Raw genomic sequence first — 57,671 nt, 5'->3', positions numbered from 1 at the left:
CGGGCGAATTACTCGGATGCGAAGTCGAGTCTATACGTGAAGTAGCGCTCGTCGTACAGGAGGAACCGACGCAACCCCGCCTCGACGCCCGCGTCGTTCTCGATGTCGCCGTCGAGGTACGCCCAGTGGTCGAGTTTCGTCAGGAGCGACGTGAACGCCTCGGAGTACGGATGCGACTCGCGGTAGGTGTCGGCCGCCGCTTGCCGGAGAATCTCCCGCTCCGCCTGCGAGAGTGCCTCCCGGGTCGCCCGCGCGTCGAGGAGCGACGCCCGAAGTATCGTCTCCATCTCGGCCGTCGAGTCGGCGACCGGGTCGGCGTCGGCCCGGTAGACGGATTCGTGAAACGTCTCGCGGGCGATTTCGACTTCGTAGATGGTATCCCGGAATTCGACGTGGGACGCCCCCGATTCTTCGAGGAGGTCGCTCGCCTCCGCCGCGTCGTCGGTCCGATACACGTAGCCGCCGCGTTGGACGAGGCCGCGCGGAGCGCCGCCGGTGTTCCCTCGCGCCCGAGCGGCGAAGTACGCGACTTGCACCGCCTGTTGGTCGCCCTCGGGAAGCGACGAGTGCGTGACGTGGTCCGGGGCGGTGTCGAGTTCGTCGGCGCGGCCGACCTCGAACAGTCGGAGCACCGGATGGCTGACGGTCTCCTCGCCGACAACGAGCGAGTCGAGGTGGTAGTACGTCCCGTTTCGACGCGCGTAGGTGGGTGTCTCGCTCCCGCGAGCGAGGAACGGCGTGTGGTGTCGCGTCGTGTATGCCGTGCCGTTGAGCGTGGCGTTGAACGCAGCTTCGTCCCACGGCGGCTGCGTCTCGGTCAGGTCGACGACGTACCGTTCGGCAAGCGAGCCATCGAGGGAGAACAACGAGAGCACGAGACTCCGCGTGTCTGTCTCTGACTCAGGGAGAACCTGTGAACAGCCACCGAGCACCGCTGTCAGTAACGCGCCGCCGGTCGCTAGGAGTCGTCGCCGCGTCGTGATTTCGGAGGGCACGAATAGGACTCCGCCCGAACTGTCAAAATACTTTTCCCACACCGTCGGCGTCGTCCCGGTTACGACCCCAACGCCGCGATTGCGACGTTCGACTCCGCCCCGGCGGTGCTGAACCGCAGCGTGTCACTCGTCTCTAAGCGGCCTCCCCTCGGAGATAACAGGCGAACCATCGTCTCGCCGGGGGTCACCAATTCAGGCGTCACAGTATCCACTCCGTCGGGGTGGGTTTTGCATACTCGAACGTCGCGGAGTCGCGTGATAAGGACTCCTCTCTGGACGAAGTTTGCACCCCGGCAGTCGCGGACCCCGAAGGTTAAGCCGTGGGTCATCCTGCTACGGGTATGGTCGCTTCCACCGCCCAGCGAATCGCAGAGTCGGGTATCGTCGCAATCATCCGAGGGACCGACCCCGAGACGGCAATCGAGACGGTTGACGCGCTCCGCCGCGGCGGGGTTTCGACGGTCGAGATAACCGCGAACACCGAAAGCGTCCTCAACATGATTCGAGACGTGTCTGAGTCGTTCGCGGCCGACGAGGTGACCATCGGCGCGGGGACCGTCCTCGACGCGGAGACGGCGCGGGCGACGACTCTCGCCGGTGCGGAGTTCATCGTCACGCCGTCGTTCGATGAGGGCGTCGTCGAAACCGCGAATCGTTACGGTGTACCCTCGCTCGTCGGTATCGCCACGCCGACCGAAGCCGTGAATGCCTTCGAAGCCGGCGCGGACATGGTGAAAGTGTTCCCCGCCGACACGCTCGGACCGAGATTTATCTCGGCGCTCGGTGGCCCACTCGGACACATTCCGACCGTCCCGACCGGCGGGGTCGGACTGGACAACGTGGACGAGTTCTTCGATGCGGGCGCGACGGCCGTCGGCGTTGGGAGCTCCATCGTCGACACCGAAGCTATCGCTTGCGGCGAGTTCGACGTTATCGAAGCGAACGCTCGCGTGTTCAGAGAGGCTGTCGAGGCCGCACGGTCGGAGTAGGAGTTCGACTGGCTCCGACGGCCGCGACAACCGAGGAGTCACCCGTTCTGAACTACACAAAACGAAAGCGGAACCCGACAGTCTGTGTCGCTTCGGGACCGTGGGAAGGTAGCGTCGTCACTCCCGACGCGGTGTTGCGCCGTCGGCTTCCGCTCTCACCTACGATCGGGACGTGCTCTCGGAGTCGTTGACTCGGCGCGTTACCGCTCGGCGACGACCTCGATCTCCACGTCGATGTCGACGGGGAGTTTCACGACCTCGACGGCGCTCCGTGCCGGATACGGTGCCGACATATACTCGCCGTAAACCTCGTTCACCTCGTCGTAGTAGCGCATGTCCTTGAGGAAGACGGTGGCTTTCACCACGTCTGCGAGCGACGATCCGCCGGCCTCCAGAATCGCCTCGACGTTCTCGAGGGTTCGCATCGTCTGTTCCGCCGGCGTCCCGTCGACGACTTCACCCGTTTCGGGGTCGACAGGTCCCTGTCCAGAGACGTAGAGTTTGTCGCCCGAGACGACACCCTGCGAGTACGGTCCGATGCTGTCCGGTGCGTCCGCTGTGGTTAGTTCTTTCATCGTTGATGTGGTTACCGTCGTGATGGTACTTCGTCCGCGTCGTACACTTCATTGATGAACGACGTCGAGAGACTCGTTGTGAGGCCGCCGTCGAGGACGACGTTCTCGCCGGTGATGAAACTGGACAGCTCCGATGCGAGGAACAGCGAGGTGTCCGCGACCTCACGCGGTGTCCCGAAGCGACCGAGCGGGTACTGGTCGAGCCAGCCTTCGCGCGCGTTCGAATCGCCCGTTCGGCCCTCTGTGTTCTCCATCTCCTCGCGCCTGCTCGCGGTTTCTATCGTCCCTGCGGAGATGACGTTCGAGCGAACACCGTGTTGGCCGTAGTGGGCCGCGATGTTTCGCGACATCGCGAGGAGACCGCTTTTCGCCTCCGAGTAGCCGGATAAACCGATGCCGAAGAGCCCGTTGACCGAGCCCATGTGGATCATCGAACCTCCGCCGGCGGCGACCATGGCCGGGAGGACCTCCTTGCTCAGGAGGAACTGGCTCTTGAGGTTCAGGTCGACCATCCGCTCGAACGTCTCCTCGTCGCAGCGGTGCGCCACGTTCGCGGACTCGTCTGACCCGCCCGCGTTGTTCACCAGAACCTTGACCTCGCCGAACTCGTCGAGTACGGTATCGACGAGGCTTCGAACCTCGTCGCGGTCGGTTACGTCGCATTCGACCGGAACGACCCGGCCGTCGTGTGCGGCGGTGAGCTCCTCTGCGACCGGTCTCACGTCGTCCAACGAGCGCGAGCAGATGGCGACATCTCCGCCAGCCTCCGCGAATCGCGCCGCGATTTCGCGACCGATACCTCGAGAGGCACCGGTTACGATTGCCGGACGGTCTCGTAGTGATAACTCAACCATAGCGTGCGCACCGATGTGGTCGGAGCTATTCAACCTTGCTATGGTGTTGCACTATATTCGATACGCTTCGACGGCGTCTCGGTCGACCGAGATGCCGAGTCCGGGCCCGAGCGGCGCGGGGAGACAGCCGTCTTCAACTTCGAACGGTTCCGAGATGACATCGCCCTCCCACGCGTAGTACGTCGAGTCCGGGGGGAGTGAAAAGCCCGGAATCCCGCTCACGGCGTGGAGAATTGCCGCGGTTCGAATCCCGAGGTCGAATGCACAGTGGTGGGTAAACGGCACGCCGGCGTCTTCGAGTATCGCGGCCTGTTGCCGGATCCCGCTGATGCCGCCAGCCGGGGTGAGGTCGATGACGCCCACGTCCATCGCGCCGGCCTCGACGAGCGAAGAGATGTTGTGTGGCACGTAGGTGTCCTCATTCGGGGCGATGGGCTGCCGAAGGCGCTGTCGCAACCGTGCGAGCGACACGTGGGAGTCCACCCGAATCGGCTGTTCGAGGTACTGCAGGTAGATTCCCTCGTCTTCGAGCATCGCGCCGACGCGAACTGCCTGATCAAGTGTCCAGCCCTGGTTCGGGTCGAGTCGGAACTCCAGTTGTCCGTCCGTCTCGTCGTGCATCGCCTTGATCCGCGCAACGTCCTGTCGCCAGTCCCTCCCCGCTTTCGTCTTGAGCACGTCGAACCCCGCGTCTAGTGCCTCTCGGGCTTTCACGCGAGACTCCTCGGGCGGCAGGATTCCGAGGCAGAACGCGACCGGGACTGGACCGGGGTTCCGGGTGCCGTCGGCCACGTGGGACCTGTGCTGGAGCGTGCTCTGGGTCGGCGCGGTCCAGCCGCCGAGCAGTTCGTACACGGGTCGGTCGAGCGCTTTCCCTACGATGTCCCAACAGGCCGTTTCGACGGCGGAAAAGAACATATCCACGTTCGTGTACTCGACGAACACCTGTCGGCGAAGGCGTTCGATTTCGAACGGCGACTGACCGACGACCATCGGTCCGATACCGTCTTCGATGAGCGACTCGGTCGCCGTCGGCGAGAGAAACACGCGCATCTCCCCCCAGCCTTCGATACCCTCGTCGGTATCGACGCGGACGAGCACGCGCTCCATCGATTCGAGTTCGCCGTGATTCGTGGTGTACGGGGCGATTCCGAGATGCTCGTCGGTACTCGTCAGCGGAACGTCGACAGTAACCGCTGTCACGTCGGTTATCTCCATACAAACGCTTGTAGGGGGCGACAGTATGAAAGTATCGTTTGTTACAGACTCTCGTTCGTGGCCTCCCGAATCCACGACAGCGACCGCTCGGGCAGCAGTCCGTAGTTGTAGAACGAGACCCGCGGCACGTCGACGGCCCGGAGTGAGTCGACGATGTCGACGAGCGTGTCGCCGTCGTGTATCGCCGGGTGGCCCGGGAGGAGGCCGACGTGTAACGGTACGTCATCGGTCACCGCATCGACGCTTCGATAGGCGTTCATCACCGCCTCACGTGAGGACTCGTACGCCGGCAGACAGAAGTAGTCGACGTGCTCGGACAGCTGGTCGAGGTCGGCCCCGACCATCCACTCGCGGCCGGGTTCGGGCGCGCCGACGTAGTATCCGAGCGGTGTCGACCTGCTCGCCGCGGACAGGTCCGCGTAGAGCGTCGCCAGCGTTTCTTCGCGTACGTCGACGTAGTCGGCGACCGCGTCGTGCTCGCGGAGCCATAGCTCGGGCGAGAGGCCGTGCGGAACGGTTCCATCGACGATTTCGTCGAGCGTCTGTGCGACGGTCTCTCGAGCTGATTCGACGTTGATGCCCGCATCCGACGCGGTCCCCCGACAGTGGTCGCAGAAGCACAGTCCGAAGAGGAACTCACCGAGCGTTCCCAGCTGAGCGTGAATTTTCTGGTGGTGCCAACCGAACCCCGTCCCGTAGAAGTAGTCGAAGGTCTCGAGTTCGATTCGGTCGAAGTGCGCCGAGTCGGTCAGGTCGCGGACGAGTCCGGTGAGGTACTCCTGTACGTCGGGGTTCGACGGGCAGAGGCCGAATACGAGGTCGTCGCCGTGCGCGGAGGTCAGCGTCACGTCTCGATGGCGCATCCCGAGCCGCGAGTTGTGGCAGCCGACCGTCCACGAGTTCAACCGGACGTTCTCGAGACCGTCGGCGATTCCAGCGACCCAATCACCAGTCATTCCTTCGTACGGAATCGGTTCGAGGCGGCCGTAGCCGCCGTCAGGGCGGAAGTACGAACTCGCGCGTGCGAAGAAGGTCCGCCGCTTCGGGTTGTGCGGCGCGAACGCCTGTACGGCGTGATAGTTCGTCGCGAGGGTCACCTCGTCGACGCCCAGTTCGGCGATGCGAGCGCCCGTCTCTCGTGGTCCCGCGTCGAGCACGTCCCACGGGTACGCCCAGATAGCGAACTCCATAGCAGGTCGTCACGCGGGTCGATAATAAATATACAGGAGGGTCGTTACTCCTTGACTGCGCCGGCGGTCATCCCCGCCACGATGTACTGTTCAAGGAACGCGAACAGAACGAGGAGTGGGATGATACCGATGACCGAGACGGTGAGCATCATCCGCCAGTCAGTCTGAAGCGCGCCGACCATCGAGAAGACCCCGCGCGGGATGTTGTACTTCCCGCTGTCGGTGAGGAACGTCAGCACGAACAGGAGCCGGTTCCACGCGTACAGGAACGTGTAGGTGATGCTGGCGACGAGCGCGGGTTTGGTCAACGGAAGAACAATCTTCGTGAGTACCTGTAACTGGCTGGCACCGTCGATGCGGGCGGACTCTTCCAGTTCGACGGGAACGGTCTTGAAGTAGCCGTAGAGCATCCAGATGTTGAACGGGAGGGTGAACGCCGCTGCGGGGACGATAACGGCTAGGTACGTGTTGAACAGTCCGAGCCGGCTGATGACGTCGAACAGTCCCACGATGAGAACCACGGGGGCGAACATCTGGACGACGAGGACGGCGAGCAGGAACGTCCGCTTGCCCACGAAGTCATTCCGCGCGCAGGAGTACGCCGCGGGGATCGCGAGCAGAAGCGTCAGGACGACGGTTCCGAGCGAGATGACGAAACTGTTGGCGATCCAGAGGAGCACGTCAGTCTGCGTCCAGACGTCCACGTACGCCCCGAGAGACAGCTGGGACGGCACGAGCGTCGCCGGTGCGGAGAATATCTCCGACTCCGGTTTGAACGTACTGGAGAACATCGCGTAGAACGGGAACATCATTATCCCGAGTAGGGCGATGAGCATGCCGTAGACTCTGACTCGGCGCAGTCCGCCCTCGTCGTGGCCTGCCATCGTCACAGCTCCTCACCTCCGCGGGTGTAGACTCTGAGATACACGATAGCGAACAGGAGCAACAGCAGGAACCCGATGACGCTGTAGGCGGCACCGAGCCCGAGATGCCCGTTCTGCAGGCCGACCTGGTAGATGTGAATCACCAGCGTCGCGGTCGTGCTAATCGGACCGCCGCCCGTCATCGTCCAGATAGTGTCGAAACTGACGAAGGTCCAAATCGTCGAGAGGAGCGTCGCCATCAGGATGACGCTCTTGAGTTGTGGGAGCGTAATGTATCGGAACTGGTGCCACCGCTCAGCCCCGTCGATGGCCGCGGCCTCGTAGAGATCCTGCGGAATCGACTGCAGACCCGCAAGGAAGATGATCGCCATAAACGGCGTGCCGATCCAGATATCCGCCACGACGACGCCTAACCACGCGATGTCGGGGTTCCCGAGAATTCCGATACCCTGCTCTATCACGCCGAGTTTGAGCAGAATGGCGTTGAGATAGCCGAACTGTGGATGTTCTATCCACCGGAAGACGACCGCAGAGATGGCGTACGGAATTCCCCACGGGATGAGGAACGCCGTTCGGAAGAACTTCCGACCCCGAATGTCGCCCTTGAGGTGAACTGCGATGAGCAGACCGAGTAACGTCTTACCGGCGACGCCGACCGCGACCCACCGCCCCGTTTGCCAGAGGAGACGGTAGAAGATGTCGCTGTTGAGGATGTCGACGTAGTGTTGCAACCCGACGAACGTCTCGATAGTCGAATCGGCGGGAGAGCGATACAGCGACAGGCGGAACGTCTCCAGTATCGGGTACCCTACGACGGCGACGAGAAATAACGCAGCAGGCGCTATCAAAAGGTATGCGCGGCGGTTCCGCTTGACGTGCGCGGCGGACTGTGATAGCCGCGAATCGTCGCCTGTCTGGGTATGTTCTTCAGCGAGGCTCATATCGTTGCATTAGTTCATCGCGTCTTCGAGGTCACTCTGGGCGTCGTTCAAGGCCTTCTGCGGGCTCTTTTGGTCGGCGAGCGCTTCCTGTATCGCTTGGACCATCCGGTCGTTGAACTGGCTGAAATTGCTGAGTTTCGGCCGAGCACGGGCGTACTGTCCCGCCTCGACGAACGGCCCCCAGTTCTTCGACTCGGAGAAGTACTCCCGTTCGCCGACCGCCTCGACGACCGGGAGGAAGCCCTTTTGTTTCGAGTACTGGAAGCGGCGCTCCTCGTCGAAGTAGAAGCGAATCAGGTCTCGCGCGACGTCCTTATGTTCGCTCTGGCTGAAGATGCCCAGCGTGTCGATAGTGAACAGGCTGTACCGGCCCGCAGGGCCCTTCGGGACCTGGACGATACCGTAATCGAAGTCAACCTCACCGTTCTCCTGTGACTCGGTTATGTTGAGCCCCGTGTAAACGTGCCCGATGACCATCCCGAGGTCGCCGTTCTCGAACAGTTGACGGATGTCCTGTCGGGTCGACGAAAGCGGTGAAGACTGCGTCACGCCGTGTTCGAGATGGAGGTCGGTGTAGAACGAAAGCGCCTCAACGGCGCCGTCGGAGTTGACGACGGGCATCCCCTCGTCGTCGACCAAGTCGGCACCGTGCGACCAGTGGTAGTGGTAGTACTGCGACCCCGTCTCGATGGCGTCAGCGCCGGCGAGGCCGAGTGCCGGGACGCTCACCTCGTCGCTCTCGGTGAGGGCCTTCGCCGCCGAGAGCATGTCTTCCCACGTGTCCAGCGCCGGATTTCCCGGGTCGAGACCGGCGGCCTCGAACGCGTCTTTGTTGTAGTAGAGACACTTGTTCGATGCGGCCCACGGAACGCCGTAGTGCGAGCCGTTGTACATCGTGCCGTTGGCGACTCCCTCGGCAAACTTCTCGCCGAACTTGCCGTCCATTAGATCGTCGACCGGTTCGAGCGCGTCCTTCCCGACGAGTTGCGGAATCCACCGAGCGGGCCAACGGCTCACGTCCGGGGCCTGTCCGCCGTCGACTCGGTTGTTCACAGTTTGCCGTGCGTTGTCCCAAGTTACACTCGTGAACTCGACGTCAACGTCGTACTCTGACTCGAAGGCGGCGTTGTTCTCCTCGAAGAACTGCTTGATGTTGTCACCGACACCCATTGTGAGGAGTTGGACGCTCTGGGTGTCTCCCCCACCCTCACCGCTGCCCTCGCCGTCGGAGCCGCTTTCGCTTCCGTCCCCGCCGCCGGTACAGCCGGCGATGGCGATCATGCCACCAGCGCCGAGCGCTTGAAGGAGCCGCCGACGGTCCAGAGTCTGTCCGCTAGCTTCCTCTGTGGTATTTTCTCGCATCATCGCTACCAATTTGCCCCACATATATAATTGTTTTTATCCATATTTTATTGTCATTATCGTTATCGGTGTCTCACGCGTTCTGTTCGTGAACCGCATCGAGCAGCGAGGCGAGTTCCTCGGCGATAATCGACCGAATCCGCTCTCCCTTCTCGGCGCTCGCTTCCTCGGGGAGCCCGATGGCACCCGTCTCGGAGTACGTGTCGAACGACCGGTAGACACTCACTGAGCCCCCGTCGAGGAGGTCCTGTCCGCTCCAACGGTATGACTCGTTTAGTGGTTCACCGTTCCGGGTGGAGGAATCGCCGACGAGGTCGGGTCGGACCGCGAGCATGAGCGACGTTTCGAACTCGCCACCGTGAGCCATCCCGCCGGTTTCGGTATCCCGAAGCGCCTCGATTCGGTCAGTCGCCAGCTCGAAGTAGGTTGTTCCGAGCACCTCGGCGTCGGTCTCGACGCCGACCGTGCTGACGACGGACCCAATGAGAGGGCCGTTGCCGCCGTGGCCGTTGACGAACAACACGGCGTCGAAGTCGTTTTGAAGCCCCGTGTGCGCGATGTCCTCGAGCGTCGCGCGAATCGTTTCGAAGTCTAGCGACAGCGTCCCGCCGAAGGTGAGATGGTGCGGTGAGAACCCGCTCCACACGGTCGGCGAGACGACGACGGGGAGACCGTCAGTCTGCTCAACCGCCGAATCGACCATCGCCTCAACCAAGAGCGAGTCGGTCACGACCGGTAGATGTTCGCCGTGCTGTTCGATGCTCCCCACCGGAATCACCAGAATCGACCCCGGTTTCGCTCCCACCTCTCGGACCTCAGCCGCGGTCAATCCTGCCCACTCGTGCTCGCGTCGTCCGATTGAATCATACATCATGTCAGGCGGAGTCCGTCAGTCGTGTCTCACTCACCGCGACGCGCGCGCCGTCGCTACCAAAGAGATGCATGTCGTCCACGTCGAACCCGAGCGTTATCTCGTCCCCGACAGCCGGCCGGAGCTCGCTTTCGACCCGCGCGACGACCTCGGACGAGCCGTGGGTCGTCTGCAGGTAGAGGAAGTTGTCCGAACCGACCGGTTCGACGACATCAACGACTGTTTCGACGTAGCCTCCCTCGCAGTCCGGCGTGAAATCTTCCGGTCGGACACCAAGCGTGTACTCACCAGAGGGAACGTCGACATCCAGTGTGAACTCGAAGCTCGGGGATTCGAAGCGAACGCCGCCGTCGTCGTCTGTTGCGGTCACCTCGAAGAAGTTCATTGAGGGCGACCCGATAAATCCGGCGACGAACTCGTTGTTGGGTTCGTCGTAACAGCGCTCCGGGGGGTCAACCTGCTGGAGTTTGCCGTCGTTGAGGATGACGATACGGTCGGCCATCGTCATCGCCTCTGTCTGGTCGTGAGTGACGTACACCGTCGTGACGCCGAGGTCCTCCTGAATCCGCTGTATCTCCGTCCGCATCTGCGTCCGGAGTTTGGCGTCCAAGTTCGAAAGCGGCTCGTCCATCAGGAACACGTCCGGGTCGCGCACGATAGCTCTCCCCAGCGCGACCCGCTGTTGCTGACCGCCCGAGAGCTGTTTCGGGAGGTCGTCTAACAGCTCCGAAATCTCCAGCATCTCGGCGGCGTCCTCAACGCGGTCTCGGACCTCGTCGTCGTCTTCCCCGGCGAGACGCAACCCGAAGGACATGTTCTCGCGGACGGTCATGTGGGGGTACAGCGCGTACGACTGGAACACCATCGCGATGTTCCGGTCCTGCGGCCGCACGTCGTTGACGACGTGCTCGCCGATGGCGATCTCACCGCCGGTGACGGTCTCGAGCCCAGCCACCATCCTGAGCGTCGTCGACTTCCCGCAACCGGACGGCCCGACGACGACAACGAACTCCCCGTCGTCGACGGTGAGATCCAACCCCTCTACGGCGAGGATACCCCCATCGTACTCCTTACTCACGTTCGATAGTCTTACCTGGCTCATGTCGGCTGAAGACTACTCCTCAATCCCGCATAATAAATGTTGGTAATGGAGGTGAACGACGCGCTCCCAACCGTGTTGAATCGCATCCGGGGCCGCTGCGATCTTCTCGACACCCCAGACGTCGGGTAAAGCGCCTGTCCAGTCATCGGTTCTCGACTTCCCTTGCGTCTAACCGAGGGACACGGTGGTAATCCCCCGCAAGGTCACCACTGTCGGTACCTCGTATTCAACACGGTCAAAAATGCAGAATATCGACGTACGCTTATACTACCGTTAACATTCATCGAACAGGGCTTCTCAACCGGTATCTCGGCCTATTCACGGGACGTGGTTTCGCTCCCGGATTCGACGCGCTCGGAAAATACGTGTCAACACGAGGTAAAAATAGCGTGTTACTCGATGTACTTTTTTCTGTGGTAAACACTCGAAGTTTTCTTTTCGAGAGAGTTGAATGGCAGTTGAACAGGGGGAAAATACTTTCACCGAGTGTGGAAAAGACCGTAGCATGTCCGATGGCGACGTCAAAACAATACGCGCGGTCGAAACGACGTTCGAGATTCTCGATGCCCTCAGCGGCGTCGAACCGGCCGGCCTCTCGGAACTCGCGTCGACGGTCGACATTCCGGCAAGCACGATTTACGTCCACCTCAACACGCTCATTGAGCGGGGCTTCGTCGTCAAAGACGCTGGAGAGTACCGTCGCTCGTTTCGCTTTCTCGAGGTTGGCGGAGATATCCGGCAGCGGATCGATATCGCTCGACTGCTCAGAAATAAGGTCGAAGAGCTCAGCCGAGTGACGGGCGAGATAGTCGGCGCTGCGGTCGAAGAAAACGGGAAACGGGTCATTCTATATCGAAGCACCGGGAAGAAAGCCGCGGCGGACGAGATTCCGATCGGGAATCGCACGGAGATGCATTGGACTTCGCTCGGAAAGGCGATTTTAGCGTACCTCCCCGAGGCTCGCCGGGCGGAAATCGTCGAACGACACGGTCTCCCGTCGGGAACGAACAGGACCGTTAGCTCGCTGGCGGAACTCGAAGACTCGCTCGGGCGGGTCCGTGAACGAGGGTACGCCATCGATGACGAGGAACATCTCCGCGGTATTCGAGGCATCGCCGTTCCGCTTCTCGATAAGAACGGGGATGTCAAGGCGTCTATCGGCGTGACCGGCCCCCGAGACCGGTTCACACCCACCTACATGTCGGAGCTACTGAACGTACTGCAGTACAGCAAAAACGAACTCGAGGTTCGTAACCAATACTCCGAGTACACGACCATAGACGGGTGATGACCCGCGCTCGTCGTGAGAATAGATTACGGAACTATGTCTGTAATTTCTCACGGCGTGCTGCTACGGATATCACTCGTCATGGAGTTTTCACCGACTTTCCGAGCGGGCGAACAGATAAAACGACTATACTCAAGATGGACACTTCCACAACAAGTATTGTGAATATTATAGACATATGCAGAGATAACTATCTCAGGGTCGCTGCTAGATCGACTGTCTGGTAGACGGTTCGGTACATAGCCATCCTCACATCCAGTGCTTCCTGTTCTAAGTTGCCCCTCAAAGTCGGATATGAACCTATTTTTCTACACATATCTGCATATAAATACAACCCGCGACTACTTACAGCTCACGGGGCTCCCTCATCAGCATGACTTGCCAAGTTTCGAGTATTCATAGACGGTGGTTAGAAAATTAAAGATTGAACAATACACACAAGATAAGGGATTCCGAGATAAGTGTGATTTCACTCACCAAACCACTGGTAGAGCGCACCGGGTTCCGCTCGCCATCGACGTTCCAACTCCGGGGCAATTCGATCGCTCGGATATCGTTGCTGCTCTCAAGAGTGAAACTATCCATAACGCGACGACGAACTCCTCAATGGGCGGGCATCGAGACTCGGCCGAAACAGCCACCACAAACAGCTGCCTGAGAGCCACGACGAAGCGGAAATTAAAACATATATCCGTCACCCCCTGTATTCTCTCCAATATGCAATTCTGTGACGAATGCGGGTCGATAATGCACACGGAAGGTGAGACATGGGTGTGTCGCTCTTGTGAGCACAAAGAGCCACGGGACTCGCAAGCGGAAGCAGCAATGTCGATTCAAGATGGACAGCAAAACAACGGCACACCCACCGTGGCCGACGCAACCCAAGACACCTCCGAGACTATGCAGGAGTCCTGTCCGGCCGAGGACTGCGACAGTGACCGGGCCCAGTACCAGATGATGCCCAAACCGGGAGGTTCCTACGAGGTTCGGCTGTTCACATGTGTCGAGTGCGGCCACAAGTGGCGCGAGTCTTGAGCAGTGGTTCTGGCTCTGTTGAAATCCTCTGGGCCGGACATATGTAGCGTGCTGAATATAGAGGGGGAGTTCAGCAAGACTCAGATATTCATTTCACGCGACCAGTGACAAAAATACACCCAAACAAGGGCCTTCTGTAATACAGAACTCAGGATATAGGTACAAAATGAACACTGTTCGAGCACCGAGCGTACCGCTCGTCATCCCATGTCGACTGGCAGGTTGTCGTTCCGAAGTGAGTAGTGAGGCGGGTCGAACGAGGTCGTAATCGCGTGTACGCCCACCCCGATCTCCTGTACACGGGCGAGTAAGTCGACGAACTCCGGGTCGACAGCTCGGTAGGGGCGGAAACGTTCGACATCAGGTCGCTGCACGACGAACACGACGTGTGTCTCGTGGCCGTCTTCAGAGAGCGCTTCGAGGCTCCGGAGGTGGCGCCGACCGCGCTCGGTTTGGCGGTCGGGAAACATGGCGACGCCGTCCTCGACGTGCGTGCAAGATTTGATTTCGACGAAGGCGGTCTCGTCGGCCGGCGTCTCGACGAGAAAATCTGTCCGGCCGTGCTCCGGTAGTACAGGCTCGCGTTTCAGGCAACTGTACCCGGCGAACGCGGGGATTGCATCGCGGGCGAGCACGCGCTCGAAGAGGTCGTTCGCAAACGCCGGGCGGACGCTCACGTACACGCCGTCGACGCGGACGGTGATGGCGTCGTAGTCCGTCGCACGCTCCGGGTCGTCAACCGGCGAACAGAGAATCTCGTTTCCCGGCTCGACCGTGCCTTCGAGGGCACCGGGGTCTCCGAGAAAGACGCGCTCAGGGGCGTCCTCGAACCGAACACGGACGACGAACCGATTCGGTCGGTCGACGATAGTTCCGGTGAGTAACTCGCCGTCGATTGTGAGTAGTGGGTCCATGTGTTGTGGATACGATGCGGCCGAGGGGATACCAATCGTTCGCTTCGAGTCTGTGAAAGCTCTCGGGTCGTCGGGGCGTGTCTCTCTTCCGGCCCTTATCAGGCTCCGAGATTTGCGATATCGGACCCGACCGTCGCCAGCGCATCGGCAGGTTCGGGTCGCTGTCAGCCAGATGCTCGTACCAGTGGTTCGGAACACGAGCCAGCGCCGTGGCGGTGGCCTTGCCGTACGTCTCGACGCCGGGCTCTGCCGAGTCGTTACTATCCCAGACATCGCGGATGACGGTCATCGACTCGATTCAAACCGCTACGTTCTGTGGCTCGTAGCGAGCTATAGTTTGAAGAGGCCAAGTTGGAGAGCGACGTACTCCGTGGTGTTGTTCCCCGCCCGAGATCCGACGGGGCGATCGAGACGAGCCACCAACGTACAGGACGAACGAGCGGTCGGTCGGCTCCGGGACGGATAGACGGCTGCGATCTGAGGACAGGAGATCTTCGAGTGCCTGACGGAACTCCGCCGGGGTGGTTGCGGGGTCGAGGAGGCTGTCGTATCCGGGGACCGCGTCGTCGATGAGTTCGGTGGCAACTGCCATCTTGTATCCGACGCCTGCGAGCACCTCGTCGACGAGCGTGGCGAGCGGTGAGAGGTGTTCGGAGGGGAGCGGTTCTCCGCTCACGCCGGCACCACCTCGTTCCGGTCTCCGTTTCCGGGTCCCCCATCCTCGCTCCCGGGTGAGTTCGTCGGTTCGTTGAACACCTGCATACCTCACCTCTGTCGTCGAGTGGGATAATTCCCTCAGTGCTCCGTCGTGGGAGTGAGGTATCGATTGAGCCCCGCCTACCCGTCCCGACGATGCCCGACGCGAGCGAGTCGGAGCGGGAGCCCCGGTATCGGACAAAAGATTACGCGATTAGCTCTGTAATTCGCTCGCTCGCCATCGGTGCCGCTGGGCCGGTGCGTGTTTCTTCATACTGAAGCGCGTCGCTCGCTAACCGCTGGCTCTCCCCCGGTGGTTCCGAATCGCCGTGTCCGGGTTCGTCGCCGATACCCCCTACGTTGGGGTGTTTCGACCGGCTCCCACGGCTGATTCGGAAATAGTGAATGCTGTGTCGACGCCGAGTTCGACCGGGAAAAGACTAAACGCGGCGTCCGTCCGTCCACAATTCTACAGCAATCCAAACCTATATTAGAATGATAATGATAATGGTCTATTATGGCGCAAGTCATTATCGGCGTAGACGCCGGTACGACAGTAATTAAATCGGTCGCCTTCTCGCTCGACGGCGAGGAGCTACACAAGAGCAGCGTCGAAAACGCGGTCGACCGCCCCGAGTCCGGCTGGGCGGAACAGTCCATGGTGACGACGTGGAAGAAGACCGCACAGACGCTCAGCGAGGTCGAAGACCAGTTGGACGACGACGACGAGGTCCTCGCGCTCGGCGTCACCGGGCAGGGCGACGGCTGTTGGCTCGTCGACGAGGACGGTGACCCGGTCCGTCCCGCGATTCTCTGGTCCGACGGTCGTGCGAGTTCCGTCGTGCAGGCGTGGCAGCAGTCGGGCGTCTCCGAGCGGGTCTACGACATCTGCGGCGGCACCCAGTTCCCGGGGAGCAGCCTCGTCATCCTCCGGTGGCTCAAGGAGAACGAGCCCGAGCGCTACGAGGAGGCCGACACGGTCTTCTACTGCAAGGACTGGCTGAAGTACAAGCTCACCGACGAGCTCACTACGGACCCGAGCGACGCGTCGCTCCCGTACGTCGAATCGGAGTCCGCCGAGTACTCCGACGAGGTTCTGGACGTCGTCGGAATGCCGGAGGTCGGCGAGATGCGCCCCGACCTCGTCCCGGGCACCGACGTCGTCGGCGGCCTCACCCGGAACGCGGCGGTCGAGACGGGGCTCCCCGAGGGGACGCCCGTCGTTTCCGGCTTCATCGATATTGCCGCGTCAGCCTTCGGAAGCGGGGCCGCAAACCCGGGCGACGGCTCTTCTATCGTCGGGACGACATCAGTGAATCAGACAGTTCTCGACGAGGCCCCCGACGACGACGAGCAGACGGGTATCCTACTGACGCTCGGCGTCGAAGGCGGACTCTGGACAAAGTTCATGTCCTCGATGACCGGCACGCCGAATCTCGATTGGGCCATCGAGGAGATTATGGACAAGAGCAGTTTCAACCTCGTCGAAGAGGAGGTCGAGTCGATTCCCGTCGGCTCCGACGGCCTCATCTACCACCCGTTCCTCAGTTCTGCAGGCGAGCGTGCCCCCTTCCTCAACCCCAACGCGCGAGCGCAATTCATGGGGCTGAACCAAGAACACACGCAGGCACACCTCGTCCGCGCGGTCTACGAGGGCATCTCGCTTGCCATGCGTGACTGTTTCACGCACCTTCCACAGAACGCCGACGAGGTGTATCTCAGCGGCGGCGGCGCGAACTCGGACTTCTGGTGTCAGATGTTCGCCGACTGCCTGAACGCGACCATCATCATCCCGGAGGGAACCGAGTTCGGCGCGAAGGGAGCCGCGCTCCTCGCCGGCGTCGGCACGGGTGCCTACGACGACCTCCCCAGCGCCGCGTCCACCACGTCGTCCGTCGCGCAGTCGTTCGAACCGCGGCCGAAGAAGGTCCAGCAGTACAGCCGCTGGTACGACGTGTACACCGATGCCTACGAGGCGACGTTCGCGGTCTGGGACGAGCGCGTCGAGGCGTTGGAGGACCTCCGCTACATGTCGCAGTCCGCGGGCGCGAGACCGAACAAGAAGACCGTCGTCGGCAAGGACACGGTGAAAGGGGGATACGATGATTGACCTGTCGTTCCTCTCTTTCGGTATGCTCGTCGCCGCCTTCGCCGGCGGCGCGTTCGGCGCCGCAATCGGCGGTCAACCCGCCTTCATCTTCACCGGCTTCCTCGTCATCGCGGGCGAGGCCGGCAACCTCGCGACCGAGGCCGTCGCCGCGGCCACGAACGCCGACCCGGCGCAACTGAGCGCGCTCGGCCTCACCGGGTCGGTCGCGTTCGGTCCCGTCTTCGGCCCGCACATCAGCTTCGCCGCGGGGGCCGCCGCCTCCGCCTACGCCGCCAAGCGAGGGTACATGGACGCGGAGTTCGATTACCACCCCGCGAAGAACATCAACTACGCGTTCGGCACGAAACCGGACGTGCTCCTCGTCGGCGGGCTGTTCGGTATCGCCGGCTACCTGATGGCGCAGGTCATGGTCGCGTTCGCCGCGCCGTGGGACCCCGTCGCGATGGCCGTCGTCCTCTCGGCGGCGCTCCACCGCGTCGCGTTCGGCTACGACCTCGTCGGTCAGTCGGCGGAGGGACGGCTCAACATGCGCCCGTTCGTCGAAGAGCGCTCCCGCGACGCGCCGCAGGCCACCACCGACGGCGGACAACCGCAGTCCGGGGCGGCGACCCGGTACCTCGTCGAGCCGTGGCTGCCGCAGCAGTACAAGTGGCTGAACGTCTCCCTGCTCGGACTCGCCGTCGGGGTGCTCGGGGCGTACCTCGGGTACGCGACGGGCAGCGTCTACCTCGGGTTCGGCATCAGCGCCGTCTCGCTCATCTTCCTGAGCATCGGCTTGGAGCACTTCCCTGTCACCCACCACATCACCCTCCCCGCGAGCACGGCGGTTTTCGCGATGGCCCCCGAGGGCGCGGCGGTGAGCTCGCTGCCGCTCGCCGAGGTAGTCCTCGTCGGTGCGGGTATGGGCCTCGTCTGCGCGCTGTTCGGCGAACTCTTCCAGCGCGTCTTCTACGCACACGGCGACACGCATTTCGACCCGCCGGCCGCGGCCATCGTCTTCGGGACGTTCCTCGTCGCGGTCCTCGGGGCACTCGGCGTCTTCCCGCACACCTCGTGGGTGCCGCCGCTGTGACTGACACTCACCCGCAGACCACGAGACTCGACTGAGACGACGACTTGACCGACCCCGACCGACAGGCACCGATAGACTACCGTTCCCAGTCCGTACACCGCGAACGGCTTCCCGCATAGACGACCGCTTCGACGTCAGTGAATCGCTTCGAACGCCGCCTGCGCCGTTTCGAGCACCTCTTCGTGGGCCTGACCGTTCGACGCGACCAGTCCGGGACGTCCCGGCAACCACTCGTTTCCGTGAATGTCCGTCACGACACCGCCAGCCCGCCGAACGTGGTGTACGCCGGCGACCGTGTCCCACGCGTTGGGGTGCTCGTCGAGGCCAACGACCGCATCTATCGAACCGTCAGCGACCCGCGAGAGCGTTAGTTGCGTGGTTCCGATGCGGCGGAGTTCTCCGAACCGGCCGAATATCTCGCCGGCGAGCGTCTCGACCGCGGGGCGGTCCTCAGGTCCGAACCGGAGCGTCGAGGCGACGATGAACGCCTCGATGTCGGGTTCGTCGTTCACGGTTATCGGCCGTCCGTTGCGCTCGATTTCCCCGCCGGTCGCGACGTACGTGTCGCCCGTCGCCGGCGCGACGTTGACCGCGGCCAGCGGTTCCATGTCCTCGACGATGGCGACGCTCGTCACCCACGCGTTCGTCCCGCGGGTGAAGTTCTGCGTCCCGTCGATGGGGTCGATGACCCACGCGTAGCCCGATTCCGGCACGGTCTTTCGCTCGTCTTCCTCCTCGCCGACGACGGCGTCGTCCGGGAACCGCTCCCGAATCGTCGAGATGACCCGACGCTGGGTCTCGCGGTCGATTTCGGTCACGAGGTCGGTCTTGTCGCCCTTCTGTTCGATATCGAAGTCCGTTCTGAAGTGTTCGAAGGCGTACTCCGCCCCGGTCTCTGCGGCCTCTACCGCGACTGCTTCGCGCGAGTGCTTCTCCATACTCGGCTATCCGTTCACGGCGAGAAAAAACCTCGGACGGCGGTCGTCCCTTCCCGAATTCGGTTCGTCCCGTTCCGTCTCGTTCCATCCTGTCTCGTCCCGTCCCGCAACGCCCCGAGCACCCTCGGCCGCGCCGCTCACTCGACCGGGTCGACCGCGCGGTTCGCCGTCGGAACCGCCTCGTCACCGCCCGCGGCCGCCCATCTGACCGCGTTGTCGAGCACCTCTTGCACGACGGGAACCTCGTACACCGGATAGGTCTCGTGGCCGGGGCGGAAGTAGAATATCCGACCGCTACCGCGCCGGTAGCAACAGCCGGAGCGGAACACCTCGCCGCCCTCGAACCACGAGGCGAACACTAGACGGTCGGGCTCGGGGACCGCGAACGGTTCGCCGTACATCTCCGTCTCCGGGACGACAAAAGACTCGTCGAGACCGTCGGCGATGGGGTGGCCGGGGTCGACCACCCACACTCGCTCTCGCTCGCCGGACTCGCGGTACCGGAGCGAACAGGGCGTGCCCATCAGTCGCTTGAACACCTTCGAGAAGTGCGCGGAGTGCAACGGGACGAACCCCATGCCGTCGTAGACGTGTTCGCAGACCCGCTCGACGACCGCGTCTTCGACCACCTCGTGGGCCTTGTGACCCCACCAGACCAACGCGTCGGTGTCGTCGAGCACCGCCTCGGTGAGGCCGTGGTCAGGTTCGTCGAACGTCGCGACACGCACGTCGTGACCCCGCGATTCGAGGGCCTCGGCGAGCACCGCGTGGATGCCGTCGGGGTAGACCGCGGCGACTTCCTCGTCCGTTCGCTCCTGTACGTACTCGTTCCATACGGTCACGGATGCCATACGTCCACAACGCGCGCACCCGGTCTAAAACTACCGAAATATCGACATGTGGGCGGTGACCGACGCCGCGGCGGTTGCGAAAAGCGAGGCGGGACAGACGCCCCGTGGGTGCCTGCGTGAGCGTTCTCGAACCGCGGTCACGGCTCGGACCGGTCGCGGTCTCGCCGCCGGCGTCGTCGACCTCCGAGTCCGGTCGCTCCCGCGGTCAGTCGTCAGTCGCTCGCGTTTCCTCGGAACGGCTCAGTCGTCGCTCGGAACCGCGTCCGCTTCGACGAGTTTGGTCCAGCGCTCGACACCGGCCTCGGCGACGTCGCGGTCCTGCGTGACAGCGCCGCCGGAGACGCCGATAGCGCCGACGACTTCGCCGTCGCGTTCGAGCGGGTAGCCGCCGCCGAAGACGACCATCCGGCCGTCGTCTCGCGTGTCCAGCCCGTACAGCGAGTTCCCCGGCTCGGACGCCTCGGCGAGTTCGTGCGTCGGCATGTCGAGAGCGGCGGACGTGTAGGCCTTGTTACGTGAGATGTTGACGGAGGCGAGCCACGCGCCGTCCATCCGGTGCTGCGCGATGAGGTTCCCCTCGCTATTGGCGACCGTGACGACCATGGGGTTCTCGATCTCGTCGGCCCGGGTCTCGGCCGCTTCGATCAACTGCGTTGCTACGTCTAGCGGGATTGCTTCCACCATGCATGCGTAATGCCCGTACGCGGACACATAAATCCGGTCATTTTTCGTCGGAGTTCTCCCCCGGCCGTCACTCGACGAGCGCGTCTTCGAGCAGTTCGAGCGGGTGGCGTATCTCGTAGCCCGTGCCGTGTTCCATCTGCATCGCGCAGGTGGGACACTCGGTGATGCCCGCGTCGCCCTCGGCGTGGCGCATGTGGTCGAACATCTCCTCGCCGATTTTCATCGACTTGTCGTACTTCTCTTCCTTCCAGCCGTAGGTCCCCGAGATGCCGGAACAGGAGTCACCCACGTCCTCTATTTCGACGCCGTCGACGTCGCGGAACAGTTCGACGACCTGCCGGTGGAGCCCCTGATTGCGAGCGTGGCACGGTCCGTGGTAGCCGAACGACTCCCCGTCGAGTTCGGCGTCGGCCAGCGCGCCCCGCAGGTCCTCGTGGATGCGGAGGTACTCCAGCGCCTCGAACGTGTTGTCCGAGACGTCCTCGATACCGTCGATGTCGAACAGCTCGGGATACTCCTGCCGGAGCGACAGCGAACAGGAGGTACACGAGGCGATGACGTCCGCGCCGTCCGCCAGCGCGGCCGTGAGGTGTTCGACGTTCGTCTCGGCGTGTCGTCGCGCGTCGTCGAGCATGCCGTTCGCGAACATCGGCGTCCCCGAGCACCCCTGCGGCGGGACGAGGACCTCGTAACCGAACTGCTCGAAGACGCGGACCATCGCCTTCGCCACCTCCGGCGTGTTGTAGTTGGCGTAACAGCCGTGGAAGTAGGCGACCCGCTTTTCGGGGTTCTCCACCCACGCCCCGCCGCGTTCGCGCCACCACTCCCGGAACGTCTGCGACGCGAACTCGGGGAAGTCGCGTTCGGCGGTGACGCCCAGCAGTTTCTCCATCGCCCAGCGCGCCGGGCCGAAGTTCATGGCGAAGTTCGCGAGTCGCGGAACCGCCGACGCGACCGCGGCCGAGGTCCGGTAGTTGGCGAGGATGCGGTTGCGGACGTACTCCCGCGAGAGCGTGCTCATCTGTTCACTCACGTACTCGCCGCGGGCCTCGTTGTGCATCTGACTGAGCGGGACGCTCGACGGGCACGCCGAGTCACAGCGCATGCAGTTCGAACACGACATGACGGAGTCGTCGATGTCGGCGTCATCTTTGCGCTTGAGTCGCCACTGCTCCGGCCCTTGGAACTTCGGTCCGGGAAACTCCTCGTCCACCTCGGCGACCGGGCAGGACGTGTCGCAGGCGGTGCATTTGTAGCAGTCGTCCGCGCCCGCTCGGAGGTCGAGATCGCCCTCCTCGAACACGTCGGTCAGTTCCGAGCCGGTATCGTACTCGGCGCTCTCGGAGGCTGACGCGGCCGCGACCCCGCCGTCAGTGACTCGTCGTTCCCCGTCGGTTCGTCGCTGTTTTCCCCCGCTGGTCGTCCTGTCTCTCTCAATCGTCTGGTCGTGGCTGTTCGTCCGATTCGATTCGGTCGTTCGGTCTCTGTCGTCGCTCGCTGTCATAGTCTCGTGTGTGGGTCGTGTCTGTTGTCGTTCGGTCGTCCGTGTCGCCGGCCGTCTCGCCGTCAGTCTCCGAGTTCCTTCGCGGCGTTGCGTCCCGCGACGACGCCCGTGGCGAGAGAGACGCCCGCAGCGGACTTCTCCCGGGCGGCGTCCGCGCCGCCGACCACCGCGCCGGCGGCGAAGAGGTTCTCGAACTCCGGTGTTCCGTCGGCGGCGAGCGGCCGCATCTTAGCGTCCGGTTCGACGCCGAAGCGGGCGTAGGGATGCGCCCCGAACGCGTCGTCGACGAACCAGTCGTAGCGGTCCGACGGTTGGGGGACGCGGCAGTCGAACACGGGCTCTCTGACCGCCGTCCGGTCGGAGTCGAGGCCCTTGCCGACGAGGCCGCCAGTCGCGAGGACGAACGAGTCGGCCGCGTACGGCACCTCTCGGCCTTTCCGGTCAACGAGCACCGCATCGACGTGCCCCGACTCGCCATCGGTCTCGTAGCCGACGACGGGGTTTCCGGTCTCGTACAGGACACCCTCGGCGTCGAGCGCGTCGTAGAGTCGGTCCTCCAGCCGGAGGCCGGGGAGGCTCGGCGGCCCCATCGGAATCTCGAACACGTCGACGCCGAGTCGCTCCGAGAGCGCCGCCCGAACGGCGTCGGCTCGGTCGTCGCCGAGCACGGCCGGAAATCCCACGCGCTCCGCGCGGTCGACGTACGGCTTCACGGCGTCCACGAGCGCCCGCCTCACCGGAGTCCTGTCGAGGCGCTCGTCGTGGTCCAGCGCCTTCGCGATTCGCGTCACCGGTGCGTCCGCCCGGAACTCCTCGGCGAACTCGATTTCGACGCCGGCGACGGGAAACGGGACGCCCGCGGCCTCAAGCGAGTCCGCGAGCATGCGGGCGTCGAAGTCCGTGAACGACCGGAAGCCAACGACGAGCATCGGTCGGTCGTCGCTCGCCAGCCCCGCGGCCGCGGCGCGTGGGTATCGTGCGGTCGGCTTCACCGCGCCGCCGAACGTCGGCAGGAGCGCGTTACGGTCCGTGTGGCCGCCGTGATACGCGTCACCAGTGAGGTCGTCAAACAGCGCGAGGCCGTCCCGCAGGGCGGACTCGCCGACGAGCGAGTAGGGGTGGTCCGCCGGGAGGTCGTCGAATCCGTCGGTCGGTCTGACGAGCGGTCCCTGGTACGCGTCCCGGTTCGACCGCACCGCTCGGAAGTCTGCGCGCCCTTGGGTGACGTAATCCGCCCCCTCTGCGGCCGAGTCCCGCGACGGCACGTAGCCGAGGGCGTCGACCAGCCCCGACGCCTGTCGAAGCGTCGTCTTCTTGTGGGAGACCAATCTGACCGTCACGCCCTCGCGGGCGGCCGCGACCGCGCTTGCCATCCCGGCGAGTCCGCCGCCGACGACGAGCACGTCGCTCTCAATCGCCATGGCTGCCCTCCGGAACTTCGGTCCGTCCCCCGTCGAAGGCGCGGTACTCGATGTTCTCGTCGCCGGCGACGTGATTCGCGTCGTGATTCATCGTCGTCGCGTGAAGCATGGCGTTGAGCATAGCCTGCGAGAGCTGTTCGCCCCAGAGGGCGTGACGCTGACCCTTCCAGCGCTCCTGATACAGTTCGTCGACGGCGTCGCGGGCGACCTCGGCTCCGTGGTCGGGATAGAGTTCGGCTCCCAGCCGATGGCTACAGAAGCCGCCCTGACAGTTCCCCATCGACGCACGGGTTCGGAGGCGGACCCCGTTGAGGTCCGCGCCGACTTGGTCGATGGCGTCTCTGACCTCGGCGCGGGTGACTGCCTCGCACTCGCAAAGCGTCGGGTTCGGCTCGTCGATGTCGAGCACCTCGGGGGCCCTGTCACCGAGTCGCTGACCACTTCTGCGGGCGATGGGTGAGCGCAGGTCGAACTCGTCCATGTACTCGTCGAGCGCCGAGGGGTCGGCGCTCCCGGGGAGCGGAACCTCGTCCGTCAGGCAGGGTTCCTCGACGCCCAGTACCTCGCAGACGTGGTCGCTGACGGACTCCGCCATCTCTCGGTAGGTGGTGAGCTTGCCGCCGACGACGGAGGCGAACCCCGCGACTCCGTCGCGCTCGGCGTGGTCGAGCACGAAGTAGTTCCGCGTCACGTCGCCGGGGTCGGTCGTCGACTTCGGGTTCGGGTCGTACAGCGGTCTGACGCCCCAGTAGGCGCGTATCATGCGGGCGTCGGCGACCACCGGAACCATCTCGGAGGCGATGTCAATCATCATATCCACTTCCCACTGCTCTTCGGGGTAGTCGTCTGGGTCGTCAACCGGGTCGTCGTTTGCGCCGAGCAGGACCGTCGTCTCGTGGGGGATGATGGTATCGCCCTCGCCCTTCGGGAGACAGCGGTTGATGACCGTGTCCAACTGCCGGACGTTGGTGACGACCATCGCGCCCTTCGAAATCGCCATTTCGAGGTCGACGCCGGCCATCGCCGCCAACTGTCCCGCCCACGCGCCGGTCGCACTGACAACGTAGTCCGCCTCGAACGTCTCGGTGTCGCCCGCCGCGCCCTCGCTGTGGTGGTTCGGCCCCTGTCGCTTGACTTCGACGCCGGCCACCCGTCCGCCCTCGACGACAAGGTCGACGACTTCCGCGTGCGTCTCGATGCGCGCGCCGTGTTCGACGGCGCTCGCGGCGTTCGCCACGCAGAGGCGGAACGGGTCGACCGCGCCGTCGGGAACCCAGATGGCGCGCTCGACCGCGTCGGTGAGGTAGGGTTCGCGCCGTCTCGCCTCCTCGCCCGAGATGACCTCGGTCGGGATGTCGCACTCCGCACACCCGGCCAACTTCCGTTCGAAGTAGTCGTCGGAGTCGCCCTCCAACTGGACGAACAGCCCGCCGGTGTCCTCGATACAGTGGCCCGCGATGCGGTGGAGCACCCGGTTTTCCCGCATGCAGTCGACGGCGCTCTCTTTGTCCGACACCGCGTAGCGGGCCCCGCTGTGGAGGTGGCCGTGGGTGCGCCCGGTCGTCCCCTCTGTGAGATTCCCCCGCTCCACGAGCGTCACGTCGAAGCCGCGCATCGCGAGGTCGCGGGCGGTCCCCGTACCGGTGGCTCCACCGCCGATAACGACGACTGAGTAGCTCATATAATTATGAAAAACCATGGGTAGCGACGTAATAATTGTTGTGCTCACCGAATTTTCCGCGGTCGCGGGTCGGACGCGGCGGCGGCACCGCTCACGCGCCTTCCGTGACACGGGTCTCGATTCGGCGATGCTCCGAGCCGTGACCGGCGGTTCGCCGGTGTGCCGACTCGACGGTCGCTCCGAGGACGGCCCGTTTAGTGGTCCTGTCCGTAGTCGGCGAAGCGGTCGAGAAGGGTATCGATTTCCTCGTCGGGGAGTAGCGAGGGCTCGCCGATGTTGAGCGCCTGGTAGTGGATGCGGGCGCAGTACTCGACCATGAGCGCCACCTCGTACGCCTCCGCGACGGAGTCGCCGACGGCGACGACGCCGTGGTTTTCGAGGAGACAGGCGTTGTAGTCGTCGCCCAGTGCCTCCAGAGCGAGGTCGGCCAGTCCCTGCGTCCCATAAGTCTCGTACCCCGCGACGGGAATCTCGTCGCCGGCAAAGGCGATGAGGTAGTGCGAGGCCGGAATCGGCTCGCCGAGGCTCGCGAAGGTGCTGGCGTACGGGGAGTGATTGTGGACCACCGCGCCCGCGTCCTCGCGCTCGCGGAGGATGCCGGTATGCATACGGACCTCGCTCGACGGCTTGCGGTCGCCGGCGACCCACTCGCCGTCCAGCGTGACGACGGGCACGTCCTCGGATTCGATCTCGTCGTAGGGCATCCCCGAGGGACTGATGGCGACGAGGTCGTCGGCCTGCGCGCTGATGTTTCCGCCGGTCCCCTCGGTCAGTCCCTGATGGAGCATCTCACGGCCGAACTCGCTGACCGCCGAGCGGTGCGACGCGAGGTCGGATAGTCGGTCGGCGGGGACGCGATTCTCCCCGGTCGGGTCCGGCCCGTCCTCGTCGGCCGACTGCGTCTGCCCGTAGTCGGCGAAGCGGTCGAGGAGAGTGTCGATTTCCTCGTCGGGGAGCAGCGAGGGCTCGCCGACGCTGCGCGCCTGGTAGTGGATGCGGGCACAGTACTCGACCATGAGCGCCACCTCGTACGCCTCCTCGGCGGTCGCACCGGTAGCGAGGACGCCGTGGTTTTCGAGGAGACAGGCGTTGTAGTCGTCGCCCAACGTCTCCACCGCCACGTCGGCGAGTTCGGCGGTCCCGTAGGTTTCGTAACTCGCCACGGGAATCTCGTCGCCGATGAACGCGATGAGGTAGTGCGAGGGGCCGACTGGTTCGTCGATACTGGCGAAAGTGCTGGCGTACGGGGAGTGGTTGTGGACCACCGCGCCCACGTCCTCGCGCTGGCGGAGCACGTCCGTGTGCATCCGGAACTCGCTCGATGGCTTGCGGTCGCCGGCGACTCGTTCTCCGTCGATGTCGAGTATCGGTACGTCTTCGGGTTCGATTTCTTCGTAGGGCATCCCCGAGGGGCTGATGGCGACAGTTCCGTCGTCCGCCCTGACGCTGATGTTTCCGCCGGTTCCTTTCGTGAGGCCGTCTGCCAGCATGCGCTTGCCGAGCGTACTGACTAGACGCTGAGGCTCGTTCACCGTCATGATTGTTCTATCCAGATGGGGGGTGATAATTCTAGGGGTTGCAACAGCGACGGTCCGACGCGACCCGTGTTTTTCTCGGCGTTCGTCGCGGGCGGGCCGCCGCAGTCGGACAAACTACTTTACGACCGCGGATCGTCGGTTCGCCCATGGAAATAACCGGGTACGAACTGTTCGAAGTCCCGCCCCGGTGGGTCTTCCTCAAGCTCGAAACCGACGCGGGCGTCTGCGGCTGGGGGGAGCCAATCGTGGAGGGCTACGCGAAGACGACGAAGGCCGCCGTCGAGGAGATGGTCGACAACTACCTCCTCGGGACTGACCCCCTCGAAATCGAGCGCCACTGGCAGGCTATGTACCGCGGGCGGCACTTCCGCGGCGGCCCGATTCTCATGAGCGCTATCGGCGGTATCGACCAAGCGCTGTGGGACATCAAGGGGAAACACTACGGCGCACCCGTCTACGACCTCCTCGGCGGAAAGGCCCGCGACCGGATTCGGGTCTACCAGTGGGTCGGCGGCGAGACGCCCGAGGCCATCGCGCGCGCCGCGGCCGAGGAGGTCGACCGCGGCTACGACTGCCTGAAGCTCTCCGCCGTCTCGCAGTTAGACCGCATCGACTCCCCGGCCGCGGTGGCCCGGGTCCGCGAGCGCCTCGAAGCCGTCCGATCCGAGGTCGGGGACGACGTGGACATCGTCGTCGACTTCCGTGGGCGCATCACGACCGGGATGGCGAAATGGGTCGCCGACGAACTCGACCCGCTCGATCCGATGTTCTACGAGGAGCCTGTCCTTCCTGAACACGCGCGCTCTCTACCGCGCATCGAGAACCGAACCAAGGTCCCTCTCGCGACCGGCGAACGCCTGTACTCCCGCTGGGACTTCGAGCGGACGCTGGAACTCGACGCCATCGACGTGCTTCAGCCCTCCCCGTCCCACGCCGGGGGTATCTCGGAGGTCCGCAAGATAGCCACGGCGGCCGAGGCGAAAGATGTGCTCGTCTCGCTTCACTGCCCGCTGGGGCCGATTTCGTTCGCCTCCTGTCTCCACCTCGATATGGTGCTCCCGAACGCCATCGCACAGGCGCAGAACCTCGAAATCCACCGCGCCGACGGGAACGACCTCCTCGGGTACCTCGACGACCCCGCCGTCTTCGGGTTCGACGACGGCTTCGTCTCCGCTCCCGACGCCCCCGGCCTCGGCGTGAAGATAGATGAGGAGGCCGTCCGCGAGCACGCGCAGTCCCGCGTCGACTGGCAGAGCCCGATATGGTACCATGAGGACGGGAGCGTCGCCGAGTGGTGAACCACCGACGCGGCCGATTCGGCGATAGTGAATACTTTTATGGTAAACTCCGTTCTTCGTTTGGCCATGAACGAGCGCGGAGACCCACCGGTGAAGGCGACGACGACGAGCGGGCGCGTGCTGGACGCGCTCTCGAAACTCGGCGACGCCAACCTGACCGAGGTCGAGACGGAGGTCGGCCTCTCGAAGAGTTCGGTGCACAACCATCTCGAAACGCTCCGACAACTGGGGTTCGTCGTCAAGGAGAACCAACGGTATCGACGCAGTCTTCGGTTTTTCGAACTCGGCTGTTCGGTCCGGTCCGAAGCCCCCTTCTACGGGGTCGGGAAGTCGGAGGTCGACCGACTCGCGCGGATTTCGGGACTCGCCGCGGGCCTCACCGTATTCGAGCGCGGACGGGGCGTCTGCATCTACGAGCGGACCGGCCAGAACGTTGAGGCCCCGCCCGTGACCGAAGGACAGACGGTCCCACTCTACTGCACGGCCCCGGGGAAGGCGATGCTCGCACAACTCCCGGCGGACGACCGCCGCGACGCCGTCGATGCGACGTCACTTGACCGCCACACGGACCAGACGATTACGAGCGCGGCCGCACTCCGTAAGGAACTCGACACCGCGGAGACTCGCGGCCTCTTGTCGGACCGCGAGGAGTGGCAGACCGACCTCCGCGGTCTCGCCGCTGGCGTCGTCGACCCCGAGGACGGTCGGGTCGGGTCGATATTCGTGTTGAGTTCCTCGGAGAGCATGTCCGGAAAGCGTTTCCAACAGGACGTGCCCGGACTCATCATCAGTTCCGCTAACCAGATTCGGAAGGCGCTCCGCGAGTCGGTCTGAGTCGCGGCGCTCCGTGCCTCGCGGCCGCTCAACGCCTACTTCTGTTCTCTCTTCGTCCGATAGCAGCTTCGACCACCGAGCGAGTTCGCACCCCACACGGAGCATTAGTGGACGACTCGTCCCCTTCGAATTGTGTTCACTATATCCGAATACTACGTTGGGACACCCATTACTGTCGTGCCTGTGTCATTACGTGTCTTCACCGACGGTCAAGACATCCGTCTCATGCCGCACAGTAGCGATACGATAAGGATTAGTGACTGTATCATTTGTTCATACCTCGATCGGAGGTGGTAAGCGCACGGTCTCAGCCCCGGCACCAGACAGTCGCCCCGACGACTGGGTGGGAGGACCCTCAACTGGATGTTCATATCAAAAATGGAACGTACAATCACGAGGGCGGTGTCGCTTTGAGTCGGTGTGCGACTCGTAGATCGTCCATACATGACAGACGCACCGCTGTAACGTTATAAATTACAGAATTACATGTGTAATTGAGGACCACCTCATCAACTGTTACGAGGCGTGGAGCGAACGGTCATTAGGTCGCCAGTCAAGAAGAGGGTCTACCCGTGTGGGCCACAACTCTACTTACCGCCAAGAGAGTCATAAGAGTGTTCAGTTTTGTGAGCCACTAATTTTAGAGAGATTGAATGAAACTACTGTATATCGTAGAATGAATGGAGATGTGTGAATTATATGACTTATTCAGATACTCAATCAACAGGAAGTCTAGTTAAGCCAGTTTGAGGCACGAGCAGGTCGTTGAGTATGTTTGGGATGAAGCCCGCAGACCTGCTCAGTGAGTACTTTGCGACAGATTTAGAAGAAACGTGGGAGCGTGAGCGGACGGCGATACTCGTCAGGGCGCTCGCCGTCCAGCTCCACACGACTGGTTGTTCACTCAGAAAGACAAAACAGATTCTTCGATATCTCGGCATTGAACGCTCTCTCCAAGCTGTTTGGCAGTGGGTACATCGGCTTGCTGACAGTTATCACAACCCGCCTGAGGCGAAACCGAAGCGGGTTGCGGTCGACGAGACTGCTATCAAAATCAACGGTGAGTGGTCTTGGTTGTACGCTGCAATATACTTCGACATAAAAGTGATGCTTGACGTTGCGCTGTTCAAGCGTCATGGAACCGATCCGGCGGTTGCGTTTCTCCACGGAGTCTGTAAGAAACACGACGGTTCAGAGGCGGTGTTTCTGGCTGATTCCTTCGGATATCAGACTTCCTGCTCTCGATTAGGGTTGAACAGTCGGGTTGATTACACAGACCGAAACCTGATTGAAAAATGGTTTCACACATTCAAAATGAGAGTTGACCGTTTCCACAATTCATGGGTGGAAGTCGGCTGAGCGTCCGCCAATGGCTTGCAGTTTTCATCCATTACTGTAATTTTCAGCGACCGCATCAGTCGCTCGACGGAAGAACGCCAGCTCAGGAGGTTAACTAGACAGTGCCCTGGCTCAGATTGAGTCCACAACCTAAGTTAGGAACAACAAACCACCGGCCTCACGGTGAGTCAGACTCCTGTTTCGACCGGCACCTAGCTCGTCGAACGACGAATGTACCAACCAACATAGCGATTACTGTAAGTACAACGCCGAATCCCGGTGAGTCACTAGCCGTCGTGGCTGGCTCGTCAGTTGTGTCTATCGTGTCCGTTATGTCCGATTCGGTTGTCGCGGCTGACTCGTCAGTTGTGATTGTCGTGTCGGTCGTGTTTGCAACTGGAGTCGATCCGATTACGAACGTCGACAGTCCTGGCGATGTGGCTTCCAGCGTATACCGCGCATCAGTCTCCTCAACGATAGTGGTTGGTAGTCGATTCCACTGAGTCGTCTCGGCGCGGTAAAGCGCGACGGAGTCGGAATTGAGGCCCGAGTCGGCGAACTGTGACTTGCGGAGACTAACGGTGAATATCACGTCTTCGATATCCTCGTCGGCAATCGTATGGTCGACGGTAATCGTCCCCATCGACTGCGCTTCCGTCCCAGAGGTAAACGACGGCTCGGTTTCGCCACTTCCGGCGTCACTGGTCGTGATGTCGAGTTCGAAATCCGAATCGTCGTCGATATTCATCTGCAGGCCGGTGAGTGACAGATTGCGTTCGGTATCGTCAGAACTGGTGTCGCTGAGTAGGATCTCGACTGGTTCGTCAGTCGAGGGGTCCGAGACGTCGACGCGCCACGTACCCTCTCCCTTATCTCCGGCGGTTACACGAACTTCGGGATCATTACTGGACGACGAAGATGACCCCAAATCATGGGGCGTTGGTTCGTCAACGCCGATGATCGTTACCGTAATCGTCCCACGTGCAGTATCACCGTCGACATCCGAAACAGTGTAGGTAAAGTTGTCTGTCGTATTTTCCCCATCCTCAAGGGACTCGAACTGCCCGTTCGGGTCGTACGTCCAACTTCCGTTCCCATAGACGGTGAGGTTCGCCCCCGAGCCGAGGGTGAGGACTCTACCGCCGCTGAACATCGTGCCGTTGACCGCCGTCAGTGAGTCGCCAGCGCTGGTAGCGGTCCCTAGTTGTATGAGGTTGACGCTCTCGCCGTCGGCGATGGAAAGCACGGTGTCCTCGCGAGTTGTTTGTGAGCTGTTGTCGGGTGCGATCCGGGGTTCGGCAGCATCGATCACGGTAACGGTGATTGTCTCGGTGGTGTTGATGCCGAACTCATCAGCCGCCTGCACGTCGACCACGTACTCGTTGTCCCCGTCGGCATCGGTCGCGTTCTCGAAGTCCGGTGCGCTGTCGAACGAGAGGGTGCCGGTGGTTGCGTTGGTGCTGAATGCTGATCGATCTACCCCACCGACAAGCGAGTAGGTGATGTTGGTATCGTTGCCGTTTCCGTCGGTAGCGTTCACGTCGGCTACAATGACGGTGTTTTCCGCGACGGCCCAGTTCTCACTAGTGGTGAACGTCGGCCCTGTGTTGTCGACGGTGAACGACTCGCCGCCCGTATAGCTCCCGTCGGTACTCCCGGCTGCTCCGGATTCGACCAGCGCGTTACCGTCGGCGTCGGTAATACTGTCGTCGTCGACGAGGTCGACTCCGAGGTCGCCCGTGCCCGAGACGGTGTCGACGGTGACGATGTACCGGCTGTCAGCACCGGTAACCGAGATGTCGTCGTCTCCATTGGCTGTTGTCGCAGTACCAGTCGTTGCAAGCGTGAAATCGTCAGCGTCCACGCCGGTGACCGGCTCCGAGAATGTCACGGTGAGGTTCACGCGTTCGGCGGTGGTTGCCTGAACGTCTGGGTCATTCCGGGTAATAGACTCGACGACTGGCTTTGCAATACCCTGCGCTTGAAGCTGTTCCGTCCGGTCGATTCCCCGCAGTATCGGATAACCGTCCATCGCCGCGTCCGTATCCTCGCGTTCGACCATTCCCCACGTGTTGGTGAAGTCGAGACCGGTCATGTTCGTCTCCGCACTCGCCCCCTGCATCTCGGGAGCGGGAGCGGTGTCGGCCGTCGCTCCGAAGCCGCTGACGTCGGTGAAGGTTATCGGCTCCCACCCATCTCCCGTACTCACACTGTCCTCGTTCGTCGTTCCTACGTCCCAGTAAGCCTGCTCCACGGTAGTCGGTTCAACAGCGGAGCCACCGACGAGGCCACCAATCCCCTGCGTCTCGTCGTCGATACTGAGAGACCCAGTGGCGTACGAACGCTGAACCGTTCCTCCAGGGTCCGCTTGGAACGACCCGAGTACTCCACCGGCGTACCAGCTCGCAGTAACCGTGCCAGTAGCGTAGGAATCCGCTATCGTTCCCGTGGAGACGCCGACCAGTCCGCCAGCAGACGTGCTGCCTCCCCCTCCGTCGACGGCTCTTGCAGCGAAGGAGCGATTGACCGTCCCCTGGTTGAAACCGACCAGTCCGCCAAACCAATCGCTTCCACGAGTCGGTTCTCCAATCGCGTAGGAGCGACGAACCGTCCCATCGTTACGGCCGACTAGGCCGCCAACTCGATAAGTCCCGGTAACCTCACCAGTGACGTGAGAGTTCTCGACGGTCCCATCGTTATACCCGGCGAGCTGTCCGGTTCTTCTCGCGCCGGTGACGGATCCACCCTCGAGACCGATGTTGGTGATCGTTCCTCCCGACGCAACCTCACTAAACAGGCCAACGGAGTATGTCCTTCCTCGGTTGATAGTCAGGCCGGAAATCGTGTGGTCGTCGCCATCGAAGGTGCCCGTAAACTCGTTGTTTTTGTCCCCGATCGGGTCAAACCCATTGTTGCTGTCCCACGTCGATGTCTCGCTCGCGTTGATATCTCGGGTTAGAACGTAGTTATTCCCCAGTCCCTTGTCATCGATACACTGGAGTTTGTCCAGCGTATCGACCTCGTAGTACGTTTGCCCCGAGATGGTCTGATTGGTCCATGAAACGGCGCTACACTGCGATGTGTCCGGCATATCGGCGGCTGCCACCCCCGAAAAGGCGGTGACACCGACACCCAAGGAAACGACGAGGAGTGTTATTACCACGAGTAGCCACCGACTGACCCTCGCACCCATCAGACACTTACTCCGTCCAACCTTCGGTTGCGTCGATCGCGGTCCACGGTCGCCCGTAATGCGGTTTTATTCATATATTCAGTACGAATTCAACCGCAAGTATAGTCATTGGCTGAGACGGTGTTTCACGGCATGAGACATCAGTCATTCAGACAACAAGAACCGCAACCACAGCTGTGTGACGGTGACGCCGACACTCCGACTGCGTGGCGTGATATATTGGAGGAGACGAAATACGTATCATTCATAGCCTCATGATAGTCGTATGAATCGCTACAGTCGTGATCCCACCCGACTGTTGAACCACCAGCCACTATTGGCTGTGGCCCGTGCTCGGTCGGTCGACCGGTCGACATTAGAGACTGAACTTGACGTGTCAAGAGCGACCGTCTACCGCCAGACCTCCGCGCTGGTCGACGAGGGACTGCTCAAACGGACCAACCGAGGGTACCGGACGACTGGCGCGGGAACGGCTGTTCTCGACGCTGCCGAACGTTTCGAGCGCTCGCTGGCGGCGGCAGACCGACTGAAGCCGCTGCTCGAACACCTCTCGCCGTCCGTCCTCACCGAAAACCTCCATCTTTTCGCCGACGCGACGGTGATGGCAGTCGACCCTGAGTCACCCTATGCCATTGAGCAACGCCTCGAATCCGTCATCAGCGATGTCGACGAGCGAATCTACGGGGCTGCAACGAGTTTCGGCTCACCGGTGACGCTCGCTCGGACCGTTGACTGCGTTGAGGGAGGCGTTGACTTCGAGTGGGCTCTCCCGCAGGCGGTCCTAGAACGCCTCGAATGCCAACACGGCGAGCTGCATGAAACAGTACGAGCCCACGACAACGCTTCCGTCTACGTCACCGAGGACGTGGTTGACCTCTCGTTGTACGACGACACGCTCGTGCTCACAGGGTTCGACACCGACCGGGGGACGCTGGCGGCCGTCGCCATGACCGACAGCTCTGCAGCCGTCGACTGGGCTTGCGACGTCTTCGAAACCCACCGTGAGCGCGGCGAGCGACTAAGCTAAGTGGGCCACGGCGGCGCCACCACCGAAACCCACGGTGAATAACCTTCTCGCTCCGTATTGGTATAATTCTGAATGTGTGATTTTCATTGCTCAATAGGGCACTGTCTAGTTAGTGACCTCCTCAATCGGTGTTCCCATCGAGCGCTTGATGCGGTCTCTGAAAATTGTAGTATTGCACAAATTGTATGGGAGATTTAGTTAATCCTACGGATTGGCGTGGAATATCCAGCCTGCCATCGACGGTGGACTGCGTAGGAAGTGTCGGATTCACTCCCGCCGTAAACGGCGGGATGCTCTCCTCGAAGAAAGATAGCCTATTGGACATTCCATAGTGCCGTGTCGAACGCAGTCAGATTGCGGATGTGACGGAACGGTCCGGACTGATCGAACGCCTTCTGGGTGTCTCCTCGATTTCACTAGCACAGCGCGGTAACAATCTCATACACTCTGCTGTCTCGATACTGCCGACATAGCAGTCTTCAATCTCGGTAAGCAACCCGTTAGCGTCTGATCTTGTCAGTTCGGGAGAGGTCACGGAAAGCCAGCCGATTTACAGTCTGGACGAGGGGTGTGTCACCATCGAAACCATCTGCAGGGGAAGAACAGTTTCCACTCTCAGTCACTTCATTCACTGCCGCTAGAGAGCGTGACCTCTTCCTAGAAGTTGCAAAGACGATGGAGCGGGCATTCGACAAGGCTCAAGTGGAGGCGTAAGTATGCCACGAGGAATGGTTGAGCGGTTCGAGAATCCATCAGACGAAGGGGACGATGAGAACACTAAGGCCGAAGAGGAAACTGCAGCGACGTCGTCAAAAACAGAAGCAGAAACTCGAGGGTCAGGGAAGGCCACGGGTAACCAGTCGAACCAGCAACAGGGCTCGACCGCGGGTACCACCGAATCGTCCGCAAGTGAAGCGAGAGAGACAGACGACGAGCCGTAGAATATCCGTGAGGACTGAGACTCAGCCACGATATACGTAGAACCGGAGCAGAGCGAGGATATCGAGATTACATTTACTCGCCTGAAAAAGCAGCTGAAACGCGAGGGTGTCACGCTGGAGAAGAACAAACACTTCTATCGTGGGATCTTCGAGGTGGCGTTTGGCGAACACCAAGAGGAAACGAAAGAGAAGATTCGGGACTCGCAAAGCAAGACGCCAATCAGTGAATCACTGATTCACGGAGTGTCGAATCTATATCAGGTCACAACTTCACTTTCGACTCGATAACGGTGGCCAATCGACATTTTGTGATTGATTCAGACGTTAACCAACAGAATCACAAGCTCGGAGATTTTTGTTGGTTAAGGAATCGAGAGTTTGACTCGAATTTCTGAACCGGAAGGAGAAAATTGTGGGAACACACACCCCTCGTCAAGAGTGAAAACGATTGAAAGGGTGAGGGGTGTTATCCACAAGAAACAGAGGTCGAAAAGACAGAACACGGACGAACCCACGGAGAGAGTCGTTAAGACTGAGATTGACGGCGAAATAAGAGGAAAGCAGATGAGTAGTTCTTCACGAGATCCAGACGAATACTAATTCGTCTCTTTTGTTGTGGAGAATACAGTTAGTGGGCTATTCGAACCAATAAGATATAAATCTTCTAGATAATACTAAGAATTCTGATGGGTGTGCGTTCTGGTTGATTCCCCGGAAGCTCGATGCGTGTGTTTCCGTCTCTCTTCCTGTGATTCGTGTCGTTTGCAGGCGATACAGTCGTGCAATTCTCATCTTGCTACCCGGATCTTCTCGTGCTGTTTCACTCTGGACGAGGGGTGGGTGGGTGTCTTTACGTCGTGACTTTTATGTGATTATTCTCTCGATACCCCAAACTCTCGACACCCTCAAGATTGGTGCAGAATACAGGTCAACAGCTGTGTTTTGTGTCGATGGCTACGACTGAAAACAGGAAGCATCTCCTCGAACTTCTGTTCAACCGAATAACGAACCTCGCGACTGTTTTCACTCTGGACGAGGGGTGTATGCCGTGCGTCAGACGTCTTTGTGTCTGCTCAATGTTTGACGTCTTTGCTCTGATTGAGTTATACTCTTGATGGGGGGTGTGCATTTTCGAGCCCAGTGGAAGATTAGTGGTAATTCACTCGGGACGAGGGGTGGTCAAATATTGGTTTCTGTCCGCTATACAGTCTTGGTGAGGGGTGTTTCATCGTCCAAATCACTTGCACGGGAAGGACGCCTTTCACTCTGGATTACCTCGTCTCTTTTACCGACTGACATTGGACGCTCTAGGCAGTAGGTCCTAGTCATGGGCTGATTTACACTCTTGTCGAGGTGGGAGAATAATTAAGTAGCCAGGTTGCGCGGTATCTGGTATCGATGGCTGATGACCCGTCGCAACTCTCTGACTTCAACGACCGGTACGAAGACCCGGCTGAGGATCCGCTGTTCAATATCGATGGAGACGATCCCGACCGGGTCGACATTTTCACTCGCAAGGAACTCCTGAAGGTTGGTCACGTCCCGGAAAGTGCCCGAATCGTCGGCCGTGACGAAGAAATCAAAGACATCGCTGCTGAACTCAGGCCGATCGTTCAAAATGACCCGCCTAACAACGTCATGATCTACGGCAAGACAGGGACGGGCAAGTCGCTGGTTGCTCGCCATGTCACAGAACGTGCCCGTCGAGCCGCAGAGTCAAATGGGGTTTCGGTCGGGACTGTCTACGTCGACTGTGCACAGCACAATACTCAGACCCGTGTTGCCCGAACAGTGACACGGGAGCTCAATAAGACCGAAAAAACTGACTTCGACGTCCCACGTGCGGGGATTGGCAGTGGAGAATATTACGACTACCTCTGGGAGATATTGAATCTCGCCTACGATGCTGTTATCATCATTCTCGACGAGGTTGATCGTCTCAACGACGACGATATTCTGATGCAGCTCTCACGAGCCCGTGAATCTGGGAAAGCCGATTGTCACCTGGGTGTTATCGCGGTGAGTAACAAAATCGAGTATCGAGACCAGTTGAACGAGCGTGTCAAGTCAAGTCTTCGTGAAGAAGAGTTCGTCTTCCAGCCCTACGACGCGAATCAACTCCGTGGGATAATGAAGCACCGCCGTGACGCGTTCCACGACGACGTTCTCTCTGACGACGTCATCCCGCTAACTGCGGCACTCGCCGCACAGGAACATGGCGACGCCAGGAAGGCGATCGAGATTCTCCGACACGCGGGCGAACTCGCTGAGCGAGAAAACGCTGACCAGGTCGTCGCAGAGCACGTTCGCGATGCTCAAGAATGGGCAGAGGTTGACCGATTCGAGGAGTTACTTCGTGGATCGACGACTCAGGTCAAGTTCATTCTCTACTCACTTGCATTGTTGACCGAGGAGAGCTCGAACGAAGACGAATTCTCGACAAGCCGTATTTACAAGCGCTACCAGAACACTGCTGAGACGGTCGATGCGAAGGTTCTGAGCGAACACCGCGTCTATGAACTGCTGAAGGAGCAGGCGTTCCTCGGCGTGGTGGAATCGACCCGAACTGGCGGTGGACGGGGAGAAGGGAGCTACCTTGAGCATCGACTGGTTCAGGATACTGGTATTGTGCTGAAATCTGTGCTCCGTGATAGCCGACTGGAAGATCTCGCGTAATCTCCGTTTTCCCCGACTACACACCCCTGGTCACGAGTGTAAGTTCTGACTTGTTCAGTCTGGTAACCCACACCCCGTGTGCAAAGTGTAAATATGCGCTATTCATGCGCGAGAGCGCTTAAGGAACAGTTGAGGTCTTTGATTATTCATCTTGTACACGGGGTGTGTCACCTCTCAACTTGTCATTCGATTCATCTCTCACACGGGGTCCACGGGTAATCAGAAAATTCACTTCGCACACGGGGTGTGGTGGCCCTCGATCTCATGGAAGTTGCCCTTCCTATTCACCGGAATTGACTGGTCCTTTATACTTAGACTTGATTTTGTCACCCTCTCGCCACTGCCAGTAGTAGTAGCGATTGTCGTTGATCTCTTTGATCGTAATCGTCGCCTTCGTGGGGACATCATCTGGAAGGTCATCCGACCGTTCTTCGAGTTCCCCTTCCGGTGGCTCTTCCTCGCGACGAACCTCACGCTCCTTGTGTTCGGCCAACTCTTCGGCATAGCGGGCAACGTCTCGGAGACTGTTCGGCGATAAGTTATTCAGGGCGTCGACGACTTCTGTGGAGAGGCTCGTCGGCGGCGTCGGTGGTTCGTAGGACATCGGCAGCTGCCTCGTGTTAACCAACACAAGGGCTAATCAAAAATTTTGTTGGTTAAACTGCTGATGCCGACTTCCCGTTTTCCTCTGGTTGTAACGCTACTCGAAACTGGTATATCAACAAGTTTCGCGCTACGTTACACATGCTGCGAGGAATCGACCAACATCCGGACGCAAGCCTAGACTTCCTCGTGAACAAGTAGCGCCAGTTCGTCACTCTGGTCGGACGACCTCGTCGCAGGAATAGCACTCAGCGAAAACGCCAGTTGACCCATCCGCCATCCTCGAACTCGATGATCGACTGGTATGCCTCAATCTCTTCGCCGCAGTCAGAACATCGACCAAGCGCCGTCGAATCACTCGTCATGGGGGTGGAGACGCATGTGACACAGTCCGGTTCGATAAGGGTCACGCGATGCCACAGCAAAGTTGTTTGGTCGAGCCGGTGACGCCGAAAGTAGTTGGTGAACCGTCGGGCTACTTGCGCCTCAGGCTTCCAAGAGCCGTGAGTTACACGCTGTTGGTTATGTCATCTAACCCAAACAGCCGCAAGTCACCCCGCTTTGCAACTGCTTCTTGGACAGTTTGGGTCGCCCCGCTCCGAGTAAATAGTGCATACTCTTTGTCGATATCTCCGCCACTGTCAGGGGTCCATCTGATCTCTTCTGTGTGTTCTTCGAGTGACGCAAGAGCACTGTAGTCGAGCGGAGCATTCGTGAATTTACACTCGCCGACGACCATTGTCCCCTCCGTAGTAAAACCGACGACGTCGACTTCGTGTTCTTTGTACCACCACCGGCCGAGATCTAAGAACGTTTTGTCTGGATACAATCCAGGAAGTGCGTCTTGACAGAGGACTTCAAATTGTGAACTCACGAAGTCAGGGAGTTCGGGCTCGATGACTGCCTTATACGCTTCGTCGCCCAATCGCTCGTATCGGTCTTCGTTCCCGTAGACAAATCGGAACCAGAACCGAAATAGTGGGTCGAGAATCCGGTAGCGGCCACGGCGGGAGCGAGCTTTCTCTTCTGTGAGTGGAACTTCGCGTTCGATGAGCCGAAGGCGCTCTAATTTCTGGGTGTAGGTCGAAATCTGCTTTCCGTCGATTCCAACCATCTGTGCAATCTCATTTGACGTGGTATTCCCTGCAGCGATTGCCTTGAGAATCGCAAAGTATCGATTCGGCTCAGTTAACTCAGTTCGGAGGACGTACTCCGGTTCGTTATGGAGATATCCCCGCTGTGAGAGGAGGGATTCAGAAATCACGGTTCCAAGGTCGTGATCAAGATCGATGCCATCGAGATAGTATGGAACACCACCGAAGACACCCCATGCAAATATCCGGTCTTCAGGCGTGTAGCTTTCCGGGAAGAACTCCTGGGCAGCAGCAAATCCGAGTTGTCGGAGATCGATCTTCTCGGTGAATCGCCCGTAAAGCGGGCTGTTTCCTAACAGCGTTGCTTCCTCCATCATACTAATCGATGACCCAACGAGAATGAGTGTTCCACTCGTGTTCTGGAGGCGTTGGTCCCACAATCGCTGAATCACCGAAGGAACGCTCTTGTCGGCGTCGATGAGATATGGGAACTCGTCGAGTACGACAATTCCTCCCTGTTCGACGAGGTACCCGAGTAGTGACTCCCAATTCTGTTTGATGTGTTCAATTCCAGGGAAGGAACCTGAGGCGGCGTCAACGAATTCGTCGAGTTGCACCTGTGGTGTCGTCTGCGTCGCTTGGTATACGACGGCATCATCTCTCTGCGTGAGTGAGTGTTGAACGAGTTGCGTTTTTCCGAGACGACGCCGTCCAAAGATGACAATCATCTCTGGGCTGTCGGACGCGTAGCACTCTCGCAACCGAGATAGTTCGATTTCCCGATCCACAAAGCGTTCCATGAACCTCATATATTCTCGCAAGAAGTTAATCGTGCCGATAACCAAATTCAGAATAGGCTATTCTGAAATAGGCTATTTTCGATTGCTCTGTCAGACACACCACTATTGCCAGTAAAACCAGCACCCATCAACAGTCGCTATGAAGACGTGATTTAGAATCGATAGTGACCCGGCACTCACATAGTAGTAACTCGGTCGAGAATGGCGATTCCGTTCCTCGTCACGGGAGTTCCTCGGCCACGTCAACTAAGTCACTCATTCAGATTCATTTTGGTTTACCCCAGAGTGATTTACCCGAAGGTAAACTACTTTGCGTCAGAGTGTGAACTGTGATGTATGAGTACCGATCTGGGAACCGCTGGTGGAGAGAGGTCCCGTGAACTGATCCATTTCGTCACCCAGCAGACGCGGTTCGCGCTCGTCAATAACATCCTCCAGCATCCCAAGCAGCTGCCTTCGATGTACGAACTCGAGGAGCTCAACCCCAGCGTCAGCGATGCCACCGTCTACAAGCACATCCAGAAGTTGATCGACGCCGGCATCGTCAAAGAAGTCGCACTTGACGACGACCAGCGCCGACAAGGCTATCCTTGGAAGTTCTACGGCCTGACTGAGGACGGTCGAACATTCCTTGAGGAACACAATCTGCTCGCCGCTGAGGAGACGCTCCAGCAGATCTACGAGACTATCTCCGACAAGCCCGAGAAGATGGTCAAGTACGAGAACGCGCCCCGTCCAGAACAGCAGTAGTCAAGCTACTCCTGTGCAGCGACCTCGGTATCATCCGCCTCAACGCCAAGGTCGTACTCTACGTGGATATGGCTGTACCAGATGATCGGCCGCTTTGATCGGCCATCCTGCTCAAATTCGACAAGTCCGAGTTCTGCGAGGTCGTTGATCGCGGTCGAGACGTTCTTGATGTCACGATCAACGAGTCGTGCGAGTTCGCGGAGACTCTTCGGTTCTTCGCGGGCAGTAGTCCGGATAAGTTCGAGATTTTTTCGCTCAGAACACGTGCAAGTGCAGTCTCGTCTGGAAGTGAGACGCCAGTGTGGTCATCAGTCAGTTCACCAGCGTCGGCTTTCGCTGCGGCTTCGAGTGCACGGTCGAAGAACTCGTCGTTCGATTCGACACGGACGGTGAGTGTGTTTTCGGTCATGGTTTGTGGTGGAGATAATTCCTACTGGTATTCCGGTGCGTTTCTACAGGCAGAACAGCCCAACCGTTCTGTGAAATTGAGTTCCGCTGCATCTTGAATCTCCCCGACAATCTCGCAGAGAGCTTTAGGCCAAGAGTAGGCGACTCCCCCCTGACAACGCCCATTGATGCGGATACTGTGCCGTCTCTGGCTTTCAACAGTCCCTCGCTAGATAACTCGCCACTCTGCGGATACTCTGTCAGACACACCACTCTTGCCAGTAAAAACTAGTATCCCTCAACGACCTCAGATTCATCGCATTTCTATTGGGAGAACGCGTCGATCGAGACCTTCCAGCGTCCAAAGAGTACTTTGGAACAACTACCCCGGCAAGTCTATTACTCCCCGTTACATACTGTTACATATGCCCGTTGATTTCGAAAACTACCAGCCATCGGATCTTCCAGGACCGAATACGAATGGACGGACCATTCTTCGCTTCCTTGCAGCGACTCCAGAAACAGGCTATCGAGCGGGTGAGATTGATGAGGCGCTCGACATCCCACGAGGAAGTGTTGGGACGACGCTCAGCAGACTCCATAACCAGGGGTTTGTGCGTCACAAGGGCGAGTATTGGGCGATCAATCCCGACGCCTACGATGCACATACTGCGAGCTTGATTGGCTTGGCTGCCGTGAGCGAGCAGTTTGAGGGCGACTACTACGACGAGAATCCGGACTGGGATGCAAATCTCCCTGATCTCGATGAGTCTGAAGATGCAGACTCTGGTACAGAGTGAACCACCTCGGGGTCAAGCTCCGAGGCACTCGGGTTGATACCTGAACTGCGATTGCGCTGCCGCCCTTCGTTACGACGGCTCGAGTCTACTAACAAGCCCCACGGGTCCAGTTGGGATCACTAACAACGAACCGGTGTGTACAACACGAGAGCTACTGTCTGCTTGGTCCAGTTTGAAAAGCGAGCAGATTGTGCGTGGTTTGGGTTGTGATCTTCCCACCGAGAGGGCTGACGTTTTAGCCAGGCAAGTATTTATACGACGGAAGAATCAAGATTAGATTGACCAATGAGTCTTGATGAAGCGGTTGACGAAGCACTCGCGACGTACAACATGTCGCGCAGCGAAGAGGCCGAGGAAACAGGCCGAGCAGTCGCCACGCTCCAAGACTAACAGAACCGTTTAGTTGAGGTTCCGAATCTTTTCAGCGAACGCTGTTTTCAATCGACCTGGCGTTTCCTTCAGCTCCGGATAGTCTGCGCGTTCGACAGCCTCCTCAACGAACTCTGTCCAGAGTTCTTCGTGTTGCTCCGCGTGAACTGCTTCGGGGTCAAGCCCCGAGGCACTCGGCCTTCTCCGCCTGTAGAACCGCAGCGAGCGACTGCCTCTCGGCGAGTGGCAAATCGATTGTGAGTTTGGTCCTTCCCCGAATGTCTTATCACGAATTATGGATAATTCGTAAGTAAGATGGCGCAGTCACCTCCACGGTCAGGCCGCCCACCAATTCAGCAGCTTCAGACGGTGGCCAACCTCCTCGACACACCCACACTTGCTCGGCTGTATGCCCATACCTTACAACACGGACCGGTCACCGTGTCCGAGTTGGTCGACGAACTCGATATCCCACAGGGAACTGCTTACGACTATATGCAGAACCTCGAAACAGCTGGGTTAGTAGAGAAAGTCCGTGAGCAGCGCCCGTACGAATACGATGCCGAGTCCATCGCACTTACGCTCTCGACAGACGGTGAAACCCAAACAATCACACCAGCACTTATCGCCGCTGTTGCCCGCCGCGACCAGGACGAAGATATCGACATCTACATCGAGCGACATGGTCTCGACGGGCTTGCTGTCGCCCTCGAGTACGCTTCCGAGTACGTCGACGGTACGGTCAATCATCGGATTGCGTCCCGGGAACTTGACCTTTCACCGCTTGAAGCCGAGATCATTCTCCAGGCGCTGGAACCAGTTGCCACTGAGTACGCCGATTCCGGTGCATGACGACGGTGTATATCGCCGATACCGGTGTCTTCGTTCGGTGTGGTGGGCCCGACAAAGACAAATTTCAACGGCTCCGTCGAGCACTCTAACAGGCTGGTGTCTCATTGCGTGTCCCCCAACGCGTCTACGAAGAACTCGGTGGCGATCCGGCAGCGGACGCGTATCCCTCGGGAAATATTTCCTATCCCGATGGATTCGAGGAGGGCTGGATCGTGGTTGCCGACGAACTTGACTACACCAACCCGCTTGTCTCGACGGTGATGGACGAAGCCCGCCGGTTTATCGCTAACGAGACTGGCCGTGACGAAGATATCACCGAGAAAGCGGACACGGCACTCGTGGAGCTTGCTGCTCAGGTACTCGATACAGAGCAGGCGGATCACGTCGTTCTCTTGACGACCGACAAACCTAACGACGAATGAGTCAGCCATCACAGAGCGTATCGACCGCTTCATCGAGACGGGACACCACGAACGGATCTGGCGAGATTGGAACCCCGGTGAACGGACCATCCGTGTACTCCGGGATGCGATTCGAGACGCTCCAGACGAGGTCGTCTCACTGAGGGAGTTCCACTCGGCGAAGGAGCTGTTTGAAGCAGTGGAGTCCTACGACCCGGAAGCGGGCTGGAAGCGAGACGTATGTAATCGCATCTCGAGTCCTCGAAGTCTCGGGAACCTTCTCGCATCCCAGCGCGACCACCGGAGTCTGACCATTCGAGAGCACAGAAATACGAACCACTATCGGATTCACGAGTCTTCGCGTGGCGTCCAGCCCCTCGACGTCGAGGCAATCGAAGACCTGTTCGAACTCCCCTGTATGGCCAATATGGCCGAGCGCCTCCACGAGAAGAAGCCAGTCCGAAAGGACCTGTACAACTTCGCCCGGATGGTGATGTGGCTGCCACAGTATCAGGACAGCGACCTTGAGACGATTGTTGCAGACCTCAAGGGCGTCTTCTCGCGATGGCCTTGGTACGACGAACAGGTCACCGACTACCAGATACGCTACGAGTTCTCGAACACCATTGGAGGCGACACCCCGCTTCCGATGAACTGTGACAACGACGATATGCAGCGGTACTGCATCGGCCAGGAGCAGTGCCCCTACTCGATCTGGGGCAGTCTCCCATTCCCAGACGAGATGTATGACCAACTAAGTGGAGCGGAGGGTAACGGAAACGAGCTCTGACGCAGATAGCCAACCGTCAGTTAGATTACTATTCTCAGCGGACAGCGATGTGACGGAGATTGAAAACCCGTCATGCACTTTTCAGGCATTCAGTCGACCAATTCGGGCAAGAATGGGTATCGTGCTGGAAGGATAGTCTCGCAACTCATCAGTTGGGGTTGGTCAGTTCTGCTAGGGCTTGATTCTAATTTGACTCCAATCCTCTCGAATACGGGGCTTTCAACACCTCGTCAAGCACAATCTCGCTGAATCACCATTTTTCGGAACCCGTCGAGGACATTAGTAACGCCTGAAAACTGCCCGACGGGCCTCTTGCTAAATCTAAGGGCGTTTCAACTCTCTCTGCACCTCCAAAATCATCCAAAGGAAGGCTGGGGTACACGGGTGCAAACGCCGCTGGCTCTCTCCGGCCGAAGGGTCATCAAACGACGACAGTCTCTAGCCGATATATCAGAACCCACTCATTAGATGAGGGTGCGATCCGCGGTGGAGTTTGTCACCCCGAGAGGGGCGAGGGGGGCTGTCGTAGGCCCCCACTCAACAACCATGTCTTCCGAACACGAGCAACAGCAATCACGACTCTCTAGCGAGCAGGCTGAGCAACCGAGCGAAGAACCGTGGACAGATCTCGAACTGACGCTCCCGCAGGGCAGAAGTCCGACTGGCATCGTCTCATTTGTCGAGTGCGTACTCGTCGAACTCACCCACGAAGACGTCGGAGCTGAGTTCGTCTCAACGAGCGTAGCGGGCGTGAAGCGGACACAGTTCATTGCCGTCGACGGCGAGGCAGTATCTGAAACGGAAGCTCGCTGAGTGGGTCGGAGACCGGCAGGAGTTGCTCATTCCGACTGGGAAATTGCCCTTCGAGAAGGCGATCCTGAACCACTCCGAGAGGGGGTAACCAGGGCGATTTGGCCCTGTTGGAATCCTCAACAACCAACATACTAATGAGGGTCAGTAAGTAGAGACCAGCAACTGGACGTGGGTGTACCGTCTACAAGTTCGATGCCTGCTTACCAAGCGTCTCGCCAGTAACCGTATCCGATGACAGCGAGGATAGTGGCGACACCGAAACTGAGGAACGTGCCGATGGACCAAACCGACGCAATCACGAATCCCCAGAGGCCAGCAACGACAACGCCGTGTTCCAAGTCGTCGATACGGCCAGTCGCGTACGCTGAACCGAAGGCGACCGTCAGCAGTAGGCCGAATATCGGTTGCTGTGCGTACAGAAACGCCCCCGCGAGGATGGAGACCACGACAATCCCCGCAAGCCCGTCGTAGAGGTTTGGAACATTGGCGGGCGTACGTGATTCTGACGTAACCATATGAATGCGTACAGACCTCGGTCGGAAAAATGGTTGGGCTCCGTCACTTTCGCCCCCGGTATGCGATTTCGTTATCCGAGGCCGTTCTGACGGTAAGTAGATGGTTACTTCGCAGACTCCCCCACCAGTTGTTTCGCCGAGAATAGTGTCTGGATAATATTATTACAACAAGGCCGAAAATTTGAATTGTACCGTAGGCCGAACCCTCTGAAACAGCCACTGCAAGCACTTCGGGTGGAACGGTACGACCAAACGAACTAATTGAGTTGTTTACCAATTCGGTATAATGCCTGAGTCCCCGCGGCCTCCACAGGACGATCACGGGAGCTGGACACGTCGGCAGTTCCTAGCTGCAGGAGGAGTGGTTGCCACCGGCGCTCTTGCTGGGTGTAGTGGACTACCTGGAACCGGGCCACGAACGCTTGATACCGTCGTTCACGAAAACTCGGAAGACGAACTGTCGTGGGATTTCCCGGGCCAATCCGACGCTGAGAGCATCGGGTACGTCGAAATCCGTAGGAAACCACAATTCGACTCGGAGGGCTCGATTCCGTCACTGTGGTTCACCTTCAACGCGAGTATCGATCCGTCATCGTCCTACAAGCTGGATCAGTTCACGGCGACGTTCGCCACTCCGAATACCTATTTCGACCAACACGGCCAACTCACCTACCTGGTCAGCCCACCAACGCGAAGTGACAGCTTCAACACCTACTATCAGCGGGCCTGGGGTAGGACGACCCACCGGCAGTTCGTAATGGATATGGATGACATCGGCCTCGATGGGACAATCCAGTTCCCGTTTGTCATTCGAGACCCGCAAGCACTCCCATCGACGTTGCAGTGTTCGTTCTCGGTTCAGGCAACCGAATCAGGGACGTTTGGGGAGACCGTTACCGCATCGGATTCAGGCACCTTCGAGTTTGACTAAGAAGAGGAAGAAGGCAGTTCAGGTTGATGTCTGATACGGAGATGTGACAGAGTCAACCGGTTCGGTGCCTCTGGTGGCGAATTTATATCAACAATCGAGATGTTTGGTGATCGCACTACCTATCGGTCGCTGTCGGTGAATCATTCACAGTTCGTTCGCAGCGTCACCGTATTCCCTGACGTGTAAATCAGACCATGGCTGACAGGAACACGTCCCGTCGAAGATGCCTCGGATACAGCCCACAGCTCGCTCCCGTCCTCAATGCTCAGACCGACAGTCCGGTCAGTCGTCGGAACGACGACCGACTCCCCAACGACCAATGGAGGGCCTGCGACATCAAGGGCTTGTTCCCACTGGACGTCTCCACTCTCAACGGCCAGCGCATACACGGTTTCCTTGTCCGCGCTGAAAACGCGGCGGTGCCCGACCGCTGGCGCGAACAGGTCACCATCGTACATCGCTTTTGACCACTGCCGGTCTCCACTGGTGGCATCGAACGCCACGAGTTCGTAACGGTCGTAGCTCGCCAGGACGATATCCTCCGTGCGGACGAGCGGTTCCGGGATATTTGGCCCAGGGATCCCCCACTGTGTTTCACCCGTCTCGCGATCCAGCGCGTAGATTCCCTGGGCGGCAGAGCCATCTGCTGTGATATACACGTGGTCGTCGTCGACGGCTGGCGGTGCAGGGATGCTTGCACGCTGGTGATCGTCACCGAACGACCGCGCCCACTGCGTATCGCCGGTAAACGTATCAAGAGCGGTTACATCGCCCCGATCGCTCGTGGCGACGAGGAGGTCGTCAGCGACAGTCGGCGGATTGGGTCTGCCAGCCGTATCATGTGTCCAAGTGGTCGTCCAGCTAGCGGTGTCGAGTGCGACGATCCCGCCAGTCGATGGTTCAGTATAGTCGCCAAGTACGGGCGTAACAGCAATCGAACCTGCGAGGGCTGGCGGTCCAGTTGGACGCCGATTGAGTTCGTGGGTCGTCTCGGAGGACCCGTCGTCGAGTTGTACGGTTGTCACGATTCCACTCTGCTCGCGAGGCGCGCGGCCGACGACGACAGCCGTATCATTTGTGGCAACGAGTCCGGTGATATCGATATCGTCCGCGAGGGAACTCGCCCAATAATCACCGCCAGCCGTGAGCGTCGGCTGATCGGGAACGGCGTTCGTATTGTGCGGAGAGGCACGTGTCTGTGGCCACTGCGCGACGCCAGGATCTGTCGGTGTACACGAATTGGTCTGGCAGCCAGCAGTTGCCGCGAGAACTGTCGTGGCTGAGACTGCAAGGTATTCACGGCGCGATATGGAGGGCATCTGACCGAAACGTCGGATACAGAACCCATAGGGGTTTTGGATATCCATCGGTGGGCGGGTTACTCGAAGCCTGCTGTTTTTCAGGGGCCGGAATGGGTGAGTCCCGCCGGAGGCTCGTGATTTGATGCCCGAGAAACAAGGCGACGATCCATTCCACGATTGCGAGTTAGGTCCCGAGGCGATCCTCGGAACACACACCTTCAAAGACGTCCTATTCACCGACGAGACAGAAACCCCGGTGAACGTGCTCACCGGCGAGACACCGGCACATTCGCAAGCAACCGTCGAGGAAGCGAAGGAGTTCGCTGCGAGTATCGCCACGGAGACGCCTCAGATCGCGCTCCCCGCATCCGTCGAGTCGCAGGTCGAAACACAGAGCAAGCCCTACACGGCGGCCGCATTCTTCCACTTCAAGGCGACTGGCTCGCTCGAACGCCACCGCGCCTACAAGTCGGGCGCGTTCGCAGTCGACTTCGAGGCTGACTACGCATCGGGCGACCTGACTATTATTGTCGACTGAGTGGAAGTGGCCTGAAAGCGAGAATACAACCCTGTACCTCAACACGCGATACCGCTCGAAACCAACATTCGTCCTGACGGCCGCCTCCACCAATCCGAGCGGATAGCAACATGTTGACCGCAACTCCCATTCTATTACCAAGACGTGATACCGCACTTGGTTTGTGGCGTGTCTGGGTGGGGATGTTACAAGCGGAGTTCGTCGTTGGTAACAAGTAGCGATTGCATCAATGATTTCGAGAACTTCACCAGAAGAAATATTGTTAGCTAACTAACTAATTCCAATTGGATGTTTGACAGAATCTCCCGCCGAAGGTTCGTCCGCGTGAGTGGCGCTACCATTGGACTTGCCTCCTGTGTTGGACTCACATCTGCTCGTGGGTCTACTGAGAAACGACAAAATCACATTGAGGCAAAAATCGATACTACGATTGAAAATGGTGTGAAGTACGTCGTCTCACTCGCTCGTAACAAGAAGACGGATGAGATTGATGGTGTAATCCTCCCGGTGTCCGTTGACGATCGTAAGGAGCAACCGCTGAAATTAGCATTTAACGACTCAGATTCGGATCTGTATGAGGTTTCAGATGATGTACTCGCACAAGTTCAGGAATCTGTTTTCGAAGCTAAGTCAGACACAATGGTGACTAAAGAGACAACTGAAAGACAAGACGTGGTCCAGACTGACATTTGGGGCCCTCTACGTGATATCGTACAGCGATCAGATCCCAGTCGCGGAGACATAGAAACGCAAGAAGAATCACTATTAGAAGATGTTGTAAAAGAAATCGCTGCCGGGACAAAAGATTCGATCAATCGAATTGGTGCGTACTACATTAAAAGTCCAGAAGGTACTGAGTGCGATGCCTCAGCAAACAGTAACCCGCACCGTCAATTGGGTGTCTCAATTGATTACGAAAAGAAATTAGGCGAGTTCACCGAGACAGCTGTTACTGGTGTATTGGGTGCTGTGCTTGGAGCCTTTCTTGCTGGTTTAGCTGGTGCTGCTCTTGGTGGCTTACTTGGCGCTATAGTTGGCTTTGGCATTAAGTATCTCAAAGACACAACTAACGTGACATTCGTCTATCGTGATATCGATAAATGTGCTCTCAGCGCCTGCTCGCCGTTCATGAAGCCACTCGTGAGTGGTATTTGGATGGACGAAGACACCGACCTACTTGAGGTTGATATCGGCCAAGCGGATCTTCCTGCAGTCCATCTTGAAAATGGTGCGCAGGTTGATGTGGGCTTTAGAGATGAGTTGAAGATCTCATCTTAATCGAGTCACGGAAACATACGAACAGCCAAACCTACTATCACAATATTGGTGACAGACCTGATGAAAGAGTTCTTAATGAAGATTAGAGATGAGGCAGACCAAGAGCTACAGCATCCCTTGCCAGGAATTATTCTCGTCGGCCTCGCCGCTGGATTAGGTGTGCTCCTCATGGGCAACCTAGTCAAATCAGTTCTGGGTGGTTCAAGTATTATCGCTGATTTTGCAGCGATTTTTGGAGCAGGTTTCTATGCTGCTGTTGCGTACTATGCTCTCGCAAAGATCGGGCTTTAACCGTTCAGGTAAGCCTTTTCTGAGGTGTAATGTTTCCTTGAGAGAATTTTAACCAACAAAACTTGGTCTTTTCAGGTCACAACGGGACACCAACGATAGACTCCTCTACCAACGAACACGGCCGAGCCAGCCGAAGCACTCACTGTCGCATTCCAGCTGAAAAGACCAAACTAATTCTGTTGGTTAAGGTAGTCGTATCACTCCCGAACTGAGGATACTTCATTGCTCAAAAACCAGCCGCTAATTTGAGATACTGATGCTTCTTGTTCTGAAGTTCAATCGTCGGCAGTATACGCACCGCTTCGGTGCTCGATTCGATGGACCTCGAGGATTGACTCGTCGTAGTCCAAGACACAAGCCAGACGATACTGTCCGATACGGAGTTTCGAGAATGGCCCACCAGTTAACGGCTCAACAAAGTCGTCAGGATCTCGCCACTCTGAGTCGACAATCTCGTCGAGCTTTGAGAGGATCCGGTCTTGAACGTGCGTATCGAGCCCTTTGAATTGGTTCGCAGCGCGTGGTGAGAACTTCCACGTCCAGTCTTCCTCACTCACCATCCGTGTCTCGATCCATCATTTCGAGGACTTCGTCTCGCGAGACTAAATCTGATTCACCGGACCGGAGGTCGTGTTCGCTCGCTGCGATTTGCTTCCATCCTTCTCGCGAAAATTCGGGATGTTTGATGGCGTCACGAGCAGCGTAGCGAAGGAATTCGCTCCGTGAGTTGAACCCCTGTTCTTCCCACGTTGCGTCGATGTCTTCGAGGAAGGCTTTGCTTAGCCGGAGGTTTATTTGCACCATCTCTGGGCCGTTATTGCTGGACCCTGTATCAGCATCGGGCATATACGTGTGCTATGCGTCCGTGTAGACATAAGCTTTCTCCGAAGAACTACCTGATTGCCTTGATCGAATTCTCGGTGTCGTCGAAAGATTGGTCTGTACGTATCCACATCCTGATAGCGTAATTGTCTAACCATGGACACGGATCTCAACCAACAGGTAAAACAAATCGCCAAAGCGCGGGGCTTCACCGGGTCGGAGATCCTCGAACAAGCGTTGGAACGCGGTGTCGAAGATCTCTGGGTTGACCTCGTTCTCTCGAGATACATCGACGACGAAATCGACCGCGAGACCGCAATCAACCTTGTCGGTCGAGACTGCGTCAAGCGAGCAGAGCAAGAGGTACAGGCTATCGGAGACGACGTTCGGTGGGGACTGAATGCGTGATCCTCGCGGTTGCTGATGCGGGCCCTATTGTAATCACAGAGACCGCCACATGAAAAGACCGTGTTCTTACTACTGTCCTCTCGGGCACGCTTGTCCGCCAGTTCCTTGAACTGGTCATCTCGAAGGACCGTTCCAGCTCTGTACTCGATGCTATCCTAGTGGACGGTGACGTACTAAACGCAAGACCTCGATGCGCACCGTTGGAAGAAAAGAATACGAGATCGGTACGTAACCCAGAGGTCCGCGTGTGGCTCACATCGTACACACGAAAACGACTAAGTGAGTTGGCTCACAATGTACACATCATGAGCACCGAGAAGAAGCGCGTGCAGTTTCGGGCCCCCAATCGGCTCATCGATCGGGCGGATGCACTCGCTGCAGTCCTTGGGGAAGACCGAACAGACGTCCTCGTGACCGCGCTTCGGGAGTACCTCCAAGACGCCGCTCACGACGACAAACTCGTCCAGGAGATTGCCGCCGCCTACTACGACGACGAGATTACCTTCGAGCAACTCAAAGCGCTCGTCGGCGCCGAAGAGGCGGCCAACCTCCGCGTGTTGAAACAACAGTTAGACGAGGACTTCATCGACGAGGTTGCCGACGTATAGATGGCGCAGCTTATCGCAGACGCCTCCGCCCTCGTGAGTCTCGGGATCGTTACTGGCGACGAGCCCGATCCACTCGCACTTTGTCTTTCACAGTACGAGGTCGTCGTCCCAACGGCGGTCATCGATGAACTCCGTGAGATTGCCTCCTACGATGACGTCCACGGGCACGCTGCGTCCGCCGTCCTCGACCAAACGGATTCATTCACAACACAGTCGGTTGAGCTTGATGCGGAGTTTCCGCTCGATGACGGTGAGAACGCGGCGGTCACCCTCGCAAACGAACTCGATGCCGCGCTCTTCCTCTGTGACGAGTTCAACCAACTTGGTTTGATCCACGCCTCACTCGCTGATACCCGACTCGTCACGACGCCGACGCTGCTCTCGGTGTTCGTTCGAACTGAACAGCTCTCAGCTGCTGATGCGCGCCTACTCCTCGATGACATCAGCGACGCTCGTAGCTGGGGTGCGAACAGCTACGTGCAACGCGCTCGCTCGTTGCTCAACGAGCCCTAATTCTCCGGGCTTCAACTGTACTGAAATATCTCTCTCGCGTCGAACCACGAGCGCTACGGGGCGAGCAACGATTCGAGCCGATCCCGAAGGGCGTCCCTGTGGACCGTCTCGGTCGCGACCTCCGCCTCGCCGGTTCCCATCTCCTTGAACCCCGTTCCGGTCGGCACGAGGACGACAGACTCATCAGCGGCGATATCGCCACGCTCCGCGAGGCGTGACACGCCTGCTAGCGTCGTCGCGGACGCCGGCTCGACGCAGAACCCGCCGTTGACGGCGAACTGGCGCTGAGCGGTCCGTATCTCGTCGTCAGTAACGGAGACGACGGCGCCGTCAGTATCGCGAACCGCGGCGAGCGCACGAGCGCCGCTCGGCGGGTCCGGGTTCCCAATCGAGTGAGCGATGGTGTCGCCGGTCTCGTCGGGTGACAGCGGCGTCGGCTCCGTCTCCCCGGCCTCGAACGCCCGCGTTAGCGGGTCGGCTGTCGCGGTCTGGATGAGATACAGGCGCGGCGGCTCCGCGATCAGTCCCGCGCGCTTGAGGTCCCGGATTCCGAGCCAGATCCCCGAAGCGAATCCACCGGAGCTCGCCGGTAGCGCGATCACGTCGGGCGCCGCCGGGGCGAGCGACTCGTAGATCTCGAATAGTGCCGTTTTGTACCCGCTGATGCGGGTGGGCACGTCGCTCACGAGCACGTCGATTGGGAGGCGCTTGGACAGCTCAAGCGCGTCCCCGTACAGCTTCCCGTAGTCGCCGGCGACCTGTACGATGGTCGGCTCGTACTGAGCGATGAGCTCCAGCCGCACTGACGAGGTCTGCTCCGGAACGAACACGACGCACTCTCGATCGAGGCTCGCGGCGTGGGCAGCGGTGCTGATCGCCATGTTACCGTACGAGACCGTGCCGACGACGTCGCCACCGGTCGCGACGGTGTGTGGAACGGCCACCGCGCTCCCGCGGTCCTTGTACGCACCAGTTGGATTCTCACCCTCGTCTTTGACGAACACCCGAGCGCCCGCGGCGTCGTCGAGTCCGGGGCTCCTGACGAGGGGCGTGCCGCCCGCGGCCCGCGCGACACCCTCGGGGCGATCAATTGGCAACAGCGCTTCGTACCGCCACATCCCACCCCGGTCTCGACAGTCGGCCCACGAGAATGCCGTCGGGTCCGTGTCAACCCAGAGTGCTTCCCCGCAGGCGCACCTGACCCGGGCGCCGTCGTCGTAGCGCTCTCCGCAACGGTAACAGCTCAACGAGAGAGACATAGCGATGCTGTGGTGGCCGGAGACATATGCGTTCGCTTGCGGTTTCGAACGCCCCGAGCCAAAACGCCCCGCTGGGCGACGTGGTCAGACGGACAGATGAGTACGTGATGGTCCGACCCGCTCGTCGCATTCCCCTTTCCTGTGAGTAGGGTTCATCGACGCCCTGCTCACTACGTTCACGGGATCTCCGCGTTGCACGCGACCAACCATCGGTTCAAAACTCGAGAGTCGGACTCAGATGAGACGTGGACGAGCCAACCGACCTAGGCGTGCTGGGATGGAGCAGTTCGCGACGGTCCCAGTCTCGAGTGGGGTCAGTGCTTGGCGTCGATTAACCAACAGCCTGCACGGAGAGCTGAGAATTGTTGGTTAATTCCATAATCGCCTGCAAGCCCACACTTTCACTCAATTTTTCGACAGAGCCATCACCACCGTTGGAATCTCGTGAACGTCGATTAGTTCAGGTAAATTCGACGACGTAGATTTCTGCCTACACAACTGATAACACGATACAAACAAACGATAATAATAGATGTCTGAGCAACTAGTCGACACGCTCGAAGTAGACGAATTCACACTCGGCCTCGTTGGGCCTGAACAAGAGTGGGCGGGGTCTGTCCGCGACGGTGGTACCGTCAAGACACACACCCCCGCTGGGTGTTGGGGGCCGATGATTACACCGACCTTCCGCGGTGGTCACGAAGTGACACGGCCAATTTACGTCGAAAATGCCGAACCAGGTGACGCGCTCGTCGTCCGGATCAAGGATATCGAAGTCACGAGTATCGCGACGAGTACCGGGAGTATGGCGGAACGAGAGGGTGCGTTTGGTGACGACCCCTTCGTCGACCACCGCTGTCCCGAATGTGGGACACCATGGCCAGAGACAGTCGTCGAAGGGACAGGTGAAGGGGCGATTCGATGTGTGGAGTGTGGTGAGAACGCGTCCTCGTTCGGATTCGAGTATGGCTATACTGTCGTCTTCGACGACGACCGAACTGTCGGCATTACCGTTGGTGCCGACGGTGCTCACCAACTAGCTGAACACGCCGACGAAGCAATGGCGCTTCCTGAGAACTCTCGGCAGCACCCAATTCTTCTGTACGAACCTGATGAGATGCCGGGGGCACTTGGTCGACTCCGTCCGTTCATCGGCAACATCGGGACGACGCCATCCATCGAACTCCCGGACTCACACAATGCGGGAGACTTCGGTCAGTTCCTCATCGGTGCGGGACACGACTGGGGGCTCCCGGACGAAGAGGCACTCGAAGCACGAACTGACGGTCACCTCGATTCGAACGAGGTGCGGCCCGGTGCAGTTCTCATCTGTCCTGTTCGGGTCGAAGGGGCCGGCCTGTACGTTGGTGACCTCCACGCCAACCAGGGCGATGGGGAACTGTCGCTTCACACGACGGACGTGAGTGGGAAAACTGAACTTGAGGTTGAAGTTATCAAAGACCTCGACCTCCCGGGGCCACTCTTGCTGCCGAACGAGGAAGATCTCCCGCACATCGCAAAACCCTACACCGACGCCGAGCGGGACACTGGGGCAGCACTCGCAGACGAGTACGACGTTGAAACGCTTCACGATGCTCTGCCGGTCCAGCTCATCGGTTCGGGAGCCACGATTAACGATGCGACCGAAAATGCCTTCGACAGAGCGAGTTCCCTATTCGGAATCAGTGAAGGAGAAGTTCGTTCTCGTTGTACGTTCACTGGCGGCGTCGAAATTGCTCGCTTGCCGGGTGTGGTCCAACTATCGATGCTCGTCCCGATAGAACTCCTCGACGAAGTGGGCCTGACAGAGACGGTCCGCGAACAGTACGGGGCGTAGTCAGCCACCGCGCATCGCTGGGAACAGTTTCACCTGTTCTCCATCTGGGAGCGGGTCGTCCAACGTGGCTTTGTGTTCTCCAACCATCACCCGAACACTGGGTCGGATGGTGCCGTCGTCGTCAGCGAGGTGTGTCGCAGTCTTCGGATGTTCGTCCACGAACGCTGTGAGCAGATCGTTGACTGTCTCACCGCTCGGAGATACTTCGACCGTCTTTTCGCCAGTTACAGACCGGAGCGGACCGTAGACCGTGATTTCCATACTGTATCCAAGGGTCGTTAGTACAAATTAGTTAACTCGGCTCTGTTGAAATCCTTCAGCGTTGACATTGAGAAGAGCGACTCTTCCCACCGGTTTTTGTCGATCCGGTGAGAAACTAGCCACTCAGCAAATCGCCAGATGTGAAGAGGGTTTCAACAGAGCCATTTATTACTATCACAGCTGTTGGCATTTTTCGTGCATCTTGACAGAACTCGGATTCGCCGACTTGCAGAACGGCTCGACGAGGAGGGTGTCGTCAACCGACATCGTCGAGAGACACGATCGGAATTCGAACTCGTCTATTCTGTGTCGATTCCACCCTCCATGGAAGACTTAGATACGGTCTTCAAACGCGTGATTCAGGCCCGCTCTCAACCTCTGAGCCACAAAGCGTACGAAACACTCGTGGCCAACATCGACCCCGCCTCAGTTCTCTCCTTGGACAGCCGAGACGAAGCGTTTCGTCGACTATATGAGCAGAAACACATCGGTCAGAAGATCGCCAATGAGTACCTTCGCATTGCCGTTGACGTCCTCAATGTGAATCCCGACTGGCGCGATGACCTCCACGTCGCCCTCGATACGAATATCCTACAGGCACTCGTGAAGACTGGCGGAATTCGGATTGACTCCTCGGAAGCAAATCGGTCCGTCGGACGTCTCGTCAACATGGATCCAGATGCTGATCCGAACAAGCTCATCGGGTACACCGATCTCCAAGACGCATTCCAAGATGCAGCGGCTCACATCGATCAGCCTCGTATCGTCTTTGACGAACTGTGGACCGAACACCGTTCGTTCATTGCGGACCCACTTCTCCGTCCACAGAGCATATTCGCCGACTTACTGATCGAGGAATATCTCTAGTGCGGAGCTGTTGCTGTGTCACGGAGTTGGTTTCTGTTGCTGTCTGATCGTGGTGATACCTCCCTCGCCGCCACTGCCGCTCACTCCGTACCGCTCTGTGTGCTGTGAGGGTTTGTCCACGCCTGAGAGGCCGAGGCGCGTAGATTCGCGCCAACGTGATTCCCATGCCCGACGAACGCGTTCTCGTCCACGAGCCAAGCGACAAGGCATTCGACTCGATTCTCCAACTCGCAGTCTTCTATCGAGGCTGGACCGCCGCTCGCGACGCCGGCGAAGGAGAGCAGTAATGCAACAGACACTTGCTGGCTGTGCCTTCTGTGACGCACCGTCGCGTCACCGAATACGTCGTTTCCTGACCAACGGGTCCGAACGCATGCTCGTTTCGTACCGGAGGATCGGATACATGTTTTCTCCCCTTGGATTGGACATGCCGTGGACCCACCCACACGGTTTAGGCGCCTGCCAATCGAGTTTGACGTATGGAATGTCCGGACTGTGGTGAGCCGTACGTCTCTCGAGAGGTCGGCCCCGGGCGGCCGCCATCGACGCCCCTTGCCAACGCA

50 protein-coding genes and 9 pseudogenes (1 of these 59 running past the window's edge) are annotated in these 57,671 nt (G+C 59.4%); 28 read left to right on the top strand and 31 right to left on the bottom strand.

Annotated elements, in window-relative coordinates; translation table 11 throughout:
• Positions 1-8 precede the first annotated feature (8 nt).
• Both DVK03_RS18665 and DVK03_RS20350 read right to left on the bottom strand, forming a co-directional pair.
• Entirely contained in the window at positions 9-995 is a 987-nt protein-coding gene (locus DVK03_RS18665) for a hypothetical protein (RefSeq protein WP_233509329.1), read from the bottom strand.
• 71 nt (positions 996-1,066) lie between these two features.
• Positions 1,067-1,198: pseudogene (locus DVK03_RS20350) on the bottom strand (sugar kinase); the annotation flags it as partial.
• 138 nt (positions 1,199-1,336) lie between these two features.
• Here DVK03_RS20350 and DVK03_RS18655 point away from each other — a divergent pair.
• Entirely contained in the window at positions 1,337-1,984 is a 648-nt protein-coding gene (locus DVK03_RS18655) for a bifunctional 4-hydroxy-2-oxoglutarate aldolase/2-dehydro-3-deoxy-phosphogluconate aldolase (protein ID WP_115803493.1), read from the top strand.
• Between the two features lie 200 nt (positions 1,985-2,184).
• Here DVK03_RS18655 and DVK03_RS18650 read toward each other — a convergent pair whose 3' ends face one another.
• The 9 genes from DVK03_RS18650 to DVK03_RS18610 form a co-directional block, all read right to left on the bottom strand.
• Positions 2,185-2,559: a RidA family protein gene (locus DVK03_RS18650; protein ID WP_004043204.1), complete on the bottom strand. Its 375-nt coding sequence runs from the start codon at positions 2,557-2,559 to the stop codon at positions 2,185-2,187.
• Positions 2,560-2,570: 11 nt separating this feature from the next.
• The gene (locus DVK03_RS18645; protein ID WP_115803492.1) at positions 2,571-3,413 is read right to left on the bottom strand and encodes an SDR family NAD(P)-dependent oxidoreductase; all 843 of its coding nucleotides are present in this window, start codon (positions 3,411-3,413) and stop codon (positions 2,571-2,573) included.
• A gap of 51 nt (positions 3,414-3,464) precedes the next feature.
• Positions 3,465-4,631, bottom strand: coding sequence for a mandelate racemase/muconate lactonizing enzyme family protein (locus DVK03_RS18640; protein WP_004043202.1), 1,167 nt, complete (start codon positions 4,629-4,631; stop codon positions 3,465-3,467).
• Positions 4,632-4,672: 41 nt separating this feature from the next.
• On the bottom strand, positions 4,673-5,821 hold the full coding sequence (locus DVK03_RS18635; protein ID WP_115803491.1) for a hypothetical protein: 1,149 nt from the start codon (positions 5,819-5,821) through the stop codon (positions 4,673-4,675).
• A gap of 44 nt (positions 5,822-5,865) precedes the next feature.
• A complete protein-coding gene (locus DVK03_RS18630) occupies positions 5,866-6,711 on the bottom strand; it encodes a carbohydrate ABC transporter permease (protein ID WP_013035053.1) in 846 nt (281 codons plus the stop codon).
• On the bottom strand, positions 6,708-7,646 hold the full coding sequence (locus DVK03_RS18625; protein ID WP_115803490.1) for a carbohydrate ABC transporter permease: 939 nt from the start codon (positions 7,644-7,646) through the stop codon (positions 6,708-6,710). The genes DVK03_RS18630 and DVK03_RS18625 overlap by 4 nt, the downstream gene beginning before the upstream one ends.
• A 9-nt stretch (positions 7,647-7,655) precedes the next feature.
• Entirely contained in the window at positions 7,656-8,927 is a 1,272-nt protein-coding gene (locus DVK03_RS18620; RefSeq protein WP_115803489.1) for a sugar ABC transporter substrate-binding protein, read from the bottom strand.
• A 154-nt stretch (positions 8,928-9,081) separates the two neighbouring features.
• Entirely contained in the window at positions 9,082-9,882 is an 801-nt protein-coding gene (locus DVK03_RS18615; RefSeq protein WP_013035219.1) for a creatininase family protein, read from the bottom strand.
• A gap of 1 nt (position 9,883) precedes the next feature.
• Positions 9,884-10,981: an ABC transporter ATP-binding protein gene (locus tag DVK03_RS18610; RefSeq protein WP_013035128.1), complete on the bottom strand. Its 1,098-nt coding sequence runs from the start codon at positions 10,979-10,981 to the stop codon at positions 9,884-9,886.
• A gap of 505 nt (positions 10,982-11,486) precedes the next feature.
• Between DVK03_RS18610 and DVK03_RS18605 the strand changes: the two genes are divergently transcribed.
• Together DVK03_RS18605 and DVK03_RS18600 are read left to right on the top strand one after the other, a co-directional pair.
• A complete protein-coding gene (locus DVK03_RS18605; protein WP_004043195.1) occupies positions 11,487-12,269 on the top strand; it encodes an IclR family transcriptional regulator in 783 nt (260 codons plus the stop codon).
• A gap of 717 nt (positions 12,270-12,986) precedes the next feature.
• A complete protein-coding gene (locus DVK03_RS18600; RefSeq protein WP_115803488.1) occupies positions 12,987-13,304 on the top strand; it encodes an RPA12/RPB9/RPC11 RNA polymerase family protein in 318 nt (105 codons plus the stop codon).
• A 200-nt stretch (positions 13,305-13,504) separates the two neighbouring features.
• Here DVK03_RS18600 and sfsA read toward each other — a convergent pair whose 3' ends face one another.
• Positions 13,505-14,248 (bottom strand): DNA/RNA nuclease SfsA, encoded by a 744-nt coding sequence (sfsA, locus tag DVK03_RS18595; RefSeq protein WP_233521839.1) that lies wholly within the window; start codon positions 14,246-14,248, stop codon positions 13,505-13,507.
• 68 nt (positions 14,249-14,316) lie between these two features.
• Positions 14,317-14,894, bottom strand: a pseudogene (locus tag DVK03_RS18590) (ribonuclease H).
• A gap of 537 nt (positions 14,895-15,431) precedes the next feature.
• On the opposite strand from DVK03_RS18590, the gene DVK03_RS18585 reads away from it, so the two are divergent.
• Together DVK03_RS18585 and DVK03_RS18580 are read left to right on the top strand one after the other, a co-directional pair.
• Complete coding sequence (locus DVK03_RS18585) at positions 15,432-17,024, top strand: FGGY-family carbohydrate kinase (RefSeq protein WP_115803486.1); 1,593 nt, start codon at positions 15,432-15,434, stop codon at positions 17,022-17,024.
• The gene (locus DVK03_RS18580) at positions 17,017-18,096 is read left to right on the top strand and encodes a hypothetical protein (protein WP_115803485.1); all 1,080 of its coding nucleotides are present in this window, start codon (positions 17,017-17,019) and stop codon (positions 18,094-18,096) included. Before DVK03_RS18585 ends, DVK03_RS18580 begins: the two co-directional genes overlap by 8 nt.
• Before the next feature lie 134 nt (positions 18,097-18,230).
• On the opposite strand, the gene DVK03_RS18575 is transcribed toward DVK03_RS18580, so the two are convergent.
• The 7 genes from DVK03_RS18575 to DVK03_RS18545 form a co-directional block, all read right to left on the bottom strand.
• Positions 18,231-19,034: an inositol monophosphatase gene (locus DVK03_RS18575; RefSeq protein ID WP_115803484.1), complete on the bottom strand. Its 804-nt coding sequence runs from the start codon at positions 19,032-19,034 to the stop codon at positions 18,231-18,233.
• A 137-nt stretch (positions 19,035-19,171) separates the two neighbouring features.
• Complete coding sequence (locus DVK03_RS18570; RefSeq protein WP_115803483.1) at positions 19,172-19,885, bottom strand: ThuA domain-containing protein; 714 nt, start codon at positions 19,883-19,885, stop codon at positions 19,172-19,174.
• A 240-nt stretch (positions 19,886-20,125) separates the two neighbouring features.
• Positions 20,126-20,569 (bottom strand): heme-binding protein, encoded by a 444-nt coding sequence (locus DVK03_RS18565; protein WP_013035085.1) that lies wholly within the window; start codon positions 20,567-20,569, stop codon positions 20,126-20,128.
• Positions 20,570-20,636: 67 nt separating this feature from the next.
• A complete protein-coding gene (locus DVK03_RS18560) occupies positions 20,637-22,073 on the bottom strand; it encodes an anaerobic glycerol-3-phosphate dehydrogenase subunit C (protein WP_115803482.1) in 1,437 nt (478 codons plus the stop codon).
• Between the two features lie 62 nt (positions 22,074-22,135).
• Positions 22,136-23,494 carry a glycerol-3-phosphate dehydrogenase subunit GlpB gene (gene glpB / locus DVK03_RS18555; protein WP_115803481.1) on the bottom strand — a complete coding sequence of 453 codons (1,359 nt, stop codon included), beginning with the start codon at positions 23,492-23,494 and terminating at the stop codon, positions 22,136-22,138.
• Positions 23,484-25,175: an anaerobic glycerol-3-phosphate dehydrogenase subunit GlpA gene (gene glpA, locus DVK03_RS18550; RefSeq protein ID WP_115803480.1), complete on the bottom strand. Its 1,692-nt coding sequence runs from the start codon at positions 25,173-25,175 to the stop codon at positions 23,484-23,486. Before glpA ends, glpB begins: the two co-directional genes overlap by 11 nt.
• A gap of 194 nt (positions 25,176-25,369) precedes the next feature.
• Complete coding sequence (locus DVK03_RS18545) at positions 25,370-26,713, bottom strand: class II aldolase/adducin family protein (RefSeq protein ID WP_115803479.1); 1,344 nt, start codon at positions 26,711-26,713, stop codon at positions 25,370-25,372.
• Positions 26,714-26,859: 146 nt separating this feature from the next.
• On the opposite strand from DVK03_RS18545, the gene dgoD reads away from it, so the two are divergent.
• The 3 genes and pseudogenes from dgoD to DVK03_RS18530 all read left to right on the top strand — a co-directional run bounded on the left by dgoD (position 26,860) and on the right by DVK03_RS18530 (position 30,302).
• Positions 26,860-28,011: a galactonate dehydratase gene (gene dgoD, locus DVK03_RS18540; protein ID WP_115803478.1), complete on the top strand. Its 1,152-nt coding sequence runs from the start codon at positions 26,860-26,862 to the stop codon at positions 28,009-28,011.
• 66 nt (positions 28,012-28,077) lie between these two features.
• On the top strand, positions 28,078-28,845 hold the full coding sequence (locus tag DVK03_RS18535; RefSeq protein WP_004043181.1) for an IclR family transcriptional regulator: 768 nt from the start codon (positions 28,078-28,080) through the stop codon (positions 28,843-28,845).
• A 780-nt stretch (positions 28,846-29,625) separates the two neighbouring features.
• Positions 29,626-30,302, top strand: a pseudogene (locus DVK03_RS18530) (IS6 family transposase).
• 59 nt (positions 30,303-30,361) lie between these two features.
• Here DVK03_RS18530 and DVK03_RS18525 read toward each other — a convergent pair.
• Positions 30,362-33,346, bottom strand: a complete 2,985-nt coding sequence (locus DVK03_RS18525; RefSeq protein WP_233509331.1) for a GLUG motif-containing protein — start codon at positions 33,344-33,346, stop codon at positions 30,362-30,364.
• A 295-nt stretch (positions 33,347-33,641) separates the two neighbouring features.
• Here DVK03_RS18525 and DVK03_RS18520 point away from each other — a divergent pair, with 295 nt between their 5' ends.
• Entirely contained in the window at positions 33,642-34,403 is a 762-nt protein-coding gene (locus DVK03_RS18520; RefSeq protein WP_233509332.1) for a winged helix-turn-helix domain-containing protein, read from the top strand.
• A gap of 105 nt (positions 34,404-34,508) precedes the next feature.
• Here DVK03_RS18520 and DVK03_RS18515 read toward each other — a convergent pair.
• Positions 34,509-34,590: pseudogene (locus DVK03_RS18515) on the bottom strand (IS6 family transposase); the annotation flags it as partial.
• A 541-nt stretch (positions 34,591-35,131) separates the two neighbouring features.
• Between DVK03_RS18515 and DVK03_RS20560 the strand changes: the two are divergent.
• Positions 35,132-35,571, top strand: a pseudogene (locus DVK03_RS20560) (hypothetical protein).
• A gap of 1,171 nt (positions 35,572-36,742) precedes the next feature.
• Positions 36,743-38,020 carry an orc1/cdc6 family replication initiation protein gene (locus tag DVK03_RS18505; protein ID WP_115803476.1) on the top strand — a complete coding sequence of 426 codons (1,278 nt, stop codon included), beginning with the start codon at positions 36,743-36,745 and terminating at the stop codon, positions 38,018-38,020.
• 280 nt (positions 38,021-38,300) lie between these two features.
• Here the strand turns inward: DVK03_RS18505 and DVK03_RS18500 are convergent, their stop codons facing one another.
• Positions 38,301-38,624 carry a hypothetical protein gene (locus DVK03_RS18500; RefSeq protein ID WP_115803704.1) on the bottom strand — a complete coding sequence of 108 codons (324 nt, stop codon included), beginning with the start codon at positions 38,622-38,624 and terminating at the stop codon, positions 38,301-38,303.
• Positions 38,625-39,131: 507 nt separating this feature from the next.
• Positions 39,132-40,517: an ATP-binding protein gene (locus DVK03_RS18495; protein ID WP_115803703.1), complete on the bottom strand. Its 1,386-nt coding sequence runs from the start codon at positions 40,515-40,517 to the stop codon at positions 39,132-39,134.
• Between the two features lie 336 nt (positions 40,518-40,853).
• On the opposite strand from DVK03_RS18495, the gene DVK03_RS18490 reads away from it, so the two are divergent.
• Positions 40,854-41,267 (top strand): MarR family transcriptional regulator, encoded by a 414-nt coding sequence (locus DVK03_RS18490; protein WP_115803475.1) that lies wholly within the window; start codon positions 40,854-40,856, stop codon positions 41,265-41,267.
• 5 nt (positions 41,268-41,272) lie between these two features.
• On the opposite strand, the pseudogene DVK03_RS20490 reads toward DVK03_RS18490, so the two are convergent.
• Positions 41,273-41,676: pseudogene (locus tag DVK03_RS20490) on the bottom strand (winged helix DNA-binding protein).
• A 403-nt stretch (positions 41,677-42,079) separates the two neighbouring features.
• Between DVK03_RS20490 and DVK03_RS20340 the strand changes: the two are divergent.
• The 5 genes and pseudogenes from DVK03_RS20340 to DVK03_RS18460 all read left to right on the top strand — a co-directional run.
• The gene (locus tag DVK03_RS20340) at positions 42,080-42,454 is read left to right on the top strand and encodes a helix-turn-helix domain-containing protein (RefSeq protein ID WP_115803474.1); all 375 of its coding nucleotides are present in this window, start codon (positions 42,080-42,082) and stop codon (positions 42,452-42,454) included.
• Between the two features lie 684 nt (positions 42,455-43,138).
• Complete coding sequence (locus tag DVK03_RS18475; protein WP_013035102.1) at positions 43,139-43,675, top strand: helix-turn-helix domain-containing protein; 537 nt, start codon at positions 43,139-43,141, stop codon at positions 43,673-43,675.
• Positions 43,672-44,085: pseudogene (locus DVK03_RS20635) on the top strand (hypothetical protein); the annotation flags it as partial. The gene DVK03_RS18475 and the pseudogene DVK03_RS20635, both read left to right, overlap by 4 nt.
• A pseudogene (locus DVK03_RS18465) lies at positions 44,078-44,866 on the top strand (primase-associated protein); the annotation flags it as partial. The pseudogenes DVK03_RS20635 and DVK03_RS18465, both read left to right, overlap by 8 nt.
• A 546-nt stretch (positions 44,867-45,412) precedes the next feature.
• A pseudogene (locus DVK03_RS18460) lies at positions 45,413-45,646 on the top strand (hypothetical protein); the annotation flags it as partial.
• Positions 45,647-45,879: 233 nt separating this feature from the next.
• On the opposite strand, the gene DVK03_RS18455 reads toward DVK03_RS18460, so the two are convergent.
• The gene (locus DVK03_RS18455; protein ID WP_004043267.1) at positions 45,880-46,194 is read right to left on the bottom strand and encodes a hypothetical protein; all 315 of its coding nucleotides are present in this window, start codon (positions 46,192-46,194) and stop codon (positions 45,880-45,882) included.
• Between the two features lie 286 nt (positions 46,195-46,480).
• Here DVK03_RS18455 and DVK03_RS18450 point away from each other — a divergent pair, with 286 nt between their 5' ends.
• On the top strand, positions 46,481-47,125 hold the full coding sequence (locus tag DVK03_RS18450; RefSeq protein ID WP_233521819.1) for a twin-arginine translocation signal domain-containing protein: 645 nt from the start codon (positions 46,481-46,483) through the stop codon (positions 47,123-47,125).
• Positions 47,126-47,265: 140 nt separating this feature from the next.
• Here DVK03_RS18450 and DVK03_RS18445 read toward each other — a convergent pair whose 3' ends face one another.
• Positions 47,266-48,444, bottom strand: a complete 1,179-nt coding sequence (locus DVK03_RS18445) for a PQQ-binding-like beta-propeller repeat protein (RefSeq protein ID WP_115803472.1) — start codon at positions 48,442-48,444, stop codon at positions 47,266-47,268.
• Positions 48,445-48,568: 124 nt separating this feature from the next.
• Between DVK03_RS18445 and DVK03_RS18440 the strand changes: the two genes are divergently transcribed.
• The 3 genes from DVK03_RS18440 (at position 48,569) to DVK03_RS18430 (ending at position 50,533) form a co-directional block, all read left to right on the top strand.
• On the top strand, positions 48,569-48,964 hold the full coding sequence (locus DVK03_RS18440; protein ID WP_115803471.1) for a hypothetical protein: 396 nt from the start codon (positions 48,569-48,571) through the stop codon (positions 48,962-48,964).
• A gap of 324 nt (positions 48,965-49,288) precedes the next feature.
• Entirely contained in the window at positions 49,289-50,242 is a 954-nt protein-coding gene (locus DVK03_RS18435) for a hypothetical protein (protein WP_233521818.1), read from the top strand.
• A gap of 60 nt (positions 50,243-50,302) precedes the next feature.
• Positions 50,303-50,533, top strand: coding sequence for a hypothetical protein (locus DVK03_RS18430; RefSeq protein WP_049914852.1), 231 nt, complete (start codon positions 50,303-50,305; stop codon positions 50,531-50,533).
• Between the two features lie 275 nt (positions 50,534-50,808).
• Here DVK03_RS18430 and DVK03_RS18425 read toward each other — a convergent pair whose 3' ends face one another.
• On the bottom strand, positions 50,809-51,093 hold the full coding sequence (locus tag DVK03_RS18425) for a type II toxin-antitoxin system RelE/ParE family toxin (RefSeq protein ID WP_115803469.1): 285 nt from the start codon (positions 51,091-51,093) through the stop codon (positions 50,809-50,811).
• On the bottom strand, positions 51,083-51,379 hold the full coding sequence (locus DVK03_RS18420; protein WP_115803468.1) for a ribbon-helix-helix domain-containing protein: 297 nt from the start codon (positions 51,377-51,379) through the stop codon (positions 51,083-51,085). Before DVK03_RS18420 ends, DVK03_RS18425 begins: the two co-directional genes overlap by 11 nt.
• A 132-nt stretch (positions 51,380-51,511) precedes the next feature.
• Between DVK03_RS18420 and DVK03_RS18415 the strand changes: the two genes are divergently transcribed.
• The 3 genes from DVK03_RS18415 (at position 51,512) to DVK03_RS18405 (ending at position 52,884) form a co-directional block, all read left to right on the top strand.
• Complete coding sequence (locus DVK03_RS18415; protein ID WP_115803467.1) at positions 51,512-51,763, top strand: hypothetical protein; 252 nt, start codon at positions 51,512-51,514, stop codon at positions 51,761-51,763.
• Positions 51,764-52,068: 305 nt separating this feature from the next.
• Entirely contained in the window at positions 52,069-52,371 is a 303-nt protein-coding gene (locus DVK03_RS18410) for a hypothetical protein (protein ID WP_058567097.1), read from the top strand.
• A complete protein-coding gene (locus tag DVK03_RS18405; RefSeq protein WP_115803466.1) occupies positions 52,372-52,884 on the top strand; it encodes a hypothetical protein in 513 nt (170 codons plus the stop codon).
• A 53-nt stretch (positions 52,885-52,937) separates the two neighbouring features.
• On the opposite strand, the gene DVK03_RS18400 is transcribed toward DVK03_RS18405, so the two are convergent.
• Positions 52,938-54,143, bottom strand: a complete 1,206-nt coding sequence (locus tag DVK03_RS18400; protein WP_369333265.1) for a threonine synthase — start codon at positions 54,141-54,143, stop codon at positions 52,938-52,940.
• 532 nt (positions 54,144-54,675) lie between these two features.
• Here DVK03_RS18400 and DVK03_RS18395 point away from each other — a divergent pair.
• Positions 54,676-55,980, top strand: coding sequence for an acetamidase/formamidase family protein (locus DVK03_RS18395; RefSeq protein WP_115803465.1), 1,305 nt, complete (start codon positions 54,676-54,678; stop codon positions 55,978-55,980).
• Here the strand turns inward: DVK03_RS18395 and DVK03_RS18390 are convergent, their stop codons facing one another.
• Positions 55,981-56,241, bottom strand: coding sequence for a ubiquitin-like small modifier protein 1 (locus DVK03_RS18390; RefSeq protein WP_004061463.1), 261 nt, complete (start codon positions 56,239-56,241; stop codon positions 55,981-55,983).
• 195 nt (positions 56,242-56,436) lie between these two features.
• Between DVK03_RS18390 and DVK03_RS18385 the strand changes: the two genes are divergently transcribed.
• From DVK03_RS18385 to DVK03_RS18375, 3 genes are all read left to right on the top strand, one after another.
• Positions 56,437-57,108 (top strand): hypothetical protein, encoded by a 672-nt coding sequence (locus DVK03_RS18385; protein WP_233521816.1) that lies wholly within the window; start codon positions 56,437-56,439, stop codon positions 57,106-57,108.
• Between the two features lie 164 nt (positions 57,109-57,272).
• Positions 57,273-57,395: a hypothetical protein gene (locus DVK03_RS20460; protein WP_004061459.1), complete on the top strand. Its 123-nt coding sequence runs from the start codon at positions 57,273-57,275 to the stop codon at positions 57,393-57,395.
• Positions 57,396-57,587: 192 nt separating this feature from the next.
• Positions 57,588-57,671, top strand: the 5' end (the start) of a protein-coding gene (locus tag DVK03_RS18375; protein WP_115803462.1) for a hypothetical protein. It continues 261 nt past the right edge of the window; the window shows 84 of its 345 coding nt (coding positions 1-84); its start codon is at positions 57,588-57,590; its stop codon lies off the right edge, out of view.

The organism is Haloferax sp. Atlit-109R, assembly GCF_003665865.1.
GTDB classification, from domain to species: Archaea; Halobacteriota; Halobacteria; order Halobacteriales; family Haloferacaceae; genus Haloferax; species Haloferax volcanii.
The sequence above is the reverse complement of the archived record's forward strand: the minus strand, read 5'-3'. Positions and strand labels throughout refer to the sequence as shown.

Coding starts and splice junctions, on each gene's coding strand:
- DVK03_RS18655 (WP_115803493.1), top strand. CDS start 1,337: ATGGTCGCTTCCACCGCCCAGCGAATCGCAGAGTCGGGTATCGTCGCA.
- DVK03_RS18650 (WP_004043204.1), bottom strand. CDS start 2,559: ATGAAAGAACTAACCACAGCGGACGCACCGGACAGCATCGGACCGTAC.
- DVK03_RS18645 (WP_115803492.1), bottom strand. CDS start 3,413: ATGGTTGAGTTATCACTACGAGACCGTCCGGCAATCGTAACCGGTGCC.
- DVK03_RS18640 (WP_004043202.1), bottom strand. CDS start 4,631: ATGGAGATAACCGACGTGACAGCGGTTACTGTCGACGTTCCGCTGACG.
- DVK03_RS18635 (WP_115803491.1), bottom strand. CDS start 5,821: ATGGAGTTCGCTATCTGGGCGTACCCGTGGGACGTGCTCGACGCGGGA.
- DVK03_RS18625 (WP_115803490.1), bottom strand. CDS start 7,646: ATGAGCCTCGCTGAAGAACATACCCAGACAGGCGACGATTCGCGGCTA.
- DVK03_RS18620 (WP_115803489.1), bottom strand. CDS start 8,927: ATGATCGCCATCGCCGGCTGTACCGGCGGCGGGGACGGAAGCGAAAGC.
- DVK03_RS18615 (WP_013035219.1), bottom strand. CDS start 9,882: ATGATGTATGATTCAATCGGACGACGCGAGCACGAGTGGGCAGGATTG.
- DVK03_RS18610 (WP_013035128.1), bottom strand. CDS start 10,981: ATGAGCCAGGTAAGACTATCGAACGTGAGTAAGGAGTACGATGGGGGT.
- DVK03_RS18605 (WP_004043195.1), top strand. CDS start 11,487: ATGTCCGATGGCGACGTCAAAACAATACGCGCGGTCGAAACGACGTTC.
- DVK03_RS18600 (WP_115803488.1), top strand. CDS start 12,987: ATGCAATTCTGTGACGAATGCGGGTCGATAATGCACACGGAAGGTGAG.
- DVK03_RS18585 (WP_115803486.1), top strand. CDS start 15,432: ATGGCGCAAGTCATTATCGGCGTAGACGCCGGTACGACAGTAATTAAA.
- DVK03_RS18580 (WP_115803485.1), top strand. CDS start 17,017: ATGATTGACCTGTCGTTCCTCTCTTTCGGTATGCTCGTCGCCGCCTTC.
- DVK03_RS18575 (WP_115803484.1), bottom strand. CDS start 19,034: ATGGAGAAGCACTCGCGCGAAGCAGTCGCGGTAGAGGCCGCAGAGACC.
- DVK03_RS18570 (WP_115803483.1), bottom strand. CDS start 19,885: ATGGCATCCGTGACCGTATGGAACGAGTACGTACAGGAGCGAACGGAC.
- DVK03_RS18565 (WP_013035085.1), bottom strand. CDS start 20,569: ATGGTGGAAGCAATCCCGCTAGACGTAGCAACGCAGTTGATCGAAGCG.
- DVK03_RS18560 (WP_115803482.1), bottom strand. CDS start 22,073: ATGACAGCGAGCGACGACAGAGACCGAACGACCGAATCGAATCGGACG.
- glpB (WP_115803481.1), bottom strand. CDS start 23,494: ATGGCGATTGAGAGCGACGTGCTCGTCGTCGGCGGCGGACTCGCCGGG.
- glpA (WP_115803480.1), bottom strand. CDS start 25,175: ATGAGCTACTCAGTCGTCGTTATCGGCGGTGGAGCCACCGGTACGGGG.
- DVK03_RS18545 (WP_115803479.1), bottom strand. CDS start 26,713: ATGACGGTGAACGAGCCTCAGCGTCTAGTCAGTACGCTCGGCAAGCGC.
- dgoD (WP_115803478.1), top strand. CDS start 26,860: ATGGAAATAACCGGGTACGAACTGTTCGAAGTCCCGCCCCGGTGGGTC.
- DVK03_RS18535 (WP_004043181.1), top strand. CDS start 28,078: ATGAACGAGCGCGGAGACCCACCGGTGAAGGCGACGACGACGAGCGGG.
- DVK03_RS18520 (WP_233509332.1), top strand. CDS start 33,642: ATGAATCGCTACAGTCGTGATCCCACCCGACTGTTGAACCACCAGCCA.
- DVK03_RS18505 (WP_115803476.1), top strand. CDS start 36,743: ATGGCTGATGACCCGTCGCAACTCTCTGACTTCAACGACCGGTACGAA.
- DVK03_RS18500 (WP_115803704.1), bottom strand. CDS start 38,624: ATGTCCTACGAACCACCGACGCCGCCGACGAGCCTCTCCACAGAAGTC.
- DVK03_RS18495 (WP_115803703.1), bottom strand. CDS start 40,517: ATGGAACGCTTTGTGGATCGGGAAATCGAACTATCTCGGTTGCGAGAG.
- DVK03_RS18490 (WP_115803475.1), top strand. CDS start 40,854: ATGAGTACCGATCTGGGAACCGCTGGTGGAGAGAGGTCCCGTGAACTG.
- DVK03_RS20340 (WP_115803474.1), top strand. CDS start 42,080: ATGCCCGTTGATTTCGAAAACTACCAGCCATCGGATCTTCCAGGACCG.
- DVK03_RS18475 (WP_013035102.1), top strand. CDS start 43,139: ATGGCGCAGTCACCTCCACGGTCAGGCCGCCCACCAATTCAGCAGCTT.
- DVK03_RS18455 (WP_004043267.1), bottom strand. CDS start 46,194: ATGGTTACGTCAGAATCACGTACGCCCGCCAATGTTCCAAACCTCTAC.
- DVK03_RS18450 (WP_233521819.1), top strand. CDS start 46,481: ATGCCTGAGTCCCCGCGGCCTCCACAGGACGATCACGGGAGCTGGACA.
- DVK03_RS18445 (WP_115803472.1), bottom strand. CDS start 48,444: ATGCCCTCCATATCGCGCCGTGAATACCTTGCAGTCTCAGCCACGACA.
- DVK03_RS18440 (WP_115803471.1), top strand. CDS start 48,569: ATGCCCGAGAAACAAGGCGACGATCCATTCCACGATTGCGAGTTAGGT.
- DVK03_RS18430 (WP_049914852.1), top strand. CDS start 50,303: ATGAAAGAGTTCTTAATGAAGATTAGAGATGAGGCAGACCAAGAGCTA.
- DVK03_RS18425 (WP_115803469.1), bottom strand. CDS start 51,093: ATGGTGAGTGAGGAAGACTGGACGTGGAAGTTCTCACCACGCGCTGCG.
- DVK03_RS18420 (WP_115803468.1), bottom strand. CDS start 51,379: ATGCCCGATGCTGATACAGGGTCCAGCAATAACGGCCCAGAGATGGTG.
- DVK03_RS18415 (WP_115803467.1), top strand. CDS start 51,512: ATGGACACGGATCTCAACCAACAGGTAAAACAAATCGCCAAAGCGCGG.
- DVK03_RS18410 (WP_058567097.1), top strand. CDS start 52,069: ATGAGCACCGAGAAGAAGCGCGTGCAGTTTCGGGCCCCCAATCGGCTC.
- DVK03_RS18405 (WP_115803466.1), top strand. CDS start 52,372: ATGGCGCAGCTTATCGCAGACGCCTCCGCCCTCGTGAGTCTCGGGATC.
- DVK03_RS18400 (WP_369333265.1), bottom strand. CDS start 54,143: ATGTCTCTCTCGTTGAGCTGTTACCGTTGCGGAGAGCGCTACGACGAC.
- DVK03_RS18395 (WP_115803465.1), top strand. CDS start 54,676: ATGTCTGAGCAACTAGTCGACACGCTCGAAGTAGACGAATTCACACTC.
- DVK03_RS18390 (WP_004061463.1), bottom strand. CDS start 56,241: ATGGAAATCACGGTCTACGGTCCGCTCCGGTCTGTAACTGGCGAAAAG.
- DVK03_RS20460 (WP_004061459.1), top strand. CDS start 57,273: ATGCCCGACGAACGCGTTCTCGTCCACGAGCCAAGCGACAAGGCATTC.